At 44.6% G+C, this 57,671-nt stretch carries 45 protein-coding genes (2 of these 45 cut by a window edge); 25 read left to right on the forward strand and 20 right to left on the reverse strand.

Going from position 1 to position 57,671, the window contains the following annotated elements; all coding sequences use genetic code 11:
- Nucleotides 1–1,510, reverse strand: the start of a protein-coding gene (gene ydiJ / locus ACWPOD_RS10010) for a D-2-hydroxyglutarate dehydrogenase YdiJ (protein WP_456231853.1). Its footprint begins 1,526 nt before the window's first position; only the first 1,510 of its 3,036 coding nucleotides appear in the window; it begins with the start codon at nt 1,508–1,510; its stop codon lies off the left edge, out of view.
- A gap of 264 nt (nt 1,511–1,774) precedes the next feature.
- Here ydiJ and ACWPOD_RS10015 point away from each other — a divergent pair, with 264 nt between their 5' ends.
- From ACWPOD_RS10015 to ACWPOD_RS10045, 7 genes are all read left to right on the forward strand, one after another.
- Nucleotides 1,775–2,455, forward strand: coding sequence for a DUF3334 family protein (locus tag ACWPOD_RS10015; RefSeq protein WP_006742601.1), 681 nt, complete (start codon nt 1,775–1,777; stop codon nt 2,453–2,455).
- Nucleotides 2,456–2,664: 209 nt separating this feature from the next.
- Nucleotides 2,665–3,360: a DUF2786 domain-containing protein gene (locus tag ACWPOD_RS10020; protein WP_005395879.1), complete on the forward strand. Its 696-nt coding sequence runs from the start codon at nt 2,665–2,667 to the stop codon at nt 3,358–3,360.
- Between the two features lie 217 nt (nt 3,361–3,577).
- Entirely contained in the window at nt 3,578–4,237 is a 660-nt protein-coding gene (locus ACWPOD_RS10025) for an OmpA family protein (RefSeq protein WP_005377956.1), read from the forward strand.
- A 76-nt stretch (nt 4,238–4,313) separates the two neighbouring features.
- On the forward strand, nt 4,314–5,288 hold the full coding sequence (locus tag ACWPOD_RS10030) for a J domain-containing protein (RefSeq protein ID WP_456231854.1): 975 nt from the start codon (nt 4,314–4,316) through the stop codon (nt 5,286–5,288).
- Between the two features lie 177 nt (nt 5,289–5,465).
- Entirely contained in the window at nt 5,466–5,648 is a 183-nt protein-coding gene (locus ACWPOD_RS10035) for a hypothetical protein (protein ID WP_005377960.1), read from the forward strand.
- Between the two features lie 413 nt (nt 5,649–6,061).
- Nucleotides 6,062–6,454 carry a SulA-like leucine-rich domain-containing protein gene (locus ACWPOD_RS10040; RefSeq protein ID WP_012841914.1) on the forward strand — a complete coding sequence of 131 codons (393 nt, stop codon included), beginning with the start codon at nt 6,062–6,064 and terminating at the stop codon, nt 6,452–6,454.
- Nucleotides 6,455–6,657: 203 nt separating this feature from the next.
- On the forward strand, nt 6,658–7,761 hold the full coding sequence (locus ACWPOD_RS10045; RefSeq protein ID WP_085569567.1) for a phosphoribosylaminoimidazolesuccinocarboxamide synthase: 1,104 nt from the start codon (nt 6,658–6,660) through the stop codon (nt 7,759–7,761).
- 78 nt (nt 7,762–7,839) lie between these two features.
- On the opposite strand, the gene ACWPOD_RS10050 is transcribed toward ACWPOD_RS10045, so the two are convergent.
- The 3 genes from ACWPOD_RS10050 to ACWPOD_RS10060 form a co-directional block, all read right to left on the reverse strand.
- On the reverse strand, nt 7,840–9,513 hold the full coding sequence (locus ACWPOD_RS10050) for an alkaline phosphatase D family protein (RefSeq protein WP_456231855.1): 1,674 nt from the start codon (nt 9,511–9,513) through the stop codon (nt 7,840–7,842).
- 329 nt (nt 9,514–9,842) lie between these two features.
- Nucleotides 9,843–10,220 (reverse strand): hypothetical protein, encoded by a 378-nt coding sequence (locus ACWPOD_RS10055; RefSeq protein ID WP_005377965.1) that lies wholly within the window; start codon nt 10,218–10,220, stop codon nt 9,843–9,845.
- Nucleotides 10,221–10,508: 288 nt separating this feature from the next.
- Nucleotides 10,509–12,860, reverse strand: coding sequence for a helicase-related protein (locus tag ACWPOD_RS10060; RefSeq protein ID WP_456231905.1), 2,352 nt, complete (start codon nt 12,858–12,860; stop codon nt 10,509–10,511).
- A 213-nt stretch (nt 12,861–13,073) separates the two neighbouring features.
- Between ACWPOD_RS10060 and ACWPOD_RS10065 the strand changes: the two genes are divergently transcribed.
- The 3 genes from ACWPOD_RS10065 (at nt 13,074) to ACWPOD_RS10075 (ending at nt 17,240) form a co-directional block, all read left to right on the forward strand.
- The gene (locus ACWPOD_RS10065) at nt 13,074–14,762 is read left to right on the forward strand and encodes an NAD-dependent malic enzyme (protein WP_005395857.1); all 1,689 of its coding nucleotides are present in this window, start codon (nt 13,074–13,076) and stop codon (nt 14,760–14,762) included.
- Between the two features lie 153 nt (nt 14,763–14,915).
- Nucleotides 14,916–15,650, forward strand: coding sequence for a SanA/YdcF family protein (locus tag ACWPOD_RS10070; RefSeq protein ID WP_031780501.1), 735 nt, complete (start codon nt 14,916–14,918; stop codon nt 15,648–15,650).
- 219 nt (nt 15,651–15,869) lie between these two features.
- Nucleotides 15,870–17,240 carry an SLC13 family permease gene (locus tag ACWPOD_RS10075; RefSeq protein WP_005395853.1) on the forward strand — a complete coding sequence of 457 codons (1,371 nt, stop codon included), beginning with the start codon at nt 15,870–15,872 and terminating at the stop codon, nt 17,238–17,240.
- 142 nt (nt 17,241–17,382) lie between these two features.
- On the opposite strand, the gene ACWPOD_RS10080 is transcribed toward ACWPOD_RS10075, so the two are convergent.
- Nucleotides 17,383–18,720 (reverse strand): GGDEF domain-containing protein, encoded by a 1,338-nt coding sequence (locus tag ACWPOD_RS10080; protein ID WP_456231856.1) that lies wholly within the window; start codon nt 18,718–18,720, stop codon nt 17,383–17,385.
- Between the two features lie 336 nt (nt 18,721–19,056).
- Between ACWPOD_RS10080 and ACWPOD_RS10085 the strand changes: the two genes are divergently transcribed.
- Entirely contained in the window at nt 19,057–19,881 is an 825-nt protein-coding gene (locus tag ACWPOD_RS10085; protein ID WP_145532232.1) for a DUF2797 domain-containing protein, read from the forward strand.
- An 89-nt stretch (nt 19,882–19,970) separates the two neighbouring features.
- Here ACWPOD_RS10085 and ACWPOD_RS10090 read toward each other — a convergent pair whose 3' ends face one another.
- Both ACWPOD_RS10090 and ACWPOD_RS10095 read right to left on the reverse strand, forming a co-directional pair.
- Nucleotides 19,971–21,206, reverse strand: coding sequence for a cysteine desulfurase-like protein (locus tag ACWPOD_RS10090; protein ID WP_456231857.1), 1,236 nt, complete (start codon nt 21,204–21,206; stop codon nt 19,971–19,973).
- A complete protein-coding gene (locus ACWPOD_RS10095) occupies nt 21,190–21,846 on the reverse strand; it encodes a 2OG-Fe dioxygenase family protein (protein ID WP_005393193.1) in 657 nt (218 codons plus the stop codon). The genes ACWPOD_RS10090 and ACWPOD_RS10095 overlap by 17 nt, the downstream gene beginning before the upstream one ends.
- 359 nt (nt 21,847–22,205) lie before the next feature.
- On the opposite strand from ACWPOD_RS10095, the gene trxB reads away from it, so the two are divergent.
- From trxB to cydC, 3 genes are all read left to right on the forward strand, one after another.
- Nucleotides 22,206–23,165, forward strand: a complete 960-nt coding sequence (trxB, locus tag ACWPOD_RS10100) for a thioredoxin-disulfide reductase (RefSeq protein WP_456231858.1) — start codon at nt 22,206–22,208, stop codon at nt 23,163–23,165.
- Between the two features lie 103 nt (nt 23,166–23,268).
- Nucleotides 23,269–25,056, forward strand: a complete 1,788-nt coding sequence (cydD, locus tag ACWPOD_RS10105) for a heme ABC transporter permease/ATP-binding protein CydD (RefSeq protein ID WP_456231859.1) — start codon at nt 23,269–23,271, stop codon at nt 25,054–25,056.
- Nucleotides 25,049–26,770: a heme ABC transporter ATP-binding protein/permease CydC gene (gene cydC, locus ACWPOD_RS10110; protein ID WP_256964812.1), complete on the forward strand. Its 1,722-nt coding sequence runs from the start codon at nt 25,049–25,051 to the stop codon at nt 26,768–26,770. The genes cydD and cydC overlap by 8 nt, the downstream gene beginning before the upstream one ends.
- Before the next feature lie 97 nt (nt 26,771–26,867).
- Here cydC and ACWPOD_RS10115 read toward each other — a convergent pair whose 3' ends face one another.
- From ACWPOD_RS10115 to ACWPOD_RS10125, 3 genes are all read right to left on the reverse strand, one after another.
- Nucleotides 26,868–28,199, reverse strand: coding sequence for a D-serine ammonia-lyase (locus ACWPOD_RS10115; RefSeq protein ID WP_456231860.1), 1,332 nt, complete (start codon nt 28,197–28,199; stop codon nt 26,868–26,870).
- An 83-nt stretch (nt 28,200–28,282) separates the two neighbouring features.
- Nucleotides 28,283–29,377, reverse strand: a complete 1,095-nt coding sequence (gene serC / locus ACWPOD_RS10120) for a 3-phosphoserine/phosphohydroxythreonine transaminase (RefSeq protein WP_456231861.1) — start codon at nt 29,375–29,377, stop codon at nt 28,283–28,285.
- 138 nt (nt 29,378–29,515) lie between these two features.
- Nucleotides 29,516–30,784, reverse strand: a complete 1,269-nt coding sequence (locus tag ACWPOD_RS10125; RefSeq protein ID WP_456231862.1) for a DUF945 family protein — start codon at nt 30,782–30,784, stop codon at nt 29,516–29,518.
- A gap of 186 nt (nt 30,785–30,970) precedes the next feature.
- Here ACWPOD_RS10125 and ACWPOD_RS10130 point away from each other — a divergent pair, with 186 nt between their 5' ends.
- From ACWPOD_RS10130 to ACWPOD_RS10140, 3 genes are all read left to right on the forward strand, one after another.
- Nucleotides 30,971–32,911 (forward strand): ATP-binding protein, encoded by a 1,941-nt coding sequence (locus tag ACWPOD_RS10130; RefSeq protein ID WP_301575002.1) that lies wholly within the window; start codon nt 30,971–30,973, stop codon nt 32,909–32,911.
- Entirely contained in the window at nt 32,908–33,405 is a 498-nt protein-coding gene (locus ACWPOD_RS10135) for a response regulator (RefSeq protein WP_012841921.1), read from the forward strand. The genes ACWPOD_RS10130 and ACWPOD_RS10135 overlap by 4 nt, the downstream gene beginning before the upstream one ends.
- Nucleotides 33,406–33,694: 289 nt before the next feature.
- Complete coding sequence (locus tag ACWPOD_RS10140; protein ID WP_005393208.1) at nt 33,695–34,243, forward strand: hypothetical protein; 549 nt, start codon at nt 33,695–33,697, stop codon at nt 34,241–34,243.
- A 190-nt stretch (nt 34,244–34,433) separates the two neighbouring features.
- On the opposite strand, the gene ACWPOD_RS10145 is transcribed toward ACWPOD_RS10140, so the two are convergent.
- Nucleotides 34,434–35,021, reverse strand: a complete 588-nt coding sequence (locus ACWPOD_RS10145) for a TfoX/Sxy family DNA transformation protein (protein ID WP_005393210.1) — start codon at nt 35,019–35,021, stop codon at nt 34,434–34,436.
- A gap of 369 nt (nt 35,022–35,390) precedes the next feature.
- Between ACWPOD_RS10145 and ACWPOD_RS10150 the strand changes: the two genes are divergently transcribed.
- The 5 genes from ACWPOD_RS10150 to ACWPOD_RS10170 all read left to right on the forward strand — a co-directional run bounded on the left by ACWPOD_RS10150 (nt 35,391) and on the right by ACWPOD_RS10170 (nt 41,101).
- Nucleotides 35,391–36,311, forward strand: coding sequence for an HDOD domain-containing protein (locus ACWPOD_RS10150; protein WP_005393212.1), 921 nt, complete (start codon nt 35,391–35,393; stop codon nt 36,309–36,311).
- Nucleotides 36,312–36,463: 152 nt separating this feature from the next.
- Nucleotides 36,464–37,369, forward strand: a complete 906-nt coding sequence (locus ACWPOD_RS10155; RefSeq protein WP_006742620.1) for a lysine exporter LysO family protein — start codon at nt 36,464–36,466, stop codon at nt 37,367–37,369.
- A 206-nt stretch (nt 37,370–37,575) separates the two neighbouring features.
- Nucleotides 37,576–38,088 carry a hypothetical protein gene (locus ACWPOD_RS10160; RefSeq protein ID WP_012841922.1) on the forward strand — a complete coding sequence of 171 codons (513 nt, stop codon included), beginning with the start codon at nt 37,576–37,578 and terminating at the stop codon, nt 38,086–38,088.
- A gap of 200 nt (nt 38,089–38,288) precedes the next feature.
- On the forward strand, nt 38,289–39,935 hold the full coding sequence (gene panP, locus ACWPOD_RS10165; protein ID WP_006742621.1) for a pyridoxal-dependent aspartate 1-decarboxylase PanP: 1,647 nt from the start codon (nt 38,289–38,291) through the stop codon (nt 39,933–39,935).
- Nucleotides 39,936–40,246: 311 nt separating this feature from the next.
- The gene (locus ACWPOD_RS10170) at nt 40,247–41,101 is read left to right on the forward strand and encodes a MurR/RpiR family transcriptional regulator (protein ID WP_005378021.1); all 855 of its coding nucleotides are present in this window, start codon (nt 40,247–40,249) and stop codon (nt 41,099–41,101) included.
- 77 nt (nt 41,102–41,178) lie between these two features.
- Here the strand turns inward: ACWPOD_RS10170 and ACWPOD_RS10175 are convergent, their stop codons facing one another.
- Nucleotides 41,179–42,423: an iron-containing alcohol dehydrogenase gene (locus ACWPOD_RS10175; protein WP_005393219.1), complete on the reverse strand. Its 1,245-nt coding sequence runs from the start codon at nt 42,421–42,423 to the stop codon at nt 41,179–41,181.
- Nucleotides 42,424–42,800: 377 nt separating this feature from the next.
- On the opposite strand from ACWPOD_RS10175, the gene ACWPOD_RS10180 reads away from it, so the two are divergent.
- Together ACWPOD_RS10180 and ACWPOD_RS10185 are read left to right on the forward strand one after the other, a co-directional pair.
- Nucleotides 42,801–43,067, forward strand: coding sequence for a GrxA family glutaredoxin (locus tag ACWPOD_RS10180; protein WP_005378026.1), 267 nt, complete (start codon nt 42,801–42,803; stop codon nt 43,065–43,067).
- Between the two features lie 174 nt (nt 43,068–43,241).
- Nucleotides 43,242–44,924 (forward strand): aspartate:alanine antiporter, encoded by a 1,683-nt coding sequence (locus ACWPOD_RS10185; RefSeq protein WP_006742623.1) that lies wholly within the window; start codon nt 43,242–43,244, stop codon nt 44,922–44,924.
- Nucleotides 44,925–45,000: 76 nt separating this feature from the next.
- Here ACWPOD_RS10185 and fabV read toward each other — a convergent pair whose 3' ends face one another.
- From fabV to ACWPOD_RS10225, 8 genes are all read right to left on the reverse strand, one after another.
- Nucleotides 45,001–46,203: an enoyl-ACP reductase FabV gene (gene fabV / locus ACWPOD_RS10190; protein ID WP_006742624.1), complete on the reverse strand. Its 1,203-nt coding sequence runs from the start codon at nt 46,201–46,203 to the stop codon at nt 45,001–45,003.
- Nucleotides 46,204–46,377: 174 nt separating this feature from the next.
- Nucleotides 46,378–48,660, reverse strand: coding sequence for an acyl-CoA dehydrogenase (locus tag ACWPOD_RS10195; RefSeq protein WP_456231863.1), 2,283 nt, complete (start codon nt 48,658–48,660; stop codon nt 46,378–46,380).
- A gap of 62 nt (nt 48,661–48,722) precedes the next feature.
- Nucleotides 48,723–49,367, reverse strand: coding sequence for a TetR/AcrR family transcriptional regulator (locus tag ACWPOD_RS10200; protein ID WP_005393225.1), 645 nt, complete (start codon nt 49,365–49,367; stop codon nt 48,723–48,725).
- A gap of 724 nt (nt 49,368–50,091) precedes the next feature.
- Complete coding sequence (gene nhaA, locus ACWPOD_RS10205) at nt 50,092–51,243, reverse strand: Na+/H+ antiporter NhaA (protein ID WP_203342305.1); 1,152 nt, start codon at nt 51,241–51,243, stop codon at nt 50,092–50,094.
- Between the two features lie 329 nt (nt 51,244–51,572).
- Nucleotides 51,573–52,697, reverse strand: coding sequence for a lipocalin-like domain-containing protein (locus tag ACWPOD_RS10210; RefSeq protein ID WP_456231864.1), 1,125 nt, complete (start codon nt 52,695–52,697; stop codon nt 51,573–51,575).
- Nucleotides 52,697–55,150 carry an ABC transporter permease gene (locus tag ACWPOD_RS10215; RefSeq protein WP_258687479.1) on the reverse strand — a complete coding sequence of 818 codons (2,454 nt, stop codon included), beginning with the start codon at nt 55,148–55,150 and terminating at the stop codon, nt 52,697–52,699. The genes ACWPOD_RS10210 and ACWPOD_RS10215 overlap by 1 nt, the downstream gene beginning before the upstream one ends.
- The gene (locus ACWPOD_RS10220) at nt 55,131–55,802 is read right to left on the reverse strand and encodes an ABC transporter ATP-binding protein (RefSeq protein ID WP_005393230.1); all 672 of its coding nucleotides are present in this window, start codon (nt 55,800–55,802) and stop codon (nt 55,131–55,133) included. Before ACWPOD_RS10220 ends, ACWPOD_RS10215 begins: the two co-directional genes overlap by 20 nt.
- 187 nt (nt 55,803–55,989) lie before the next feature.
- A complete protein-coding gene (locus ACWPOD_RS10225) occupies nt 55,990–57,366 on the reverse strand; it encodes an MATE family efflux transporter (RefSeq protein WP_456231865.1) in 1,377 nt (458 codons plus the stop codon).
- Between the two features lie 95 nt (nt 57,367–57,461).
- Between ACWPOD_RS10225 and ACWPOD_RS10230 the strand changes: the two genes are divergently transcribed.
- Nucleotides 57,462–57,671 carry the 5' portion of an SDR family oxidoreductase gene (locus tag ACWPOD_RS10230; RefSeq protein WP_258687477.1) on the forward strand. The gene runs 1,269 nt beyond the window's last position, so only the first 210 of its 1,479 coding nucleotides appear in the window; it begins with the start codon at nt 57,462–57,464; its stop codon lies beyond the right edge, outside the window.

Raw genomic sequence — 57,671 nt, forward strand, 5'->3', positions numbered from 1 at the left:
CATATTCTGAGCGGAAACCTTTGCCATGTTCACCCCACATCAAACCGCCGTATTTCGCCACCAGCTTGACCACTTCATCAGAAACTTCGTGCATCAATGCTTCTTGGTGCGGGTCACACAAATCCAACGCAGGACGTACGTGAAGCACCCCGGCATCGACGTGACCAAACATGCCGTAATTCAGAGACTTGCTGTCTAACAGCTCTCGAAACTCCACAATGAAGTCCGCCAGGTTTTCTGGTGGCACACAGGTATCTTCAGCGAATGCGACCGGTTTAGCACGACCTTTTGCTGCGCCTAACAAACCCACCGCTTTTTTACGCATGTTGTAAATACGCCCAATGCTCGCTACGTCGTTACAAACTTGGTAACCGATGATGCCCGCTTCTTCTGTTTCCAGCATGGTATCGAGCTTGGCGGTCAGCGCTGCAACCTGCGCAGCAACCTCTTCTTCGTCCTGACCTGCGTATTCCACCATATTGATGCCAAGCATCTCTTTATTTGGAACATCGGTAAGCAAATCACTCACGGTGTGCCAGACGATATCTTGCTTCGCGAGATTAAGCACTTTCGAGTCAACGGTTTCTACAGATAGCGCTTTCGCTTCGACCATAAACGGTGCATTACGCAGCGCAGAGTCAAAGCTGTTGTATTTAACGTTAACCAAAGTACGTGCTTTCGGAATTGGCGTCAGGTTTAGCTTCGCTTCGGTAATAAATGCCAATGAACCTTCCGCACCACACAACACTCGTGTGATCTCGAAACGATCATCGTCTTCATCTAGCGCGTTCTTTAAGTCATAGCCCGTTAGGAAGCGGTTGAGAGGAGGAAATTTATCCACGATCTGCTGGCGTTTTTCACGACATACGGATTCCGTTACTCGTAGCGCCTTGGCAGCAAACTCGCCTTCTTCGGGGTAGCCGTTGGACAGATCTGATTCTAAAACTGAGCCATCAGCAAACACCGCTTGTAGCGACAAAACATGATCGGATGTTTTTCCGTATTTCAGAGAACCTTGACCAGAAGCATCGGTGTTGACCATGCCGCCAATCGTTGCACGGTTACTGGTAGATAAGTCTGGAGAGAAGAAGTAACCGTAAGGGCGAACCGCATCATTTAACTGGTCTTTCACTACACCAGTTTGTACACGAACCCAGCCTTCTTTCTCATTAATCTCAAGCACTTTGTTCATGTGGCGAGACATATCCACCACAATACCTTTGGTTAGCGACTGACCATTGGTCCCTGTGCCGCCACCACGAGGTGAAAAGGTAATTCGTTCGTACTTTTCTTTATTGCTCAGTTTCCCGAGGAGAGAAACATCTTCTGTCGTTTTGGGATGAACGACAGACTGAGGAAGTTGCTGGTAAACACTGTTGTCAGTGGCAACCGCTAGTCGGCTTGAATATTGGCTTTCGATATCACCAGTGAATCCGGCGTGCTCAAGCTCTTTCAGAAAACTAAGAACAAGAGGATCGACATCAGTTTGCGAGTGTAATCTTGGTAACATTTGCTTCCTGCCCCTACGACGCTGAATCCGATCAGCTGCGGGTTATGTAATTATTTGCTCACTTCTCATACAAGTTGGCGTTCAGCGAAACAAAACACCACAAAAGAGTAAGTGAAGTAATATTCTTTGAATTTCGTCACTTTACAACATTTAAAAAGACGAGCAAATCAGAATCTCGATACAATAATTAAACTTATGCTTTATTTTTTCACGCTTGATGCCTTACATTGGGGAACGAATCGCGTTTCTAGATGAGTTTTCAGAATGAAAAAAAATAAAATTGTGACCACTGAAGATATCCTTCTCAAACTTTGCCAGTCTGTTTCTGGCGTCCTAACTTCGGCGACATCTTCTCAAGTAAATTACTCTGCAATGGTGCAAAAAATCCACAAGACTAGCCTCAAGCCAGATTTTGGCTGTTTTGTTCTGTTTGATGGCGGGTTTACCGGGCTAGTCGTAATTAATTTTACGGCAAAAGCCGCATTAGAGATCTACACCAACTACATGCGTAATATGGGTATGCCAGAAGAAGAACTGGCAATATCTCATACTTCTGACGAGGTGGGAGATGTTCTGGGTGAACTAATGAACCAACTGGTTGGAGATTTCACCAATAAAATTCGTAAAGAGCTGCAAACGAACATCACACAAAACCAGCCAAAAATGATGGCGCTGAATAAGCAAGTCATCTTACAAGTGGATACCAACCTTGACCGCCCTCAAGCTCGCCGAGTGACGTTCTCCACCGAAAATAACAACATTTTCTACCTAGAGTTGGCAATGGACAAAACTGAGTTCATCCAACTAGAAGAGTTTGAAATCGCAGAAGACGAAAATCCAGACGATATTTTAGAAGCAACACGTAAAAATATGGCTGAGAAAGAATCTAAATCGTCGAGTTCGAACGATGACGCCGATGATTTACTCAACCAGCTCGGGTTGTAATTCCAACTAATCTTAATGAAGAATGGCTTCTTAGACACAAGTACGACTTCATACTGATTATGACGAACTAAAACGCCTAGCCTCGCCTACCGCGGGGCTTCTTTTTATGTCCATAAACCACCTTCACTCCCACCTTGTATTTCGTTTTTATGTCAAAAAAGGTAATATGTCTGACTTCATAAATTTTCTGCTTTCGTTACTGGTTGTCGATGGATAAACAAAAAGCTCTGAAAAAAATCGCCAAGTGCTTAGAACTGGGCAATTCCGCTAATGTTAATGAGGCTGCCAATGCTATCAAAATGGCACATCGCCTCATGCTCAAATATGGTCTGGATAAGGACGATATTGAGTTTATCAGAATGGGGAAAACACAGTCTTCCCACCTACTACCAGCGAATATCAGTTCTACCATATTGCGAGTGATTCGCGGCATTAACACTAAATTCGGTGTTGAAGCGGTGTTGTTGAATCACAAAGGGCTCAAACGTGTCGAGTTTATCGGTGAAGCAGATCGCGCGATTTTTGCTGCATTTGCTTTCGATATTATTTATCGCGAGATGAACGAAAGTACCGGACAATTCCGAAATAGTTTCGCAGGTACGGGCACCTCTTCTCAAGAAGTGACTCGCCGCGTGAACTCATTTGTATCTGGCTGGGTAGAGGGAGCGATAGAGAAACTTCCAGTCATTTCCCCAGACGAAGAGTCGGCCAACAAAATCAATGATTATATTGATAAAGAATTCCAAAACATTGACCGCGAAACCTTCAAGAAGCAACTGAAAGAAGCGATGAAAAACCTAACCGAAGACTACGAAGTGGGCTTGAAAAAAGGTAGAAGAGTCTCCGTTAACCGTGGTGTTGGCGGCGAGCAAGCGCGTAAAATGTTGGGCAATCCATCGAAATAACCAGAACAGCAATTGATTAACGTAGGTCCCAATATTCCAATGTGATTGGGACCTACTTTTTAAAGTTGTGATAGTAACGATAAGAATTTTCTTACAGAAACTCTTATCAATCTTACTTTCTCATAACAAATATCAATGCTTACTTATTCATAATTCGCATCCCATTATGAGGCATGGTTTCGCCTCAGTTTTATACGGAGATTTTCCCTTGAAAAAGATGCCTATTGCACTAGCTCTAGTGCTAGCTCTTACTGGCTGTCAAGCCACTCAACGCCAAAATGCAACAACGGGTGAATACGAAACTAACTCAACCACGCAAGGCGCGCTTATTGGTGCTATCGCTGGTGCAGCAATCGGTCTAGCAACGGGCGATGACGCTAAAGAACGTCGTCAGCATGCACTCATTGGTGCGGCCGCAGGCGGAGCGACTGGCGCTGGCGTTGGTTACTACTTTGACCAACAAGAAGCAGAATTGCGTCGCGCTTTGCTAAACTCTGGTGTACAAGTTCAGCGTGTTGGTGAGAACCAGCTTTTACTGCGTATGGAAAATGGTATCGGCTTCTCTTCAAGCTCTTACCAGCTTGATGCTAGCATTCATAATACGCTACGCGGTGTTGCTCGCATCTTGGTTGAATACCCAGATACCAGCCTTGTTATCGACGGTTACACTGATAGCACGGGCAGTGAGTCATACAACCAAACGTTGTCTGAGCGTCGTGCAGAGTCCGTACGTCAATTCCTAGTATCTCAAAACGTTGCACCTGGTCGCGCAATTGCACGTGGCTACGGCGAACGTAACCCAATTTGCTCAAACCAAACTTCTGAAGGTCGTGCGTGCAACCGTCGTGTTGAAATCCAGATCTTGCCACTGAAGTAATTTGGTTGCACCATAGCGGTAATAATAAAAGATTACCGGAGCAGGCCTAACCATAATCGTTAGGCCTGACATATCAATGTCTGTCAAAACGTCTGCCCTACTCTGCTTATTTAGCCTCTGCTTTTCTGGTTACTCGCTTGCCTCTCAAGCTCCAAATGACCCCATAGAACAATACGAGTACGCACAACAATTATTGGCATCAAACAAAGCTGAAGCCTCAACAGAAACACGCTACTGGCTAGAGCAATCCGCCAACCAAGGTTACCTCCCTGCGCAAAAACAGCTCGCGAACGACTTTGCTAAAGGGATAAATGGCGAAAAAAATGAAACACAAGCGTTATATTGGCTAACCTCTATCGCACTCAATGACCCAATCGATCGGGGCTTTCTTCTCGCTAACTTTATTCAGCGCAATCAAGATAAGGTCACAACTTCTCAATTGACTGAAGCCTTGTATCAAATGGCTTCTCAGCATAATCCAGCAGCAGAACAAGCATATAATCAACTGTTAGAGCAGCGCTTCAACCAACTGCGAGCTAAACAAGTCTCGCAAATAAAGTCGCTCGATAAAAAGGCTGAACAAACACAAGAAGAGAAAAGCACAGTTGCAAACCCCAAGGTAGAATACTCGCAGTTTTTATGGCTGATTTGGCTAGCGGCGATACTCATCATCAGCGGCTTAAGCTTCTTCGTAATCAAGAAACATAAGCAGAATAGAAAAGCGCGTGAAGCCAAAGAGGAAAGCCAAAATCAGCGAATGGCGGCAAAAGTTAAAGAGCTAGAGTTTACGAACAAGCAACTGAAACGCCAGCTAGAGAAAGTATTCAAAGAATTTAAGAAATCCAAAACCCAGGCAGAGAACCATAAGCTAAGCGTCGCATGCGCCATGTTTGGCTACACACCACAACACATCCCTGATTTACAAGCAATAAAGCTACGCTATAGACAGCTATCAAAGCTTTATCATCCGGACACAAGAGGCAGTGAAGAAGAAATGAAGCGACTCAATCATGCCTTTCAGCTTGTCTCACAAAATGTTACAAAACAGTAAAAACAGGTCGAGACACTTTGGCTAGCATGCTTTTAGACCCATATAATCAAGCGCCGCAATCGATCTCCCTCTCAAACAAATTAACAGACATTTAACTTAAGTCTCGCTTTTATGCCATAATGCTCAGCGCAAAATAACACCTAACGACTCAAATTAATCTAGGTGGGGAGAAAATCAATGTTCACTGAAGAAGGCACCTGTGATTGGTGTAAAAAACCTAGTCTTGTAACTCGTCACGATTATTTAGATGGCAAGCACCATTACTCATGTAAAGCTTGTTACGACATGGCAAAAATCGACGTGCGCCTATTTAACCAAGGCGAATTACAAATGCGCGAACGCTTGCAACGAGCGAGCTAAGCAAGACGGAATCAACGGAACTGATTTTCAAAAGCGCCTTTTAAGGCGCTTTTTTGATCGGCCAAGCCCTATTTCCAATCTCTATCTCGTATTCCCTCCTATCCTACATAGCATGTCGCATCGGTTATCAGCCCCTCTCCTACTGTATACAAACCACTGCCCGTGAAAAAACACCTGTATATACAGTAGTGACCCCCTGTATGTATCTCGTCCAATTTTCTACTCATCTCACATTTTTAAATTGATGTTAGACATATCAAAAATGAAAAATAATCAAATAAATTCAGATACTTAAAATAAAATCCTTTTGTTTCCTTCTCAAAAAAACGCAAATAACTTTTGAGAAACGGGTTGATCAGGTCGCCAAAACAAACTACTGTATACACATACAGCATGTATAAAGGAACAGTAAGATGCAGTTACAAAGTCAATCTCATACATACTCTCGTTACAACGTATTGGCACAAGCAACTCAGCCCATGGCCGTTTCGGATCAGCTTCTATCTAAGCTGGCTGTTTTATCGCAGCAGAAACAATGGATTTTGTTTACAGCAGACTGCCCTCGCCCAGACTTTGAACAACTCACTGCTTCTAATATTTGCTGTAAAAACGTGATTCAAATGAAGCCTTCTCAACAGCTTTCAGAAGTCGAGATCGTGATCAAAGCCATCCGATCAGGTAATGCCAGTGCTGTTGTCGCATCAAATAAAATTGCACTTATGAATCAATCTATGTTGCGCGACATGGCGCAGCGCTATCAGTGTGAGGTTTTTTTCGTCGAAGGCAGAGTTAATAAGTACCACTAATAAGTTCGACGTTATCCATCCTGCATCTCGCCTCCTTTTTAAGGGGGCTTTTTTTGTATTAAAGAAAATAAGCAAACGTTTGCTTTTTCTCTGGCGAGTTAAAATAGTTCTGGTATGATGCCCACATTCGATTTATTCAGCGCCCACATTTTGCTGAATATCTTCTCTTTCTGACGTTTGATTAAGATGATAGGAATGTCGCAATGAGCCTTGCTAATCAAGTACTTGCCGTCAATGACGACCTGCCAATTCGCACCCATAAACCCGTTCACAGCGGAAAAGTTCGTTCAGTTTACTGGTTAACTGAAGAAGACAGTGCCCGACTGATCAAAGAAAAAGGATACGATGTCGCTCCAGATGCGCCTTTGGCTATCATGGTGATTAGCGACCGAATCTCTGCATTCGATTGTATTTGGCATGCTGAAGGTGGTCTTAATGGTGTCCCGGGTAAAGGGGCTGCGCTTAATGCGATTTCTAATCACTGGTTCAAACTGTTCAAAGAAAATGGCTTAGCAGATAGCCATATTCTAGACATTCCTCACCCTTTTGTTTGGATTGTACAAAAAGCCAAACCGGTAAAAATAGAAGCCATCTGCCGCAAATACATCACGGGTTCGATGTGGCGCGCTTACGCAAATGGCGAGCGCGAGTTTTGTGGAATCCAACTTCCTGAAGGGTTAGGAAAAGACAAAGCACTGCCAGAGTTGCTCATGACCCCATCCACAAAAGGCATTCTAAAAGGTATTCCCGGTGTGCCAGAAGCGGATGACGTGAATATTACTCGTCAAAACATCGTAGACAACTACGAAGCATTTAACTTCTCAAGTGCCGACGATATCGCACTCTACGAAAAACTGCTGAAAGAAGGCTTTAACGTTATCAGCCAAGCGTTAGAAGAAATCGACCAAATCTTTGTCGATACCAAATTCGAATTTGGTTATGTTCATGATGCTGCTGGCAATGAAAAGCTGATTTACATGGATGAAGTGGGTACACCAGACTCGTCTCGTATATGGGATGCTAAAGAGTACCAAGCAGGTCACATCGTAGAGAACTCAAAAGAAGGTTTCCGCCAGTTCCTACTTAACCACTTCCCTGACCCAGATATCTTGCTAAACAAAGAACGTATGCCAGAGCGCGAAGCACTCGCTCGTGATAATGCTTTACCCGTCGAATCTTTGATGGCGATTTCGAGCACCTACATTGGTATTGCCGAGAAGATTACAGGCAAGCCGATTCATTTGAGTGAGAATCCGAAAGCGGAAATCATCGAAGTTCTGAGCAAAGAATACGGATTGATTGACTAGCACTGTCGCTAGATTGCTAAACGCTTTCCAATAAAAAGTCCGCACTAGCCTGCGGACTTTTTTCGTATTAGGCTCAGTTTAGCCGATATTTAACGTAGTGCCATCTGTTGTAAAGGCTGACTTGGTCGTCACGTGATATGTTTTGTCTTTAATCGTTGATACGAAATACCAGGTCGACTCTGCTTTGTCGGGCGTAAAAGTAACGCGCATAAAGCCACGCTGTTTGATGTCTGCCCACTGTAATTCTGACACTAAGTGCGGCAACGTGTATTCCATTTGAGCGATCGCAACAGGATCTAACGCTAGGTAGGCCTCTAGCCCAGGGGAACTCACCGAGCTAGTTGCAAACTCTATCCCGATAGGATGCTTAGATACGTCTTTAAGCTCACTTGCCCATGCGTTGTGCGTATCTCCTGCCAAGCAGACAAATTTACCACTGTTGGCTTTGGCCAGTTGATAAACTTTCTCTCGCTCAACGTAGTAACCATCCCATGCATCTAGGTTATACGGGAGAGAAATGGTATCTGAACTTGGGTCAGAGAGGTAACCCGTAATCGCAGAGTTTACTGCTAATAACGCCTCTGTTTTTTGTTCTTCAGTGGCAGTAAACAATTGAAACATCGCGGTCATAACCGAACTTGGCAACTCCATACGAGACATTAACACTTGTTGCCCTAGCACATTCCAAGTTGCGTCGTGCGTACTGAACGCATCCATCAGCCAAGCGAGTTGGTCAGCGCCTAACAGCTCTCGGTCTTCGCTGCGCGACTGAGCAACTAAACCGCCAATCGCTTCCATCGTTGGAGAGCTGAGCGAGAAGTAATCCAACGGTTTATCACGCCCCACAAGTCGCGTGTCGAGCATCATCAAATTGACTAAACTTCCAAACGAAAACTGACGGTAAATCAGCATGTTTGAGAAGGTGTTTTCACGAACGGGCAACCATTCTGTCCACGCGGCAGCCGCAGCTGCACGACGATCATTAAAACTGCCTTCCTCTTCTTGATGGTTTTCCGCACCATTTTTCCAAGTATCATTTGCAAGCTCATGGTCATCCCAGACAGCAATCATTGGTAGGCTCGCATGTAACGCTTGCAGATCAGCATCTTGGCGATATTGCGCATACCGTTTTCGGTAATCATCTAAGGTAATACATTCAGTGCCTTTGCTTGGCTCTCGCCCTAATGCCTCAGCATCTTCACTAGCGTAGCCACCAGCACCATACTCATAAATGTAATCACCGAGATGAAGCACCACATCAAACGGGTCTTGTTCATGTTGATTTAAGATCTCTCGATACACATGGAAATAGCCTGCAGGATAGTTTGCACAAGAAACAACCGCCATGGATGCCTTTTCTACACCATCTTCTGGTAATGTTTGAGTTTGCCCGACTTCGCTAGTGACATCTCCAACCATGAATCGATAGTAGTAGCGAGAATTTGCGTTGAGATTTTGAACATCGACTTTTACCGTGAAATCTCGGCTCGTGTCTGTGGCAAAAGTGCCACTTTGCACGATATCAGTAAAATTTTCGTTAGATGAAACTTGCCAGCTTACATCTGCGTAGCTTGCTGAGGTCGTAACACGAGTCCAAATGATTACTTGTGTTTGAGTAGGATCTCCACTCGCCACTCCGTGCTCAAAGGTAACCGCAACAGATTCACTAGCATCGCTACCACAGCCCACCAGTCCGGTAACAATCGCCGTTGAAGAGGCAGCTTTCATAAAGTCTCGACGAGACAAAGACATATTGAATTCCTTTCTTATTGTGTTTGTTTTTATGCCCAAATGACGTGGTGACTCAATCATCCTTGTGTGCCAATAAGGGACGTTAATTCGAACTTACAGTACCAACCACTTAGTCGGTAATTTGTCCTAAAAACACAAAGTTAGAAGCTAGTTATGACAATTGCATTTCCAAACGTTACATTTTTGTTAATTTAAGTGCAAATACTCTATATTCATCACACTTCCAAGACCTGTGACAAAAACCTCAAAATAAAAAAGCGACCTACTTTGAGGTCGCTTTTCATTGCACTATTGTTAAGTGGTACATTGATGAAGTGGAAATGCTCAGCCTAAAACTTGATGTTAAGGACATCTTGTTCTGACGTGTCCACCTTCAACTGACTGCGAGATTCTATGTACTCGATTTGCTGAACATCGAGCGAATATGGCATAACGACTCGCAATTCATTGATCCCTTCATGTTTAGCTAACTGGGTTAAGCGGACCAAATTGGATTCATCACTTTTACGAGAAGACATCGATTTTAATGCGGCATCCCACAACCGATCTTCAGGCTTGCTCAATTCCGCAATGTTCTGTTTCCACATCAAACCGAAAATAGGCGCGATGGTGGCAAATGCCTCTAAAAAGGTCCATTTTTTACTACCTGTCGCCCCTAAAAAGCTAGTGTAGTCGAATTCAATGCACGTCTTTCCTTGTTGATCCATTCTATGCCCCCGACACTCGAAAATGAGATATACCAAATATCGTTCAACTGTTTTGATATAGCAATGGGATATAAAACATTCGTCTTTTATGCACTAATTTACATGCAAAAGGAAATATTAAAACCAGCTTTGTAACAACTGATGTACAGCTTCGCCATATATAAGCATTCAATTGATTAATATTTCAATTAAGAAACTAAAAACAACACGTAAGTAACGCTATCAATATGAAATCATTATAGATTCACCAAAAAAATATCAATTCTTGTCACAACGTCATCCGCCTACCTACTTCACATCAATCACTCGACTGGCCTTTTTATACTGTATCTTCCAACCAGCCCAGCGTGGCAGCTCCCAACGCTTTGGATCCCCCTTACGGTTTCCCTCTCGATAAACGACCTGTACCAGCTTGCGAGACGCGTAATACTCGACATCTAGTTGGAGTTCTGGCAGCGAAAGTTCTAAAGGGTACTGCTCCGTGAAATCGTCGTATTCCCATTCTGGAACACCGTTAAATGTTAAGTCTTCTGGTTCAAACAACGCCATATCATCGATGTTTTCAACGCCTAATGTTTCCAACTGCTCTTTTAACCAGCTAAAAAATGTCAATGAAGCCAAATCTTTAACTTCTTCTCCGGCATTAAGGCCCAATGCGTTATAGAGCTTCCAATGTTGTATTTGCTGTTTTCTTTGAGAAGCAAAACCTGGTAACAGTGTCTCGTCTTCTATCATTTCGACAATAGACTGAACTGCCACATCACCTTTTAACGCTTGATGTTCAGTACAGATTGTTCGTCCGGCGTAGACAAAATGCATCGTTGCTCTTGGGGTCTCCTCTTCATAATTCGTCTCACCTTGTTGCCACTCCCCTAGCTCAAGTTCGCGTAATAACGTCAGCGGGATAGGCATCATAACCGATGCGAGGTTCAGTGTTTGCTTAACACCTCGTCCTGGCACGCTATGGCTATCTAGCACAATGGCCGCTTCTTCTTTATCAGGAAAGCGGCTGTTACGCCCAACCAGCATCTCGACTACTCCATTTCCTAGAGCATCTCTTCGACGAGCTCGTCGGACAAACACAAGCTCAGGGTGTAATGAGGCGATGGAGAAAAAGAGCGCTTCACGGTTATATCGAGAGGCAACGTCAAGTTCCGGTAATTCAAATACGTCTCGCATTTGTTTCGCTAAACCTTGTGCCTCTTCGAGTACGCTGGCATCAATGACAATGCCCGGAAGTCGCTCCCCCCGAACCAAACGGATAAGCAAAGAGGCATCACATCCGTATGGCTCCTCTTGAGATAGAAGCTCAGCGACTTCGCCACTTTGTCGCTGATAGAGCTGCGCAGGCACAGATAAGGCGGCAGCCAAATCAATCATTGCTTCCTTCTCTGGCTTCGCTTGAATTCTGGTAACAAGATCGGCAAACAGTGCATCAATGGGTAGTGGATATACTTTTCTCCCATGCTGCGTGACATTGCCATCCTCATCAATCGCTTCCATAGATAACAGCGTCGAATGAGATGCCTCTAGCGACTTTGGAGGAATTGAGTCGAGAAAATCGAGTGTTGAAAGACGATATCCACAACAAGCCGCTGCCAGCATGGGCTCGACGAGCTCTTCTCTGTGCAATTCTGGAGGCGTCACTAATTCTAAAGGCGCGTGTTCACCATATAGACGAATACAAGCTCCTTCAGCAACACGGCCCGCCCGCCCCATTCGCTGCGCGGCGCTGGCCTTAGAAATGTGGGTCAGCGTTAAAGCTGTGCGACCGTTACGTTGAATGGTTCGACGCTCTAAGCCGCTATCAATGACAACTCGGATGTTAGGTATCGTTAAGGAGGTTTCCGCAACATTGGTTGCCAATACGACTTTTCGTTGTTTTTGCGTAGTTAACGCGCGGTGCCGTTCTTCATCACTAACCGAGGCATGAAGTTTGACCACCATGACATCGCCGCAACTTTGTAACATCTGAGCACATTGGGTGATCTCTTTGCGTCCAGGCAGGAAAACAAGAATATCGCCATCTTCATCTTCCAATGCTTCTTTTACCGCTCTGACAACCTCTTGTTCACATCCCTTCTTATTCGGTAAATAACGGCTGTCTAAAGAACGATGTGTCACTGTGACTGGAAAGCAACGCCCTTCAGATCGCAGACGCTTCGCATTCAGGTAACGCGCTAGCTTTTCGCCCTCCAGCGTAGCGGAAGTGACGATCAACCGATGTTGATTTTCTTGCTTCAAAATTGCGGTTAATAGATCAATATCCCAGCGTCGCTCGTGAAATTCGTCCACTATCACGATATCGAAGCCTGCTAGCTTGTTTTCCGCAAACCAACGCAGTGCGACTCCCGGAGTCACAAATACAACTTCGGTTTTTTCATCAAAGTAGGCATGAAGCTTGATCGCATAACCAACTTTGCGACCTATTGGCTCACCAGATTGCTCCGCAAGATATTCAGCCAGCGAGGTACAAGCAATTCGACGTGGTTCAATAACCAGCACGCGTCCGTGTTTTGCCGCCCACATAGGCAAACGGGTAGATTTACCTGACCCGGTTTCGGCTTCCACCACGAGATGGTTTTGGTTCACATGTTGGTCAAACTCAGCTTGTAGGCTGTCGATAGGTAGTTGAAACATAGAAATTGGATTTGATTTGATGATGCAGAACATTATACCCAAGTAAAAAAATCCTGCTTTAGGTATCTCTAAACAACCAATATTGCCGATATTTTCGGCGGTATCTGAGTTTTTTTGCGACATTACATTGATGTGCATCAACGCATGTTTACAACTAAATGGTGAACCCGTTAAAATTTGGTGCGCATCCTTCAACCCTACATAAGGCACCCAATGAACAACGATAAACGCCCACTATATATTCCATATGCGGGTCCGGCTCTTTTAGCAACCCCTCTTTTGAACAAAGGCAGTGCATTCTCTGCTGAAGAACGTAGTTCATTCAACTTAGAAGGCTTGCTTCCAGAGTCTACCGAAACCATCCAAGAGCAGGTGGAACGTGCCTACCAGCAATACAAGAGTTTCGAAAGCGATATGGATAAGCACATTTATCTGCGTAATATCCAAGACACCAACGAAACACTGTATTACCGCCTAGTGCAAAACCACATTTCTGAGATGATGCCTATCATCTACACGCCAACTGTCGGCGCAGCATGTGAAAACTTCTCTAACATTTACCGTCGTGGTCGTGGCCTGTTCATTTCATACCCGAACCGTGACCGTATTGACGACTTGCTGAATAATGCAGCAAACCACAACGTTAAAGTGATTGTTGTGACAGATGGCGAACGTATCCTTGGCTTGGGTGACCAAGGTATCGGCGGCATGGGTATTCCTATTGGTAAACTGTCACTTTATACCGCGTGTGGTGGTATCAGCCCTGCTTACACGCTACCAATCGTGCTTGATGTGGGTACCAATAACCCACAACGTTTAGCTGATCCGATGTACATGGGTTGGCGTCACCCTCGTATTACGGGTGCAGAATACGATGCATTTGTAGAAGAGTTTATCCAAGCAGTACAGCGCCGTTGGCCTGATGCCTTGATCCAGTTCGAAGACTTTGCTCAGAAAAATGCGATGCCTCTTCTTGAGCGTTACAAAGATCGCGTGTGCTGCTTCAATGATGATATTCAAGGCACGGCGGCCGTTACTGTTGGCTCTCTACTTGCCGCCTGTAAAGCAGCAGGCACTCAGCTGTCTAAACAGCGTATCACCTTCTTGGGCGCAGGCTCTGCTGGTTGCGGTATTGCAGAAGCGATCATCGCACAAATGGTATCGGAAGGGATTTCTGACGAGCAAGCTCGCTCACAAGTTTACATGGTTGACCGTTGGGGTCTGTTACAAGAAGGTATGCCTAACCTTCTTGATTTCCAACAACGCCTGGTGCAGAAACATACCAATACGAAAGAGTGGGAAAATGAAGGAAATGGCTTCTCACTCCTCGACGTTATGCGTAACGCCAAACCAACGGTACTGATTGGTGTTTCTGGTGCTCCTGGCCTATTTAGCCAAGAAGTCATCGAAGAAATGCATAAACACTGTAAGCGTCCGATTGTCTTCCCACTATCGAACCCAACAAGCCGCGTAGAAGCAACACCTAACGACATCATTCGCTGGACAAATGGTGAAGCACTGGTTGCAACAGGTAGCCCATTTGAGCCTGTGGTTCATGAAGGTCGCACTTACCCTATTGCCCAATGTAACAACAGCTACATCTTCCCTGGCATTGGCCTTGGTGTACTTGCTGTAAACGCAAAACGTGTCACCGACGAAATGCTAATGGAATCAAGCCGTGCGCTCGCAACATGCTCTCCTCTAGCAATCAACGGTCGTGGTGCGCTACTTCCACCGTTGGAAGAGATCCACTCGGTATCGAAAAAGATCGCGTTTGCTGTTGGTAAGAAGGCAATCGAACAAGGTGTGGCATTAGAAATTACTGATGAAGCATTGAACGTAGCGATTGAGCAATCGTTCTGGCAGCCTGTTTACCGTCGTTACAAACGCACTGCGTTTTAAGCTTGAGACATTTCGTTTAATAATTAGCCCCTACCATATAGGGGCTTTTATTTTTTATCATCCTAACCAGATTTTGGCATAAATGGGCTTCTCTCTTTTTGTTTCTATCAGATATGATGAGAACTACATTTTTAGTTAAGGATATAAAACGTTTTGTTGTTTTCTCGCATAAGATCAAAGTGGAAGCTGAAATTTTCCTGGAAGCGACTTGCTTTGATTTTGTCGATCTCTGTACTTAGTCTGCTTGTTTCTGTTATTGCCATCGACCGGTGGGTGGTTTTACAAGCCAAAGAAAGCATTTTCACTGAATACGAACAAATACCTCAACATGAGGTTGCTGTGGTTCTCGGTACCAGTAAATACATCGGTAAGATCCTCAACACTTACTACACTCATCGCATTAATGCGGCGATTGAGCTTTACAACCAAGGCAAAGTAAAACAGTTTTTATTGAGTGGCGATAACGCCCATCGCTCCTACAACGAACCGTGGACGATGAAACGCGACTTACTTAAAGCTGGCGTGCCTGAGGAAGTGATTCACCTTGATTATGCTGGCTTTCGTACTCTAGATTCGATTGTGAGGGCGAAAAAGATTTTTGCTTCGGAGCGCTTTCTGATTGTGACTCAGCGCTTTCATTGTGAACGAGCGCTGTTTATTGCCGATGCTTACAACATTGATGCGCAGTGTCTTGCGGTAGCAGGACCTACGACAAACAAACAAAAAACATCAATGCGTATTCGAGAGTTGCTCGCCCGTGTGAAAGCCTTTTTAGACCTCTACATTATTAATACGCAGCCCAAGTTTCTTGGTCCTCAAGAGCCTATCGTTGCAGTAAAAGAGCCTGAAAAAATCTCTAATGAGCCTCTGCAAGTTCCCGTCGAATAGAGGAACAACGCAGCTCACAAGGCTAATAACATTTCTATAAAACAAATGGGTAGTTTTCTACCCATTTCCAATTCTCAACATCACATTTTCTAATTTGCTCTATGATTCAGGCAAAACTCTTTTTTGCATTCCAAGTAACATTTAATCAATAAATAACTACAAGTCAGTTACTTTGCCATAAAAAAACCGACAAAAGGCAATGCAAAAGGAGCACTACCCATGACCGCACTCGCTGTGACATTGAAGAACTGGTTCTTCACTCGCAACAGCATGATTTTGAACGCGAATATCGTATTGTTCATTATCTTGTTTAATACCCTACCCTTTGAGCCACAAGTAGTAACCGGCCTGAGCATCTTAGTTTTTGTTGCTATTCTTTGGCTAACCGAAGCGATTCACGTCAGCATAACCGCGCTGCTCATACCATTACTTGCGGTATTTTTAGGCGTGTTTAATACTCAGACCGCACTGAACAACTTCTCCAACTCCATCATCTTTCTATTCTTAGGTGGTTTTGCACTTGCTGCAGCTTTGCATAAACAGAAGTTAGACCAAGCTATTGCTGATAAAGTGCTGTTACTCGCACGAGGTAAAATGTCTGTCGCTGTATTCATGCTATTTGGTGTGAGTGCTGGCCTGTCAATGTGGATTTCAAACACCGCCACTGCCGCTATGATGCTGCCCCTTGTACTGGGTGTGATGACAAAGCTAGACGCCAAGAAAAACCACAACACCTTTTTGTTTGTTCTGCTCGGCATCGCTTACAGCGCTTCGATTGGTGGTATTGCAACGCTGGTTGGTAGCCCACCAAACGCCATTGCAGCAGCTGAAGTCGGCCTAAGTTTTACTGAGTGGATGAAGCTCGGTGTGCCTATCTCATTAGTACTAATGCCAATCGCTATTCTCGTGTTGTACACCATGACTAAGCCTGACCTTAGCCACAAGTTTGACCTTGACCATCAGCCTGTCGAGTGGACAAACGGCAAAATGATTACGCTGGCGATTTTCTTACTGACGGTCACGTTGTGGATTTTCAGTAAGCCTATTAACGCGATGCTAGGTGGCTTCGCTAAGTTCGATACCCTTGTCGCAATAGGTGCGATCCTTCTGCTTGGGGCTTCTCGCGCTGTAGAGTGGAAAGATATTGAGAAAACAACCGACTGGGGTGTGTTAATCCTATTTGGTGGTGGTATCTGTTTGAGCAACGTTCTAAAAGCAACCGGAACAAGCGTATTTTTGGCTCATAGCTTGTCGGGCTTCCTTGAGCAAGCTGGTATCCTTCTGACGATTCTTGCAGTGGTTGCTTTTGTTGTCTTCTTGACTGAGTTTGCAAGTAACACCGCTAGTGCTGCACTACTGGTCCCTGTATTTGCAACCATCGCAGAGGCCTTAGGCATGTCTCCGGTCATTCTCTCTGCATTGATTGCCGTCGCCGCTTCTTGTGCATTTATGTTACCAGTTGCGACGCCTCCAAATGCGATTGTGTTCGGTACGGGTCATATCAAGCAAAAAGAAATGATGCGAATTGGCTTCGTCTTAAACATTGCCTGTATTGCTGCACTAACGCTTTTCGCTTGGTTGTTCTGGTAAAAAATAGCAAGTTCGATTAGCACTACACTGCTGCTCACGGTAATCATATCGATGACCTAAACTTCCCCCTAAGTGGTGTTCAGCAGTTTCCCTCTTGGTGGCCAGTTGGCCACCTTTTTTAATTCCTTTGAGTGACGAATCGTTAGGCTTGCTTCTTTTCGCAGGCAAGCAAACCATAATGAACCTCGACCCGGTTGCGACCATTGCGCTTCGCTTGGTAAAGCACTTCGTCTGCTCTCGCCATGGTTTCTGAGACGCGTTCATTTTGCATTTGGGCGACGCCAATGCTGCATGTTAATGATTCACCGTGTACCCACAAATGACTCTCCACATTTTTGCGAATCATTTCCGCCTTCTTCACAGCTTGCTCAATATTGGTGTCAGGGCAAAATACAACAAACTCTTCTCCCCCCCAGCGAACAAGTCGGTCATCTGGGTAGATGGAACTTGCCACCACCATGACAAATTCGCGCAATATGTCATCCCCCATTTGGTGCCCAAATTTGTCATTCACCTTCTTAAATTTATCCAAATCCATATAGAGGATACTGAATGTACTATGCCCCCAGCGAACTTGCCGTGATTGCTGCTCAAGCCAGTGCTGCACTGCGTGACGGTTCATCGCTCCCGTCAACGCATCGCGATGCGCCAACTCTGCAAACTCATAGTTTTGAGCTCGCAACGTACCATTCACCTTCTCTAAATGACGATGACGTTTTTTCGCTTTTTCATAAGCGACTCGATTTTTTCGTAATTCGTGCAGCGAAAATGCCAGTCCAAGCGCCATCCAAGAGAGTAAGAGCGCATACAGTAACGTTTCTTGTGCAAGGTAAGCGCCTTCAAACTCAATTTTATCAATCACAATTTTGTGCTCGCCAAGTGCCGCACCAGATCCGGTCGCGATATCAATACGTGTGATGTTTGAAAATTCAGGTGCAGAGTGTTCAATTGCGACTTTGTTGTCTACTAACCACCACGTCATCACCTGTAAATTTTTAATCGGAATTTCGATGATGTCGTTTGAACCGGACGGAGAAAACTGCATGCCATTGTATTTAATAGTGTACTCGTCGTCTGGTTTGGAATACTCAGGGTTATAGTTGCGCAGATATAAACGCAAATCATGGCTCGGATTGGGCCCCACCCCCGCCTCTTCATATCTCACTTTCAATCGAATCGTATGGTAATTGGAAAGGTCAATCCCCTGTGTTGGCGTTGTGGAATCGGTATAAACAGAGATTCCGCAATAAGGCCAAGCATACGAGCTTTGCTTTAAGTCACAGCTGAGAACTAGGCTTTGCTTATCATAAATAACATCAGCCTCACTCAAGCCACCTTCGCTGGCGTCTTTAGTCGCATAGATATTGAAATGTTCTGGTGTAATGGTCAGCTTTCGTGTATCGCCAAGAACACTATAAAGCGCAACCAAACTAATAGTGCAAATAGAAAGGGCAAAGATAAATTTATGGATCCACTTCATGGGCGAGTGACCTGCTCAGCTTATATACAACACAATGTACTCAATGATTTTTCGAACTTCAAACAAAGTCATTTATCAAGAAACAAAATTACTTTTAGTCTTCGTTCTTACTTTCGATACATGGTAACGTGTTTTGAACCGTTATCACGTTTTTAAATCTCTCAAAAATGCGGTTCACTTGTTATTTGCGAAGCATTTCACAGCCGTATTTCCTAACCCATGAAGGCCAGTGCATAACATTTCAGAACGATACATTTCGCTTTAATGTGTCTGTCAACCCTGCATCTCATCACCACTTCGGATATACTGTGCAAAAACACAATAATGAGTAATGTCATGTCATTAATTGCAACTGGTACGCTAAATAAAATGCGTGCATCTCTGGACGGTGCTGTCAGTTACCGTCTACCTGTTGGTGAGGAAGAGATTGATCTATCGCCGTTTCTGGGTAAAACGCTCACACTGACTCACACGGGCAATATTTTTTGTTGCTCATGTGGTAAGAAAACGAAAAAGAGTTATTCGCAAGGCCATTGTTTTGTCTGTATGAAAAAGCTAGCAAGCTGCGATATGTGCATCATGAAGCCAGAGACTTGCCACTACGACCAAGGGACTTGTCGCGAGCCACAATGGGGCGAAGAGAACTGCATGGTGGATCACTTTGTCTACCTATCCAATACATCCAGCTTAAAAGTTGGTATCACTCGTCATACGCAAATCCCAACTCGTTGGATTGATCAAGGTGCGACTCAGGGTTTGCCAATTTTTAAGGTAAAAACTCGCCATATCTCCGGTTTAATTGAAGTTGAACTGGCGAAACATATCGCAGATAAAACCAATTGGCGCACACTGTTGAAAGGCGATGGTGAACCAATGGCACTGCAAGATCGTTTTGCTGAGCTATTGCCGTTGGTCGAAGATAAGATTGCTGAGATAAAACAGAAATTCGGTGAAGATGCAATTGAAGTATTGAGCGAAAGCATTACCGACCTTAGCTATCCGGTGCAACAGCACCCAACTAAGATCACCTCGCATAATTTCGATAAAAACCCGGTTGTTACTGGCACTTTGCAAGGCATCAAAGGTCAATACCTCATTTTTGACACTGGCGTGATCAACGTAAGAAAATTCACTTCCTATGAAGTAGAAGTAAGCGCCTAATCGCATATATAGCTGGTTTGTTGAAATAAAAACGAAAAAGCTCGAGTCAAACTCGAGCTTTTGTTTTTCTATCAGGAAGATATGATCAGTTACGCATCAAGGATGTTTTCTAGTACATCGAACAACATATCGACTTCTTCTATTGTGTTGTAATGCATGCAACCAATTCGTACTACACCACCCGACTCTTCTAGACCAAGTTGACGAACTAAGCCCAGCGCATAAAAGTGGCCGTTCCAAACACAGATGTTGTGTTCACCCAGCGTTTTCGCGATGAATTCTGGAGAATATCGGTCGAATGTTAGCGCAAAAGTTGGTGTGCGGAGTTGGCTATCTTCTTTCGCAATGCCAAATAGATTGACACCATCTAGTGCACTCAGACGCTGTAAGAAACGCTCACTCAAGCATTGCTCATGTTGTTCATACAACTGGTAACTTTGTTCCAATCGTTGACGAAGAGGTAAACCGGCTTCACCAAATTGAGCCAGATACTCAACCGCAGCAACGACACCAGCAAGACCTTCAAAACTTTGCGTCCCCGTTTCAAATCGGCCTGGCCCAATATTGGTAGCAGGCTCGACTTTGTACGGACGAAGACTGTGCAGCCACTGATCGGCTATGTAAGCAATACCAACGTGCGGGCCGAAAAACTTGTAAGCTGAGCAAGCTAAAAGGTCACAGCCTAACGCTTGAACATCAACCAAATGATGCGGCGCGTAATGAACGGCATCCACATAAACTTGTGCCCCGACGTTGTGCGCCATACTTACTACTCGCTGCACATCCACGATAGAACCTGTCGTATTCGATGCATAGGTCACCGCTACAAGGCGCGTTTTATCAGAAAGAAGGCTGCTTAAATGCTCCAAGTCCAACGTACAATCATCTTCGTTGATACGAACCTGATGAACCGTAACGCCTTTATCTTCTGCCGCTTGCTGCCAGCTGGACACATTCGAATAGTGGTCCAAAGCAGAAACAATGATCTCATCTCCCTCTTGCCAATCTCGGCTAATCGCACGACTAAGCTGAAAGGTTAACGATGTCATGTTCGCACCGAAGACGATATTGCCAGATGACGGCGCGTTAAGCAGAGCTTGCGCTGACTCGCGTGCATTTTGCATCACGTCAACCGTCTTTTGGCTAGAAAAATAATGCCCGCCTAAGTTGGCGTTGAAACGACCTAAATATCCCACCATGCTATCTAGCACTGATTGAGGTACCTGTGACCCGCCTGGACCATCAAAAAACGTCACAGGCTTGTCGTTATGGTATTGAGCGAGTGCCGGAAACTGCTCTCTGATCAGATTAAGATTGAAGTTCATTGCGCTTATCCGTAGCCGTGAGTACAAACACATCCATATGACCCGCTTCATCATCAATGACAGAACGGATTGGGCACGCGTTGTGCCACAGTTTACTGTCTGCCAATATTGCAACCTCACCCGTTTCTAACACCTTACGGAAAAATGGGGCTTGGTTATGACTGCTGTACAACATGATGTCACCACCAATGATGTTATGGCGTCCTACGCCAACCATTGCAATGTGATCAAAACCGTCTTGGTGCACACCTTCAGGTGCCACTTGAGTTTCTTCTTCTAGCGCTGTGATTCGGATTTGGTGAATTTCTATTTCCTGACCGTTAGGCAGATGATTCGCATTGACAAACAATTCGCACATTTCTCGGAAACCATCACTGGTGAGAATATCCTTCTCAATCGGCTCAAATTGTCTTACAACATCACCTTGGAATCGGTTGATATCAGACGATTGAACAAAGCTGTTTTTGTTTAAGTCAATAACTTTGCCATTATCAAAACCAACCACAGAATAACGTCTTAGTCGATACTGACCATCTGCATGCTCGGTACGAGGCAGTTCTTCAAACGATGGGGAAAGCTGCTCAATTGCTGCCATGCTGAGCTGTGTTAAATGCAGAGTATTCTCACGTGAATGTAACATCATTGTCTCCTTTAATGAGGCACATTAATTAACATTTAATTTACACCCTAGGTTACGCAAATATTCTGTAATTGCCAGCTTTTAACGTTGATAGCTTCAACAAAACAACAAAAACAACACAACAAACCAATCCAAAGCAAAAATACAGAACCATGTTTCAGTTTTGCGCTTTGGCGATATTTGAAACTAGACTTCTCTACTACGAATAGAATTTTATGCTAGAAGTCAACGTTCTTTATCAATCTTTAGTGGGTTCTAATCTATAACCAATTATTCGATCACAATCGTTGTTTATGCTTTTAAAGCACTAAGAATTTCCATACAATCGAGGGAAATGTTCAGCCCTTTTTGGAGCCATAATGAGCGACGTAAAACATTGTAAACTATTAATTCTTGGTTCTGGTCCAGCAGGATACACAGCTGCCGTCTACGCAGCGCGTGCCAACCTAAACCCTGTGCTTGTGACGGGAATGCAACAAGGTGGTCAGCTAACCACCACTACTGAAGTTGAAAACTGGCCCGGCGACGCTGAAGGTCTGACAGGTCCTGCATTGATGGATCGCATGAAAGAGCACGCCGAGCGTTTCGAAACTGAGATCGTGTTTGATCACATCAACGAAGTAGAACTATCACAACGCCCATTTCGTTTAAAAGGCGATTCTGGCGAGTACACATGTGACGCATTGATTATTTCTACAGGTGCATCAGCAAAATACCTTGGCCTTGAGTCTGAAGAAGCATTTAAAGGTCGCGGCGTTTCTGCTTGTGCAACCTGTGACGGTTTCTTCTACCGTAATCAGAAAGTTGCAGTTGTGGGCGGTGGTAACACTGCTGTTGAGGAAGCACTTTACCTATCTAACATTGCGTCAGAAGTTCACCTGATCCACCGCCGCGATTCATTCCGTGCAGAGAAGATCCTTGTGAAACGTCTGATGGATAAAGTTGAAAGCGGTAACATCGTTCTTCATACCGATCGAACTCTCAATGAAGTACTTGGCGACGACATGGGCGTAACTGGCGTTCGTATTAAAGACGTCAACACAGGTGCGACTGAAGACCTTGAAGTGATGGGCGCGTTTATCGCGATCGGCCACCAGCCAAACACACAAATCTTTGAAGGCCAAGTAGACATGAAAGATGGCTACATCATCGTTAAGTCTGGCCTAGAAGGCAACGCGACACAAACTAGCATTGAAGGTGTATTTGCAGCAGGCGACGTTATGGACCATAACTACCGTCAAGCTATCACATCAGCAGGTACAGGTTGTATGGCGGCATTAGATGCTGAGCGTTTCTTAGACTCACTTGGTGACAAATAACTTTTCACATTTGTGTCATATCCTTAAAGCCCAGCGGTATTCCCGCTGGGTTTTCTTTTGTATACTACCGCCTCATTAAAACAATTATCATTAAGCCTTCACGATGGATAAGAAAAAGCAAAGCAGCTTGAATAAGTGGCTTAAGCAACAAAGTAAGTTAGCCAAGCGCTGGCTTATGATTGCGATAGGCCTAGGCGTACTTTCAAGCGTGTTTTTATTGGCTCAAGCAGCCCTGCTCGCCTCCATTCTGCACCAGTTAATCATTGACCAAGTCGACAAAGCCGACCTCATTTGGCATTTTGTTGGGCTTGGTGGCACGGTTATCGGTCGAGCTGCTTGTACCTGGGGTCGAGAGCTTGCCGGTTACCGTTGCGGTGAGCAAATTCGAGTTTATATTCGCCAACTCATTTTAGATAAAGTTCATAAACTTGGGCCAGCTTACATCAAAGGCAAACCTGCCGGCAGCTGGGCGACGCTCATCTTAGAGCAGGTAGAAGATATGCAAGATTTCTTCTCTCGCTACTTGCCTCAGATGTCATTATCGGTATTAGTGCCTTTCATTATTTTGGTTGTTGTATTCCCAGTAAACTGGGCGGCAGGATTGATCTTCCTAGTCACTGCACCACTAGTGCCTATTTTCATGGCACTGGTTGGGATGAAAGCCGCAGAAGCAAACCGTAAAAACTTTAAAGCGATGCAGCGTTTGTCCGGTCACTTTTATGACCGCTTGCAAGCAATGACGACCATTCGCTTATTCGATAGAACAAAATCTGAAACTGAAACTCTGAAAGGTGCTTCGGAAGTCTTTCGTACTCGCACCATGGACGTTCTGAAAATCGCGTTTCTATCTTCTGCGGTTTTAGAGTTTTTCACTTCCATTTCTATCGCAATTACCGCCGTCTACTTTGGCTTTAGTTATATCGGAGAGCTCGATTTCGGCTACTACGGCACAGGTGTTACGCTGTTTGCTGGCTTGTTCATTCTGATTCTTGCGCCAGAGTTTTATCAGCCATTACGTGATTTGGGCACGTTCTACCATGCGAAACAGCAAGCGGTTGGCGCAGCAGAAAGTATTGTCGAGTTTCTAGATTTGGAAATCGATCAAATCAAAGATGGAACCCAAGCGTTAGATAAAAACAGCCCTATCCATATTGAAGCAGACGAGTTAACCATTTTTAGTCCGGAAGGTAAGCAGCTCGCAGGTCCCCTATCCTTCTCTCTTGAAGCCAACAAAAGTACGGCTTTAGTTGGACCAAGTGGTGCAGGTAAAACAAGCTTGGTAAACACCATCCTCGGTTTCATGCCTTATCAAGGTAGCTTGAAGATTAATGGTTGTGAATTGTCACAACTGGATCTAGCCACATGGCGAGAGGCCGTAAGCTGGATTGGTCAAAACCCAATGCTATTACATGGCAGCATTCGAGATAACGTCACGTTAGGCAAACACAACATTCAAGATGCAGACGTTCATTCTGTTTTGAATGACTCTCATGCTGCTGAATTTGTTGAAATGCATGGGTTGGATTACCCGATATCTGACCGCTCTGGTGGTTTATCTGTCGGCCAAGCTCAGCGTTTAGCGTTGGCTCGCGCTATGCTACAAAATGGTCGTTTTTGGTTATTAGATGAACCGACCGCAAGCTTAGATGCTCGTAGTGAAAAACTCGTCATGGAAGGCATTAACAAGTACGCACATGCCACAACGAATTTGATGATTACTCACCAGTTGGCACCTTTACAAAGCGTATCGCAAATTCTTGTTATGCAGGACGGCCAGATTGTTCAACGTGGTGATTACGACACACTGTCGACAGAAGATGGCTTATTTAAAGACATGTTGGAAGCGAACCTCGCACAACGTGAAACAGACAAGGGGAACTTAGATGCGTGATTTACTCCCTTATCTAAAACTCTATAAGAAACATTGGTTTGGTCTTTCTCTAGGTATGCTATTGGCATTTCTGACCTTAGCTGCATCTATTGGCTTATTAACGCTATCGGGTTGGTTTATTTCAGCCGCAGCGGTGGCAGGCTTGACGGTTGCTCGTGAGACCTTCAACTACATGTTACCAGGTGCCGGGGTACGCGGCGCTGCAATGGCTCGAACCGCAGGTCGATGGGGAGAACGTGTCGTCAGCCACAATGCGACGTTCAAGTTACTTACCGATCTACGTATCTTCTTCTTTAAGAAACTTGCACCACTGATTCCGGGTCGTGTCTCTACGATGCGTGATGCTGATCTGCTCAACCGCCTAGTGGCGGACGTTGACGCGATGGATCACGTTTATCTTCGACTTATCAGCCCTGTCGTGATTGGCATTTTTGGCATATTGAGTTTAACGGCTGTCCTGGCGTTCTTTGATTGGCATCTCGCGCTGCTGCTTGGCTCGATTCTTACCGTCATGTTGTTTGTATGGCCAGTGTTGTTCTATAAACTTGGTAAAAGTAATGGCGAGAATCTCACTCATCATAAAGCGCAATTGCGAGTGGCGACTCTGGACTGGCTTCAAGGCTACAGCGAACTGAGTATCTTTGGAGCAGAAGAGCGTTATCGCAATCTCATTCTAGAGAAGCAAAAGCAGCTGCTGTCTAATCAGTTTGTGAACGCGAATTTAACGGGCATGGCTTCAGGCCTGCTTATGCTTGTGAACGGTCTTACACTGGTTGTGATGCTTTGGTTTGCTGCAGACGGCGTAGGAGGTCATGCTCCTGATCCTTGGATTGCGTTGTTTGCATTTGCAACGATGGCAAGTTTTGAAATTTTGATGCCTATTGCGGGCGCGTTCCAGTACCTGGGGCAAACGTTGACTTCTGCTCGTCGTTTAAATGAAGTAATTTTGGCTGAACCTGACGTTGTCTTCCCTGAGCAATCGAAACATAAAGGCACAACGTTAGACATTGAATTCGACAACATTGACTTCACTTACCCTGACGGTCAGCAAAAGGTGCTGAAAGACTTGTCACTCTCACTACCGTTGGGCACTAAAACAGCCATTGTAGGTCAAACAGGTTCAGGTAAATCAACACTCATTCAGCTTCTTTGTCGCTACTGGGATGTTAACCAAGGTGAAGTTCGAATCGGTGGTACAAAACTGCAAGATTGGAGCGAGTCTGACCTGCGAGAAGCAATGACAGTGGTCAGTCAACGCGTTGATGTACTGAATGGAACACTGCGTGACAACTTACTTATGGCCGCTCCAGAAGCAAGTGATGAGCGACTGTCTGAGATTCTTCAAAAAGTCGAACTTGGTGGCCTTCTTGAGGCTCCAGGGCTAGATGCTTGGTTAGGCGACGGTGGTCGTCAGTTATCTGGTGGTGAGAAACGCCGAATCGGTATCGCTCGCGCATTGCTACGTGATGCGCCAATCCTACTCTTGGATGAACCAACTGAAGGTCTCGATAAGCGTACGGAACAGAAAGTGATGGCGCTTTTCAATGAGCACTTTGCTAATAAGACAGTGATATTCATTACACACCGACTAATAGAGCTAGAAAGCATGGATAGCATCTGTTTGATGGAACAAGGTGAGATCATCGAACAAGGCGATCATCCAACGCTACTCGCTCAAAAAGGGCGTTACTACCAGCTATTACAGTCTCTATAATTCGATTTTCAGTGACGAGAAGGGCTCATCAAACGATGAGCCCTTTTGTTATTCCTGTATTGTTAATTGGCTAGTTAAGTACGTATAAAAGGCTGATTTACCGACCTGATTTTTTGAGATAAGCCACCATTTCATCTTCCGGAACCATCCCTCCACCTGTTGCCCAAACAAGATGCGTTGCGTTTCTGAGTTTTTCTTCGTCAAATTGCATTCGAGACTGATAAGCATGATTATTCGAAACGTGCACTACCCCAACCATACCGGCTAATGCAGAAGGCTCTAGATTAATGCCTTCTAGTTCACTTAACTCACCCAAGTGGTGATACATACGAGCATCATCAATGGTGTAAAAGCCATCAATTAGCCTTTCCATCGCTCTACCGACAAAGCCCGACGCACGCCCTACTGCCAATCCATCAGCAGCGGTCATGTTGTCGATACCCAAATCTTGTACCGCAATCTCGTCATGCAAGCCGGTATGTACGCCCAACAACATGCACGGAGAGTGCGTTGGCTCTGCGAAAATACAATGAACATGCTCACCAAACGCGACTTTCAAACCAAATGCCACACCACCAGGCCCACCGCCAACACCACAGGGTAGATAAACAAAGAGCGGATGATGCTCATCAACCACGACTCCCAAGTCATCAAACTGCTGCTTAAGACGCTCACCCGCAACAGAGTAACCTAGAAACAACGTCTGCGAGTTTTCATCATCAATAAAGAAGCAGTTAGGATCTTGCTCAGCTTCTTTACGACCTTGCTCAACAGCAACACCATAGTCTTGCTGGTACTCCACCACTTTGACGCCATGTGATCGGAGCTTATTTTTCTTCCACTCCCGCGCATCAGAAGACATGTGAACCGAGACTGAAAAACCAAGCTTTGCACTCATGATGCCAATGGACATACCGAGGTTACCCGTTGACCCAACAGCAATACTGTACTGCTTAAAAAACTGCCGAAACTCATTGCTGAACAATTTGCTGTAATCATCGGTTGCGCAGAGTAAGCCAGCTTCAAACGCCAACTTTTCGGCATGGGTGAGCACTTCATAAATGCCACCTCTCGCTTTGATAGAACCAGAAATTGGCAGATGACTGTCTTTTTTGAGCATTAAACGACCCAATATTGGCGTGTCGTATTGCTGCTCCAAACGCACTTTCATCTTGGGAACATCCACCACAGAAGACTCAATGATGCCATGCGAAGCTTCCGTTTCGGGAAACGCTTTCATCAAATAAGGCGCAAATCGTGCTAGCCGTTCACTCGCAGCTTGAATATCTTTCTCATCTAGCCCCACATAGGGCAAACCTTCTGCTAAAGAGGTTATGTTTGGGTTAAACCAGCAAACCTCCTTAAGATCGATAAGTGGCGCCAAGAGTGGGAACTGCTTGATCAGCGCTTCAATATTCGCCTTGGTCATTTTACCTTCCTGGAGTGATGTGAGTTGAGATAAACAAAAGCGCCGCAATTGCGACGCTTTAATGAATAACAGTGAATTTGATTTTATGCGTAGTTTTTCTCAAACTCTTGCATAAAATCGACTAACGCTCGTACACCTTCTAGCGGCATGGCGTTATAAATGGAAGCTCGCATACCACCAACGGCTCGGTGCCCTTTTAGTGATTTCAGCCCTTTGGCATCGGCTAGTTCAAGGAACGTCGCATCCAGTTCAGGTTTCGCAAGTTGGAATGGCACATTCATCAAAGAACGGTTTGCTGAGTGCACGCCATTACGGTAGAAATCAGACTGATCGATGTAATCATACAGTAGTGCGGCTTTAGCGCGGTTCACTTGCTCGATCGCTTTTACCCCACCCTGCGCCTTTAACCATTTGAAAACAAGACCAGACAGGTACCATGCAAAGGTTGGTGGCGTGTTGAACATTGATTCTTTCTCAGCCAGAACAGTGTAATCCAAGATACTTGGCAGTACCTGCTTCGCCATACCTAACAAGTCATCGCGCACGATAGCGATAGCGATGCCTGAAGGACCAATGTTTTTCTGAGCGCCCGCATAAATCACACCGTATTTCGATACATCAATCTCACGAGAAAGAATCGTCGAAGACATGTCAGCAACGATTGGTTTGTCGGTGACAGGAAGATCGTTAATCTCGATACCGTCAATGGTTTCATTTGGACAGAAATGCACGTAAGCCGCTTCTGGAGCAATTTTCCATTCGTTTGCAGGTAGAACGGCTACTTTTCCGTCGATTTCTGTTTTTGCATCAAATACGTCTGGCTCGCAGTATTTCTTCGCTTCAGCTACCGCACTTTCAGCCCAATAACCGCCGTCGATGTAAGTTGCCGTCTCGGCATCACCAAGTAGGTTTAGAGGAACAGCAGCAAACTGAGCACGAGCACCACCTTGGCAGAACAGCACTTTATAGTTGTCCGGAATATTCAGAAGATCACGTAAATCTTGCTCGGCTTCTTCTGCAACTTTGATGAACTCTTTGCTTCGGTGGCTGATTTCCATGACCGAAGTACCAAGACCTTGCCAATCAATTAGTTCCTGTTGTGCTTGCTGCATAACTGCTTTAGGCAGACCTGCTGGCCCTGCACTGAAGTTAAATACGTTGTCCGTATTTTGTTCCATGATGCTCATTGCTCCTGCTATGTAAATATTACGAAATTAATATCACGTTTTCGCAGCGATAAAAACAAGAAAAGAGGTCTTACGACCTCTTTTTAAAGACTAAGCGTTAAATTGGATTAATTCCGCAACAATACTTGGCTACTGTTGTTGCATCAAGGCAGGCATAAGTAGCGCCACTAATGGGAACTCATGTCCATTTTCGAACTTCAATTTGCCTTCACCGATTTCTGCTTTGAGTTGATAACCGCCCTCTACTTTCTCGATCAACTCCATGATGAGCAGCTCATCAATTCCTTCTTGAATAAATGGGTAGTGCGTCACTAATTCGTCAGAGAAGTAAGTGCTGAGCTCACCAGTAGTCGCCGTCATCAACTTCATTGGATCTTGAGTAATGTGGTCAGTACCTTCAGGAATGGATAATTGCCACTCGTTATGGAATTTACCGTCACCAAATGCAAGTGAAAGCTCATTCACGGATAAATCAAAACCTTTGCTAAACAGCGTGTCAACATGCGGCAATAAGCTCGCAATTTCCTGCTCGTCTAACATTGGAGAGCTTTGATAGATAGACATAATTTGGTCAAATGACTGGCTATCCACATCTGCAATTGAGAAATCCAACTTAAAGTTATCGACATCCGTACCATCAGTTAAACGCAGTTTCTTAGCATCTAGGTTCAGCTGACTGTTCAGCTTATCACCAGACTCATTCATCGTAGTGTTGCCGCGGTAACTCGCATTCTCAATCAAAAAGAAAGGCGTTAAGTTCGAATCAACCACATCCAGCTTCTCTAGAGAAAAAGATTGCTCACCCAGCCAATAGCCTTTTGCTTGCTTACCTTTACCCTGACCTGTCAATGCATTCAGATGAAGCTCTTCACCGTTTTCAAAATCCACTTGAACAGAAGGAACAGAAACTTGGTAATTGAGATCACCCAATACCGTCACATCCCCTGTCACTTTTGCAGGGCTTGTAGAAACAGAAACACCTTGCGCTTCGTTACGATAATGCCAACTGTCTAGGTCAAGGGTGAATGCCGTATTGCCATTTAGTTGGGTCTGACTATGCATCGTGAGAGGCAAAAAGTCATTGTCCACCAATTTTGAATCTGCTGTTAGGCTTGTTAGACCATGGCTAACATCACTGGTTACATCAAACGTCGTTGGCATGCCATCACGCTCTAGCTGCGTTTTAAGCTCAGGGTCAACAACTGAATAACGAGTCAGCACGACTGAAGACAAATAGCCACGTTGATACTCGACCACTTCGCCTTTAATCATTTCATCATTCATATTGGTAATACCATCTTCAATGATGGACTGACCAATTTGTCCGACAGCCAATGGCCAACACAGCGCTAATGAGATAGCACCACCAATGGCGCCGATTTTTTTAAGATTTTGCATAACGTCACTTATTAGGTATTTTCGGTCAGTCTACCCCAAACCACCTGCGGAGAAAACATTGAGACAAATCAGACTATTGATGCTTATTCTAGTCCATTAATCAGGAATCATACTTGGCTCCCACTCATCATGTCCTTTTATTGTTAAAGTTTACGTGGCGAAGTTTTAACCGGAGCTAAAACATCTGTGAATCGTTATGCTGTGTTGTGTCTCGACAACAACCCAATCAGTGCTGAACAGTTTCGATTGGAGCTGTCTGCCTTCTCAAGTAAATTTGATATCTTTTCTGTCGAGTCGATAGAAGAGGCTCAAAGCGCTTTAGAGTATCTAGAAGAAAGAGAACAGACTGTTGCTTTAGTCATAGCGAGCCATCACGCTCATTTTAATGGCGTGGATTTTCTTATTGGTTTAGACCGGATGCCGCATACCGAGCAAGCAAGAAAAATTCTTATTAGCTGCTCGTCTGATATAGAGGCAATTCTCACTGCCGTTAATGAGGGCAGGCTCGACCACTGCCTCACTAAACCTTTGCCAGATCACGTCTTATTTAACACAGTGCAAAAAGAGCTGACCCAATTTATATTGCGAAACGGCAAAGAAGACCTGCTAAGTTACAGTCAGATATTGGATCATCACAGCTTGTTGCGAGCGCACATCAATAACCAGATGAGCCATTATCAAGCGGGCTTTTTACACGACTACCACTCGATGTCTGATGCCGAGTTAGCCGAGCAAGTGATCTCCGCTCTCCAGCAGTTTTTCAAAGATAACGACGAAACAAGAGCGTGCCGTACATACTCACCTGAACACTTATTAACCGTGGAAGGCGAGCCAAATAGCTTTTTGTGGTTTATCACCGAAGGTGAAGTGGCTCTGTACAAGCGCGATGAGCAAGGCATGCAGCGAGAGGTTGTACGCCATAACAAAGGGAATATTGTCGGAGGCATGTCGTTTGTTACTGGGGAATGTTCTTTCTCGACAGCTCTGACACTAACTAAAACAGAAGTTATCAAACTCGATCGCAACGTATTCAATAAAGTGATGCAAAGCGACTCAAACTTACTGCCTCTTTTTACAAACTTGCTCTTACGCCACTTCAACCGCCGGTTACAAAGAAGCATCAACACTAAGCTGCAACTTCAAAAAACGCTCGAATCGCTGGAGTCTGCCCACCAGCAACTCATTGAAAGAGAAAAAATGGCGATGCTCGGCCAGTTGGTTGCGGGCGTGGCGCATGAACTAAATAATCCGATAGCAGCGATATTGAGGGGCGTAGAGAATTTAACGCATACGCTAGAACGATTACTTAACGAAGTACCCAGTTCCGATATACAAACCAAAGGCATTGAGTTGCTGAGCAAAGCTCAAACCGCAAAACCCGCTTCAACCGCAGAGCTCAGATCACGCGTTAAAGCACTTAATCATGCCCTTCCAGACCGAACATTGGCAAAGAAAGTGGTGAACCTTGGGCTAGAGTCAGATCACGAGTTACTCACTCAACTAACGAAAAAACAGCAAGTATCTTCTCATGTTCTCGATACTCTTGAGCAATACCACAAAGCAGGTTCCACTCTTCGCTCGATTAACGTCTGTGCTGCGCGAATTGCAGATATGGTGAAAAGCCTTAAAGGTTACGCACGCTCAGATGATGAGACCCAGCACTATGCTGATATTCATGAAGGTATTGAAGATACCTTGGTGATCTTCGAAAACAAACTAAAAATGCATCAGGTTTCCACTGATTATGCGGATTTACCTCCCATCCTTTGTCAACCAATCGCACTCCAACAGGTATGGACGAATTTGGTCTCTAACGCCATTGATGCATTTCCGGAAAAAGGCGTTTTAAAAATACAAACACGTCTTGCAGAAAAAGATCATACACATTACGCCGTTATCTCGTTTGAAGATAATGGGTGTGGCATTCCTGAATCGCAAAGAGAAGCCATTTTCGAGCTCAACTTCACGACGAAAAAAGAAGGCAACTTTGGTTTAGGCATTGGGCTGTCCATCTGCCAGCAAATCGTGACAGCACATAAGGGATGGATTGACGTCGAATCAGAGCTCGACAAGTTCACACGAATGACAGTCTGGTTACCAGTCATCGAAAAAGGAGATGAAATATGACCAAGTATTTAATTTTATGTGTCGATGACGAACGAGAAGTCTTGGATAGCGTGCTCCAGGATCTCGCTCCCTTTGAGGAACATTTTATTGTCGAGGGAGCGGAATCAGTCACTGAAGCAAGGCAAGTGATCGAGGAGATGGCGGAAGAGGAAGTTCAGCTTGCGCTCATTTTATGCGACCACATTATGCCGGAGCAAACTGGGATTAGCTTCTTAATCGAACTCAGTCAAAATGGTGACACAAAAGCGGCCCGCAAAGTCTTACTTACAGGACAAGCCGGCTTAGAAGACACCGTTGAGGCCGTCAATAACGCAAGTCTGGACTATTACATAGCCAAACCATGGAGAGGTGAAGAGTTGAGAAAAGCAATCGTGTCTCAGCTTACTGCTTTTATGATTGCAAATGATGATAACTTATTATCTTGGACTCAAGTCCTTGATTCTGAGGCGATCCTCAATGCCATGGCTGAACGCAGAGCAAGCTTCGGCGAGTAATATGCGTGGCTCTAGCTTGAATGTCACCAAAGCCAGCTGATCCACGTTATTTCGCGCAATAGCGCGAGTATGGAAAAGCATCACTATTTATCCGATTGATGCTCTTAGACGTTATGTATATGGCGTAGTTTTTGCTTAAACCAACTAACTATTAAGTTAATTGACAAAACATCGACACATTTTTGTTGGTCGTGGACCTTCCTTTTTATTATGATGTCGGACAAATCAGATTACGGTTCAAGTGGTTGCTTGAATCCATGGAAATAATGAACAAGGTTTATCGTTAGTTATGCGTAAAACACTATTAGCCGCTGCCTTACTAGTGGCATCAAGCCATGCCCTAGCCGCAAACGACCGCAATGCGCCAGCAACTATGAGCAACTTTAGCTACGACTATTTCGAAGCACGTATTGGCGCAAGTCCTGTGACATTTGGTGCTGGATTCAGCAAATCAATTCACCCTAACGCACATGTTATTGCTCGTATCGACTCTGAGTTTGAAAGTGATTTTGACTCAGCCGCTGGTTTTGGCTTTCATTCGCCACTAAACAACTGGGCTGACCTTACAGGTGAAATGCTAATGCGCGTTGTACAACCTTCAAGCGATAGCAGCACTGACGTAGGTATGGAACTGAACTTAGGTGTTCGTCAATGGTTAGGTCCTCAATTAGAAGTAGGCGGCAAAGTCGGCTACGTTTCTATTGATAACGATGACGACTGGACCGGTGCAGCATACGCTCGTTTCCACTCAACTGAGCTTTTCTCTCTAGGCGCTGAAGCGCGTATCAACGACTTTTATGGTGATCAGGTAATGTTCACCACGCGTTTTAAGTTTTAAGATTTGTGCTTTAAGAAAAGAGCAAATTAAAAAACAAAAACCGAGGCCCATGCCTCGGTTTTTTGTCTAATCTAATGACTAACTCAATGAAGTGGTCAAAAACTTCAATGTCCTTTTTCCGCTTTCAACACTTGCCTTTACGACCCGCTAACTCCATCAAAACGAGTCAATCATCGTGCGTTCAGCTTGCTTACTCACACAGCGCCAATAACTGCTTTTTACGCGGCTCTTGAATCAGTTTCCAATGAACACCGTCAGTTGCACCAGCGAATTTCCAAAGCAACTTAACATCAACGTCATTGCCATAAGCCACTTTAACTTTGTTGAAGACTTTTACAGGTCCAAGTTCTAAAAAGGTTTCTACGTCATCAACACCTGCTTTCTTGACCATTCGCTCAAGAGTTAACTGCATATTTGGCAGATCTCTCAAACGTCTACTGGCAGAAGACTTTTGATATTTTCGTTCCTTAATTGAGTATTCAATTGATTTTTGTACCAGTTCATCGAGTCCTGCATATCCGGATTCAAACAAATCTGTTACATCATAATAATTTACGGTTGCCGTCGTCTGTTTTTTGACGTGCTTATATTTTTCGCAATTCAGTTGAGTAAACACTTCGTCCAATCCATTACCACCACGTAAGTAGCAGCAATCATTGCTGACAAGCGCAAACATAGCATCATCGGTGAATAAACCGATACCACCGAACATAGAACGTTTTTGATACTCACTAAAGTTGCGTACATATTTAAAAAAAGCTTGGTCTGTCATGTCCATTGACCTCTTTAATCTGAATAAATTACCCCGATTAGCGATGTCACCAGATAAACAGCAGCTTATAGCGAATTATAAATGTCGATTTGTTGGCGATATTTTTGTGAGTTGTGCTCACCAACTTGCTTAATCATACTTAACGTTGAAAAATAAGTTAGGACATAGGTCACATATAAAAAAGTATATATTCAGCATACGTGATTAGTTTCACACTTATTATTCATGTGGTGATATTTTTTTGACGCACGGCATGCCCAAAACACGCCATCATTATGATCTCGCTGGCAATTACGAGCACGTGATACGCATTTAATTGATAAAGAATACGCTGTAAGGGTACACTGTACGAAAGATCTCAAGTACAGCGTCACAATGGAACATTTATCATTTTTTTGGCTGCCAAATAATAAAGATAAGCTTATAAACGCACTGGAATCCGAGTTTGCTCAGCTGGTAGAACAGTCCATCTCAACGGGTAAGATTTCATTACCCCCTATTCCTGATGTCGTGCTTAAAATTCAGCAGTTATGTGTCGAAGAACACACCACTATTTCAGATGTTGCTAACTGTTTGTTAGAAGATCCCGGCTTGGCGGCGGTCGTTCTACGAGTAGCAAACTCTGTAATTTTCAATCGCAGAAACATTACCTGCAACGACTTAACCACCGCGGTATCTCGCCTTGGTATACTGCGCGTGCGTGATATTGTTACCGCACAAGCGATTGAACAACTTAAACATTCAGTAAATTTAACCAAAGAATGTAATGCTATCTTGGTGAAAAGTGCAGCGGTATCCCGAGAACTCGGTGCCGTCATGGTGATATTGGTTCAAGCGTTTCGTAAACACGAGCCAGGTACTTATGGGCACTTGGAGCAAGAAAAAGCATTGCTGGTTGGTCTGCTAGCCGATATCGGTTTGTTTTGTCTAATTAACGAGTACCACCTTTACTTAGATAGAGGCAATTACCTAGATCCTGAAATTGCGTTGCAAATCTTCCAAACTCGTTGTTCAGCAACAAGCAAACTGGTGCTCGAGCGCTGGGGATTTGACAATGACTTTAGAGAGGTCTCCTCAAACGAGAAGTACGAGCAAACGCGACCGGAAGTAAGTTATTTAGACATTGCAAGAATCGCGCATCACCTATTGATGTTCCGCAATCATGATGAACGCATTGATGAACACGAAGTTGAATTCAACTTAACAGGTGCAGAGGTCTTGTATGAACTCAGCAATATGAGTGATACTGACTTCAATGACCAAATACGTGCAGTGCTAAGTGCTAGCGGCTTGTAATTTATCGTTTTCTCACACCTAATTCGCGATAAACGATTCGCTCAAGGCTGAGCAGCGTTTGGTATTTGGTGAAATATCTCTCTAATTTCAACCGATAAATAATTTGATTTATGTGTGTTGGTATTATCTCAAAAAAGGAATCATAGAGCTTTATGTTCTCAGGGATGCTATTTATTTTCGCTCCACTTGTTGTGGGGTATCTAATTCCTATATCTCGAGCCTCGTTACTGGAGAAGATCAATCAATCAACGTCCTACCTTATTTACGTCATTTTGTCGTTGATGGGACTTAGCCTAGCAGCGCTCGATAACTTAAGTAGCAACTTACAGAGTATTCTCCTCTATGCGAGTACTTTCTTTTTATGTTTAAGTACCTGTAACCTGTTAGCGCTGCCTATTATCGATAGGATTATTCCTCTCCAGACCAATCAGAATCAAAAGAAGCTGCCACTATCCTCGATGGCTTTAGAATCAGTAAAGCTGATTGTTGTCGTTGGTGGCGGGCTAGTAGTTGGTCTGCTGTTACCCATCGATTTAAGTTGGGTGGATACAGCGAGCGAATGGATACTCTTCCTGCTCCTATTTTTTATTGGTATTCAGCTTCGCAATAGTGGGCTTACTCTTCGCCAAATTCTATTAAATAAACAGGGTATGGCCATTGCGGCAGTTGTGATCGCAACATGTATGCTTGGTGGCGTTATTGCAGCGATACTTTTGGACCTTCCTCTCTATCAAGCCCTCGCGATGGCTTCAGGCTTTGGCTGGTATTCACTCGCAGGAATTTTGATGGGAGACGCTTTTGGCCCCGTGTTTGGGGGGGCATCTTTCCTGATCGAATTGATGAGAGAGCTGGTCGCGCTGGTAGCCATTCCTCTCTTTATTCGCAGCTATCCGTGCACAGCAATTGGTTATGCAGGTGCAACAGCAATGGACTTTACCCTACCTGTTATTCAGACTACAGGTGGTGTACGTTGTGTCCCAGTCGCCATCGTTAGTGGGTTTATTTTGAGTTTACTGGTACCAGTTATGATGCTTTTCTTTGTATCACTTGCTAGCTAGATCTCAGGTTTTCGCTTTAACATCCATTACAATACGGCAAAAATTCAAATACCCAGTTAACGTCAAAGTGATCAAGGTTTTGGCAATAATCCGCTTTCCTTTTGTCAATTAGCCCAATGATTTATCACGACTAAAGAGAAAGAAGGGTGGAACATCAACTTATGTGCCTTGCGTTAATAAAGGGATAACAACCAGAAGGAAGAAGAATGAAACGCTTTGTCGTTGCAGCGCTCCTCGCTACAAGCTCAACTTTTACGTTTGCCGCAGATCAACAATGTCTTGCTAGCAAATACGACGGCTATGTTGATGCCTCACTACAGTGGTATCAAGATCTTGTTGATTTGACGGTTACCCAGTATCCAGATCTAAAAGAAGTTAGCCAGTGGTTCTTGGACGGCCGTAAACATCACTTTGAATTAAACCGTGAAGCAGTTCACTACTTTCTAGAGAACGATCCTAGCCGTGTTGCAACAGAACAGCCAATCGAAGCATGGCTAAAATTAGAACAACACGACGTTAAGCAGCTAGCAAGCCGAAGTGATAAGTTAGGTGAAGTTGCAAAACAAACGTTTAGTGACCGTCAATCGACTAACCACCCCAAAAACTACGAGCTTCGTTCAGCATTCGCCGACCTGCTTAGCCATCCACAACAAATTGATACCGCGCTTAATAAGTACAATCAGTCAATAGAGAAGATTGAAAAGCAGAAGTGTGATTAATTAATCGTTGAGGATGCTCGAAAACGCCGAGTGTTTTTAACACATTAAAATCAACGATTTTTTAATGCGAAGATTGTAGCCCTCACCTAAAATTTTCATTTCAGCAACATGGGTTTCAACAATTAAAACGGGACTTTGCGCCCGTTTTAGTTTAGATTGTGCCGCTCGCATTACCACAATAACTACAAAGATTCTTTGCTATGGTTAAGGAACAAAAAACCGCTGACGTTAGCTTTGAGAGCTTGCTAAAGATCTTCACTGTCCCAGAAGGTCCTGACTCAACGTTAACCAAAATTGACGAGAGCCTCTCGCGAAATCTAAATCAATTTCTTCGTGAACACATCGTGGCAGAAGAAAAGCCTTTACGCGAAATCGAAAAAGACTTTTCTTCTGCTCAGATTCCTGAGCAGCCAGAGTTCGTGTCAGATCATACAGAACACTTACTCGACACTTTGGTGTCGCACTCCGTTCACACTTCTTCACCAAGCTTCATTGGTCATATGACATCGGCGCTGCCTTATTTCTTGATGCCACTGTCAAAGATCATGATCGCCTTAAACCAAAACCTGGTAAAGATAGAGACTTCTAAAGCCTTTACCCCGCTTGAACGTCAAGTTTTGGGCATGCTACATCGCTTGATCTATGGTCAGAGCGATACGTTTTACGATCAGTGGATGCATAGCGCAAACCACTCATTGGGCGCATTTTGCTCCGGCGGTACCATTGCCAATATCACTGCACTTTGGGTAGCACGTAACAAGGCGTTAAGAGCCAATGGTTCATTTAAAGGCGTTGAGAAAGAAGGCCTATTTAAAGCCATGAAGCATTATGGCTACGATGGCTTAGCGGTATTGGTGTCTGAACGTGGTCACTACTCCCTTAAGAAAGCAGCCGATGTACTAGGTTTAGGTCAAGAAGGCTTGGTTGCGGTTAAAACGGATGCCAACAACCGTATTATTGTCGACGACCTTAAAGCGAAAATTGTTGAACTAGAGAAACAAAACATCAAGCCTATTGCTGTTATTGGTGTAGCTGGTACAACAGAGACAGGTAATGTCGACCCGCTACCTGAAATCGCAGAAGTCTGCCAAGCTCACGGTTGTCATTTCCATGTGGATGCCGCATGGGGTGGCGCAACACTTATGTCTAATCACCACCGTCACCTTCTTAACGGTGTGGAAATGGCAGACTCAGTAACCATTGATGCGCACAAGCAACTCTACATCCCGATGGGCGCTGGTATGGTTCTGTTCAAAGATCCTGACGCAATGAAATCCATAGAGCATCACGCTCAATATATCTTGCGTAAAGGCTCAAAAGACCTAGGCAGCCATACATTAGAAGGCTCTCGTTCGGGCATGGCAATGTTAGTCTATGCCGCAATGCACATCATCAGCCGCCCTGGCTATGAGCTGCTGATAGACCAAAGCATTGAAAAAGCTCGCTACTTTGCAGATTTAATCAAGCAGCAAGATGATTTCGAATTGGTTTCTGAACCAGAGCTTTGTCTCCTCACATACCGCTACTTGCCGCCATTCATCCGTGAGGCATTAGCAAAAGCGGAAGGTTCACAAAAAGAACAACTGAATGAACTGATTAATGAATTAACACAGTTTATTCAAAAGCGTCAGCGTGAAACGGGCAAATCGTTTGTTTCACGTACAAGACTGAACCCAGACCAATGGCAGCGCATGAACACGATTGTGTTCCGAGTGGTTTTGGCAAATCCGCTGACGACCAAAGAGATTTTGAGTTCGGTGCTTGATGAACAGCGTGAAATCGCCAAGCAAGCACCAAATTTGATGGAAAGAATTCAGCAGGTGGTCACTGATATCCAATCGTCTTAATGGCCCGAAAGAGTTACATCAATTTGAAATTTTTTTTCGTTTTGATGTAACTCAAACATCATTCTCGTGCGACTGGCGCAACAAAACATCGATTACACATCCAATTCTGTAGTTTTTACAACATTTTGTTTGAGGCCTGTCAAATTCTCACTAAATAGTATCCGTTATTGGTTTAGACTGATTGAAGATCAGGTTTATACTGATTCTATGGCGCTGGTTGTTTTCGTTAACGCCCCACTCTACTCTGGAATCTTCGTGTTTCCTTTCGTTAACAGAGCCAGCGAGTTGTTCTCTATACCCTCGTGAACACTATGAATACATTAGAAAAAATTCAAAAAAACCTGGAGAATTTCAGTAAGTCAGAGCGCAAAGTTGCGGAAGTAATTATGGCGTCTCCACAAACTGCAATTCATTCAAGCATTGCAACGTTGGCTAAAATGGCTGATGTTAGTGAGCCCACTGTAAACCGCTTCTGTCGTCGTCTGGACACCAAGGGCTTTCCAGATTTTAAGCTTCACTTGGCACAGAGCCTAGCCAACGGTACCCCTTACGTTAACCGTAACGTGGAAGAAGACGATGGCCCAGACGCGTACACCCATAAGATTTTCGAATCGACCATGGCGTGTTTAGATGTCGCGAAAAACAGCCTAGATCCAATGCAAGTGAACCGTGCGGTCGATTTGCTAACGCAAGCGAAGCGCATTTCATTCTTTGGCCTTGGTGCATCATCTTCTGTAGCCCGAGACGCACAAAACAAGTTTATTCGCTTTAACATTCCAATTACTTGTTTTGAAGACATTGTCATGCAGCGCATGAGTTGTATTAACTGCAGTGATAATGATGTTGTGGTTCTTATTTCTCACACAGGTCGAACGAAGAGTCAGGTCGAAATAGCAAACCTTGCTCGTGAAAACGGCGCGACGGTCATTGCGATTACAGCAAAGGACTCACCGCTAGAAAAGGCAAGTTCACTCGCTATTACGCTTGATATTCCTGAAGATACCGACGTTTATATGCCAATGGCGAGTCGAGTTGTACAGATGACGGTGATTGATGTACTGGCAACTGGCTTCACACTCCGCCGTGGTACAGGTTTCCGTGAGAACCTAAAACGCGTAAAAGATGCGTTGAAAGACAGTCGCTATGACAAACTAAGTCAGTACTAAGTCCTGCTGTTTAGTGAAAGATTTAATAAAGGGGAGCTCAACGCTCCCCTTTTTTCAATGTGCTTTAGATCAATACATCAACCCAAGTCGTTCACACTCGATAAGTCCGTTCTTGATTCAAGCACTTCTACAGAGCTCACGTGTTGTGTGCTCTCTGCCACACACTCTCCACTGCAATCACAGACTTGCTGCAATATGTATATCAAACGTTCCTGATTAAGGGGTAACGGGTTGCCTTTGATCGCCATCGACTTAAGCGCATCGTTCGCCACTTGTTCAAAAGAAGTTTGGCATACTCCGAATTGGCCAAGTAACGGCAACGCTAACTTATCTAACACCATATTTACCCAAAGAACCCCATCGTGCTCATTCGCGTTCGCACGATCGGTAACCAATTGGGCAAGTTTACGATAACGACTTATCACATCATTCCTGCCAGCGAGCTTCGCGGCGTTAATATTTTCCTGCATCACGTGCGGTGCAAGACGCGCCGTGATCACGCTGTGGGGAGCATCTAACTTACCTCCTAACGCCGACGCAAGCCCATGCGCAGCACCTAATTTGGCATTAGTAATGGCCATGCCACCGAGCAACGCAGCGAACGATAAATCCGACCGAGCCTTATGATTATCTTGCTTACAAGCAGCAATCACTGAACGGCTTAAACGACGAAGTCCCTCTTCGCACACCATATCTGTAAGAGGGTTTGGCTCACCACACACATACGCTTCCATCAAATGAGTGAACGCATCCATCGCGCCACGCCCGGATGTGTATTGATCGGTTCCATAAGTGAGCGTCGGATCCACAATGGCAACGTCTGCCAGCATATCTGGGCTTCGAAGACTCACTTTCACTTTATCTTGTCCAGACTTCAACACCGCATTTCGAGTCACCTCTGAACCCGTGCTTGCTGTCGTAGGAATTGCAATAAAATGAAGAGGTTTTGCCTTTAATGGTACGTTTCTTCCTACCACCTCGACGTAGTCGTAAACATTGCCTTGATTAGGAATAATAGCGGCTAGAGCTTTACCCATATCGATGACACTGCCACCGCCAATAGCAATCACCATATCAGGCTGGAATTTTCTACCGAGTACCGCGGTCTCTTCTACCATTGTGATATAAGGTTCGCCATTGATTGCTACGTGTTGGTAACGCATATTTTGAGCTTTAAGGTAGTTAATGATGGGCGTGGCTCGTTGGGTATCCTTCCCGGTTACCAGCAAAACACTGTAGCCAAATTGGTTGATAACGGATAATGAAGACTGAAGTGCACCTTCACCAAATATAATCCTTGTTGCAGTCATAAACTGAAACATACACATCCTCCCAAAATAATATACCCAAATAACCTCTTGCCCTCTGATTTAACACTTATGTAAGAGTTGAAGTCATTTGCGTATAGCCAGATTAGATTGCTATGTTTTTGAATAAAAAAAATTGACCAATTCCACCTTGCCATCATTAACCCCTTAAAATGTATGTTTTTTATGCGTCACTTCACATACTTTAGAGCCATAGAATAAGGGAGCGCGTTTAGTTTTTATTCGATAGATTTCACCTATAGAACCAAGAGGTAATTGCTGCTTTATTTCCGTATCTGGATCGGGCATAGTTACTGCAACAAAAGAGAGCGCACTCAGCCGCTATGTTTTGTACGCTTTCAAAAAAGAATAGATTTAGGAGAAATAAGATTATGTTCGTTGTTATCTTTGGTCGCCCTGCATGTCCTTTCTGTGTTCGTGCAAAAGAACACGCAGAAACGCTAAAAGCGAAGCGTGACGACTTCAACTACCGTTACGTTGATATCCATGCTGAAGGTATTTCTAAAGCAGATCTTGAGAAAACAGTTGGTAAACCCGTTGAAACTGTTCCTCAAATCTTTATCGACCAAGAGCACATCGGTGGCTGCGACGAGTTCGAAGCATACGCGAAAGAGCACCTAGGTCTATTTGACGAGTAATAAAGACAGTTTTTAAGAAAGCCGCTTCATGCGGCTTTTTTATTATTTTTCAGTTGGTTATTACCTTACGTCAACTAATGGTAAAACCTAAAAAAATTCACTTATCTTTTTGCTATATTTAGTTACAATTCGCAATTCTTAATCTTTTTGGCACACACTTTACCGAGCCACACAGTGAACATAGACGTCGTATACCTTCTTGAGCAAAACCCTATCCTTCTAATCTTCGTCGTATTAGCCATTGGCCTTGCCATCGGAAAAATCCGATTTGGCAAATTACAACTAGGCAACTCCATAGGCGTTCTAATTACCTCGTTGGTAATGGGTCACCTTGGCTTCTCATTCAATGCAGAAGCATTAACCATTGGCTTCATGCTGTTTATCTATTGCGTTGGCATTGAAGCTGGACCAAACTTTTTTGGCATATTCTTCAGAGATGGTAAGCATTACTTTATTTTAAGTATGACCGTTCTCGTGTCCGCAGTCAGCTTAACGTATGGCTTGAGCCACTATTTCGGCCTCGATTTTGGCTTGTCAGCCGGTATGATGGCTGGCGCGTTGACAGCAACACCAGTACTGGTTGGTGCACAAGACGCTCTAAACTCCGGCCTTGCTACTATACCGCGCAATATGGATTTTTCTTTGGTATTAGAAAATCTATCTGTAGGTTACGCGATGGCTTATCTGGTGGGCTTAATTAGCATGATCATGTTCGCGAAGCTGTTGCCAAAACTGCAGAAGCAGAACCTGTCTGATTCTGCGCAGCAAATTGCTCAAGAACGTGGCCTTGGAAATTCAAGCCAAAGAAAAGTGTACTTACCGATTATTCGTGCTTACCGAGTCGGCCCAGAATTGATTGACTGGACTGACGGCAAGAACTTGCGTGAACTGGGTATTTATCGTCAAACTGGCTGTTACATTGAACGAATCCGCCGCAATGGTATTCTCGCCCATCCAGATGGTGATGCCATTTTGCAAGAGGGTGATGAAATTGCACTGGTTGGCTTCCCTGATAGCCATGCTCGCTTGGATCCTAGCTTCCGCAACGGAAAAGAAGTATTTGATCGTAACTTGCTTGATTTGCGCATCGTTGAAGAAGAAATTGTCGTAAAAAGTGACGCTATCGCAGGCAAGCGTTTATCTGATTTAAACTTATCTGAGTTTGGCTGTTTCTTAAACCGCGTGGTACGTGCGCAAATAGAAATGCCGATGGACTTAGACATTGTGCTCGCTAAAGGTGACGTCCTTCAGGTGAGCGGCGAGAAAAGCCGAGTACATGGACTCGCGGAAAAAATCGGTTTCATCTCGATCCACAGTCAAATGGCCGATTTACTCGCTTTTTGCAGCTTCTTTATTTTGGGTATTCTGTTTGGCCTCATCACGATGACATTCGGCCAGGTTTCGTTCAGCTTGGGTAACGCGGTAGGTCTTTTGTTATCTGGTATTACACTTGGTTTCTTACGAGCAAATCACCCTACTTTCGGCTATGTCCCGCAGGGGGCGCTGAATATGGTCAAAGATTTGGGTTTGATGTTCTTTATGGTGGGAATAGGTCTAAGTGCAGGCGGAAAGATGTTCGAGCACTTGACCCAAGTTGGTCCAAAGGTGATTGGTTTAGCATTCATTGTTAGTGTTGTGCCTGTAGTACTGGCCTATTTAGTGGGCGCACACATACTCAAGATGAACCGTGCCCTGCTCTTCGGTGCCATTATTGGTGCCCGAACTTGTGCCCCAGCTATGGATGTCGTCAACGACTACGCTAAATCCACCATCCCTGCTCTTGGCTATGCGGGTACCTATGCGATTGCTAATATTCTGATGACGTTAGCCGGTACGATCCTGATAATATTAAGTTAATAACTTTGACTGATGAAAGCAAAAAAGGCGCTCAATGAGCGCCTTTTGTATATCGGTTGTCTAATCAGTCATTCGATTAGATTTGGATAAAATCAGCTTCAACCGCTGGATTTACATCCGCTTCGTAATCTACGCCTTCAACACCGAAACCAAATAGTTTCAAGAACTCTTCTTTGTACTCTACGTAGTCAGTCAGTTCTTTTAGGTTCTCAGTCGTAATTTGAGGCCATAGCTCACGACAGTGCTGCTGAATGTCGTCACGAAGTTCCCAGTCATCCAGACGTAGACGGTTCATCTCATCCACTTCTGCTGCGCTACCATCTTCTTTGTACAGACGTTGGCTGAACATACGGTAGATTTGTTCCATACAGCCTTCGTGTACGCCTTCTTCGCGCATTTTCTTGAATACCATTGCAATGTACAGTGGCATAACAGGAATTGCGGAACTTGCCTGAGTTACAACAGATTTAAGTACAGCAACATTTGCACTGCCGCCTGTCGCTGCTAACTTGTCGTTTAGCGCTTTCGCCGCACGATCTAGGTCCATTTTCGCTTTACCTAGTGCGCCATCCCAGTAGATTGGCCAAGTTAGCTCAGTACCAATGTAGCTGTACGCGACTGTCTTACAGCCTTCAGCAAGAACACCAGCATCAGACAGTGCATTGATCCAAAGCTCCCAGTCTTCACCGCCCATAACGGTTACTGTGTCTTTGATTTCTTCTTCTGTTGCAGGCTCGACACTTGCTTCGATGATCACATCTTTGTTGGTATCAACAGCAGTTGATGTGTAAGTTTCACCGATAGGCTTAAGCGCTGAACGAACTAGCTCGCCAGTTTCTGGCATTTTACGTACTGGGGAAGCCAGTGAGTAAACCACCATATCGATCTGACCTAAATCTTCTTTGATCAGTTCGATAGTTTTCTGTTTCGCTTCATTTGAGAAAGCGTCGCCGTTTAGGCTTTTTGCGTACAGGCCTTCTTCACGCGCTAGCTTTTCAAAAGCAGCTGCATTGTAGAAACCTGCCGTACCTGGTTTCTTCTCAGTGCCTTCTTTTTCGAAGAAAACACCGATAGTTGATGCACCGCCACCAAATGCCGCAGCGATACGAGAAGATAGACCGTAGCCACTTGATGCACCGACAACAAGAACGCGCTTAGGTGCGTTTTTGATTGGGCCTTGCGCTTTAGTGTACGCAATTTGTTCTTTTACGTTAGCTTCACAACCAACAGGGTGCGTTGTAGTACAGATAAATCCACGAATTCTAGGTTTGATGATCATATTCAACTTCCTTTAAAAAACCTTGTTAGGATAAAAGTTTCGTCGGGATTTCGCATCTAATTTCTGTAAAAATGCTCTGAAAAGGCAAGTGGTTGGAGCACTATCCCAACATCCACTCTGCAAGAACACAAAAAAGCACCTCATTGAGGTGCTTTTCTTAGTATTAACGGTTTACTATGCCGCCGGGTTCAAATGCGACTTTTTTGGGCAATCGGTTCGTACTTCAGAAAAGTCATGACTAAAGTGGTCAACTTGAATCGCCTTGTAACGCAATTTGTCTGCCGCCATGATTTGGTCAATTTCTTGCTCAGTTAACACGCCAGCTTCAAATGCTTGCTGCAAACGGTCGTGTAAAAGACCTTTACGAGCCACTTTCCCATCCTTCGCCGCCTTCATAAGCTTACGCTCTAATGGTTTGATTTCGTACATTGCGAGGAAGGCATTCTCCATTAAGCCTACGCTGTCGTCGTCGGATTTTCCGATGTAGCAAAGATGCGTGAGTCGATCACGTTGTGCTCCTGGCGTCATCATTGCTTCCGCCAGATTCACACACAGTTCATCGCTTGGCTTATTAAAATGATTACCAAGTGGGAACAATAACCCTTTCAGCACACCGCCAACGTATTTCACAGGGAAGTTGGTATAAGCCTCATTTAATGACTTAGATGCGTTATACAAACAATGTTGCACGGCGTAGTGGACAAAATCTAGATCGCCTTGTTGACGTCCTTCATCTTCATACTTTTTCAGTGCGGCAGACGCCATATATAGATAACTTAAGCCATCACCCAGACGTGCGGAAATCATTTCTTTACGCTTCAAATCACCGCCTAGTGTTAACATCGCGAAGTCAGCACTAACGGCAAGCGCTCGGCTTAATCTTGTGATTTCCTTATAGTACTGCTGTGTTGGGCCACTCGTGTGCGCTTTTACAAACCGAGAACCAGTTAGCGCCGCGCCAAATGCACCAAATGTATTGCCTACCGCATGTTTGATGTGTTTAAAGAGCAAGTTGTCAAATTCTTTCGCCCCTTGTTCAGAATCTGGATTCGCCGCGGCTTCCATTTCTTTCAGTACATATGGGTGACAACGAGTCGCACCTTGACCAAATATCATCAGGTTACGAGTCAGAATATTCGCGCCTTCCACAGTGATCGCAACTGGGATACCGAGATAGTGTTTAGCAAGATAGTTCATTGGGCCATCTTGAATCGCACGACCTGCATGAATATCAAACGAATCATTTAGAATAGTACGCGCAATTTCCGTCATGTGGTACTTGGCAATCGCGGTTACAATCCCGGGTTTTTCTTTCATATCGAGAGAAATCGTCGTCAGCGTACGTGTTGCTTCTAGTAGATAAGTAAGGCCACCAATACGCCCCATAGCTTCTGCGACACCCTCAAACTTACCGATCGACATACCAAACTGTTTACGTACGTAAGCATAAGCACCGGTTGTACGTGTAGTAAGGTGGCCAATCGCTGTACCAAGCGCTGGGAGAGAGATACCACGACCAGCAGAAAGACACTCAACCAGCATACGCCAACCTTTGCCTGCGTAATCAGCGCCACCGATCAACCAGTCCATAGGGATGAAGACATCTTCACCACGAGTCGGACCATTCATAAATGCAGAACCCAGAGGATCATGGCGCTCGCCTATCTCGACACCTTCATGGTCAGCGGGGATCAGCGCACATGTGATTCCAACCTCTTTCTTATCACCAAGTAGCCCTTCTGGATCCTGTAGCTTAAATGCTAATCCGAGCACTGTCGCCACTGGCGCAAGTGTGATGTAGCGTTTATTCCAGCTAACTCGCACGCCAAGCACTTCTTTGCCTTCGTGAGTGCCATAACAAACTACGCCTTGATCTGGTATACCACCGGCGTCAGATCCCGCTTCGGGCCCTGTTAATGCAAAACAAGGAATGTCGGTACCATCAGCTAAACGAGGCAACCAGTAATCTTTTTGCTCCTGTGTACCGTAGTGCGATAAAAGCTCACCTGGACCAAGAGAGTTCGGTACCATTACCGATACCGCGGTACTGATACTTCGAGTCGCAATACGAGAAACAATGGTTGAGTTCGCTAAAGCGGAAAATTCACGACCACCATACGCTTTTGAAATGATCAGTGAGAAAAATCGCTCTTTACGTAAGTACTCCCATACTTCAGGCGGTAAATCCCTATCTTCTTTGACAATTTTCTGGTCATCAAGCATTTCTAGCAGGGTTTCAAGCTCATTATCCATAAATGACTGCTCTTCTGCTGTCAGTGTAGGCGTTGGATAATGATGCAATGTTGTGAAGTTTGGCTTGCCTGAAAATAGTTCGGCATCCCACCACACACTACCCGCTTCCATCGCCTCTTTCTCAGTACTAGAGAGAGGTGGCAATACTTTTTTGAACACTTTAAAAGCTGGGTCACTAATCCATTTTCTTCGTAGAGAGCTCATAGTTCAGATCCTTTTGTTCACGTAACCGCTCTGGGCATAATTTTATTATTGGTTTAACTTTCTTATTTGTCTTGTGCCAACTGCTTCGCTGACATTCCTGCTGACAAATAAGGAATCAGCAAGTCGACGACAGATTTCACATCCACTTCCTTTTCAAATTTACTTTCAGCAAGCTCCGAAAGAGCCTGGCTTGAAGCCATCGTAAATACGCAGGTACCTAGCGTGAAGTGCAGTCGCCAAAACAGCTGCTCCTCACATAGTTCCGGGTTTGCCTTCATTATCGAGAAGGTGAAGAGGTTAAGTACCTCTTCATATCGAGTGGTGATGAACCAACGCAGATGACCTTGTACGTCTGTGTAACCACGGCCAATTAACAACATGAATAATGCAGTACCATTGGGGCGCACATCATTTAATGTACGCAAAGGTAAACGCAATGACTCAAAGACGTCGTCCATGTCGTAGCTATCACGCGTATTTAACTCAATTAGTGAGGTTTTAATGCTCGGCATGAGCGCTTCTAGGTATCTATCTAAAACCGCTCTAACTAGCGTTTTTTTATCGCCAAAGTGATAATTTACCGATGCTAAGTTGACGTTCGCTTTACCTGTTATCGTTCTTAGCGAAGTATCATTAAAACCATGTTCAGCAAAGAGTCCTTCTGCGACATCGAGTATTTTTTCTTTTGTTGATGTTCTCGGGGCCATTTTAATCACTCGTATTAAACAACTGTTTGAAAATATACTCCTGAAACTTTAGATTAACAAATGATTAACATCACACTTTCACCAATTGGTCTGACCAGAACTTAGAAGGTGTGATCTAATCTTTTGAATTTAAGTCTAATAAGCAAATGATGCTCGCCTGAAGAAAATTACCAAGTTTCGCAAACCATCGTATTTGAAACGCTAGCAATGTCGTTAGGCGGTCGGAGCAGGAGGTGCGGGTTTGAAATGCAATTTAAGTTTATAGCTACTATAGAAAAGAGGGCTATCGAGTTTCAAACCGCCATTAAGTTGGTTACGCTGTTCGCCTCTTCTCTTACTTCTTTACGATACAAGCGGGCAGAAAGAATTAAATCGAATTTTTTTGAAAAAAAATGGAACTGTTTGGAAAAGGCTCGGTCTGAATAAATGTAACAACTAGGGCATTTTAAGTTTCACTGGCCGTCAAACTTGTTTCCATCTAATTGTTACGTTGCTGCTTTTTTCTTATTAACTCCTATGTTTGTATCCGCCCAGTCAAATTTTCGGCTGGGCTTTTTTTCGCCCGCAGATCTACCAACCTATCTTTTTCGATGATTCCGTTCATCTCCATGGTCTAGACATCCGCTCAATACGAAAGTGTCGCTATTAAGTCGCTGATGTACTGAACTATGGGTATAAAAAAGCCTCCCGATTGGGAGGCTTTACAAAATAGCGCATTTTTATCTTACGCTTGCGCTTTCTTAGGCAAAGAAAAGTGCAGCAAGGCATAGCCAAGTAATGCTGCTGTCGTCGAACCCATTAAGATACCGAGTCGAGCATAGGTATCAAATTCAGGACTTACATTTCCGAACGCTAAAGAGGAAATGAAGATAGACATTGTAAAGCCAATACCACACAACACAGATACCGCAAAGATATGCTTGAAGTTAACGCCTTCAGGTAACTTAGCAACGCCCATTTTTACCGCTGCCCAGCTAAAGGTAAAGATACCTAGAGGCTTACCAACCAGTAGACCCAAAGCAATACCGAGTGGCAGCATTGAAGTTAGACCTGACATCGATACGCCTTCTAACGAAATCCCCGCATTGGCAAATGCGAATAGAGGCAGAATACCAAATGCCACGTATGGGTGAAGCGCGTGCTCCATATGTTTAAGTGGAGAATGTTCGCCCTGCTTTCCCTTTAGTGGGATAGCAAAACCAATCACTACACCTGCCAATGTTGCGTGAACACCAGATTTAAGCACCGCGAACCATAAGATCGCACCGACGATCAGGTATGGCGTAAGTTTTGTTACTTCCTTCGCATTCAACATGAATAGGACACCAGTCATGATGAAGCCAACAAGCAACGCCATGGTCGACAGGTCACCGGTGTAAAATAGCGCGATAATAACAACCACACCCAAATCATCGATGATAGCAAGCGCTAGCAAGAACACTTTTAGGCTTACTGGTACACGCTTACCTAATAACGCCATGATACCTAAAGCAAAAGCGATATCTGTCGCCGCTGGAATTGCCCAACCAGAAATCGCCTCAGGATCGTTGGCATTAAAGGCTACGTAAATAAGAGCAGGAGCTAACATACCGCCAACCGCTGCAATCGCAGGGAAAATTGCGGTTTCTTTTGATTTTAACGCACCTTCAAGTAGCTCTCGCTTAACTTCAAGGCCAATGAGTAAGAAGAAAACAGCCATTAGGCCGTCATTAATCCAGTGAGAAACTGACATACCAAATACATAAGTATGCAGTACAGATTGATAAGTTTCGCCCAGCGGTGAGTTAGCAATGGTCATCGCAATTGCCGCTGCAATCACGAGAAGAATACCACCAGCTGATTCCATTTTGAAAAAGTCACGAATGACATCGTTCATGGTTTCGTCCTTATATTTATTATCTTAATAAACGATTAACAAAGAATGATAAGAGTGTATAGCGGTCGAAAACTTTAGAATAATCGCTTCTTCAGAGTATAAACTTCGATTTTTCCGATATGAAGTTTACTATACATCGTATTTTCCAACATAACACTCAATTTTGATCACAGCGCGTACTTGTTGTTATCGCGCCAAATGTTTATCAAGATTATGAGAAAATCAGCATAACATGGCATGTACTGTCATGATAACCCCATACTTTTGAGAAAAATTCAGGAAGTTTCATCCACTAAAAAACCACCCATTGGGGTGGTTTTTATCAGAATTTAATAACCAGTGAGCTGCATAAAGCCCCAAGCCTCGTTGGAGCCAGAAGCTAAGGTAGGGCCTTCCCAATACGGTATAACAAAAGGAAGCCACATATCTGATTTGATAATACGAGTGGTCAAGTTAACTTGATGCTTTGGAATATTAATAATCCACTGCAAAGGCAGCCTTCTTCCATTTGATAAACTGGTCACTTGCATTGGTTTAATACTGATATCATCGTCTGAGAGATTGATGACTTTACCTGAGCGTGTGGACAAGGTGCCAAACACGTGCGGTGTTTGTCCATGGTGGCGATAGCGGCTGACTGTCAGTGCTCGACCATCATCTAAATTGAATACAAACCAATCCCAACCCTGTTGCCCTTCACCAATTAAGCCACTGCCCCACTCTTTCTGAGCCCAAGCAGAGCCAGCAACAGAGAAGCGTTTACCATTAATGTTCAAACTCCCTTTCACCTTTAAAAATGGCGCACTAAAACTGAAAGAGGCAACAGATTGCAACGCGTGTTTAACCTGAAAACCTTTGTCTCCATTCACAACAAAGGGGCCATTTGTCATAGTATTGAGATCTAAACCAAACGTATCGGTAGTCACATTCAAGTTTCCGGGGAAAGGCGTTGCACCAAGTGAACGCCACGTCCAATTATCAATCCATAACCTGAAAGGACGATTAGTCATGCCAGCTTGGCCTATCCCGCCTCTCGCTACACGCTGCTCTTTCCAGACATGCGAACCATGGCTAATGACAACATGTGAAATGTACAGTTGAGGGTTTTGCCATCCGCTGGTTTCTCGCTCATCCGTCGCGACCCTGAAGTAGCTCCATTGAACATTGTATATTTTCCCTTGCTCATCTTTCAGCTTCGCAAAGTAGTGCCACCATTCATGTTGGTACTCGGGATGAAAGCGAAAGTCTGACGGTAAAGAGACATGCTCGTCAGGTAATACAGGTTCGAAAATCGTTTGATTTTCACGCGTTAGAATAGAATTAAGCTCGCTTTCTTGTGTCGCTGTCGCTTCCAACCAAAAAGTTGAGTAAAAAGCAGCCCCAGTCAAAAAGGCAAACGTAATAACAATGATCGTTGAAACTAACAAGCGTTTTTTAGAGCCCACTTTTTTCATTACAACGCGTCCCTTAATGACTTCATTGGCGTACTCTTAATCATTCTAATAACTGGCAATGCGCCGGCAATCATGATGGCAAGCATCGCCCAAGCAATAGTTTGAGCGTATTCCCAAGGGATCGTTTGAAGCTCCAGAGACCAACCGAATGATTGCTTAATGATAATATCAACGATCAAGTGTGCAAGTGCCAGACCAAGTGGCACCGCAATAATCGCGGAAATGGCCCCGAAGACAAACAACTGCAAACCACCCAATGCGACAAGTTCCTTTCCGGATACACCCATACATCTCAGCAAAGAGAAGTGCCGCTGCCGCGACAGTTCGCCCGCCAATGTCGCGAAGAATAAACCAAACACAGCAATAATCAGCGTGATGTTGCCCAAGGTTCCTGCAATAGCGAAGGTATGATCAAATACCCTCATTGCCTGACTATAGATATTACCATTATCAAACACACGGTCTTGCGGGAGGCGGAATACATTTTCTAAGCGATTTTTCAGCCCCTCCCCATTAACGCTATCTTTTAACACCACACCAAGGCCAACATTGCCCGTCCCTGCAAATGCATACAGCCAATTCCGGTGCGACATCATCACCTGGTTATACGGGTTTCCATAATCGTAATAAACACCAACGACTTGCCAGTCTCCACCCAGTGGTTCCTGCAAGTTAATGAAGTCTCCTGGGCGAATATCCAACTTCAAGGCCATCGATTCACTCACCATCAAGCTCTTGGTCGCGTGCAGTTGATACCAGTAATTCGGGACACCTAGTTTTACCGTCAGTGCATCTAGCTCACCTTCAGAAGAGCCTGTACTCACCACTTGCAAAGCACCATGTTCGGTTGGCATATCTTTTTCCCAACGCCACCAAACCGAGTTGACTTCTGGTTGGTTTTGCAGCCACGCACTCATCCGAGCTGCTGAGTTATTTGTCGGATAGATATAAATATCCGCTGCTAATCGCTGGCTGAGCCATTTATCGGTTGTATCCCTAAAACTGCCTACCATCGTTTCTACGCCGATATTTGCCGCCAGTGCCAACATAAACGCCATTGTTGCCACACCGCGATAACTCATGCTTGCAGCCGCATCGGCAAAAAACCAACGTACACGTACCCAACGCATGGTGTAAGAAAAGCTCTGGAACATATGCCACATAATAAATGGCATAAACAAGGCCACACTAACCAACATCAGCGCAATAATGGCAAAGCCAGTTTCTTGTGTTTTCGGTGCTTGATACACTGCGATTGCCGCGACACAAAACGCACACGCAGCAAGAGCCTGCCAAGAGAACTCACGCCCTGCAAATCGCATTAATGACAGTCGAGAAGATAGACGAATTGGCTGTGACTTCAACAAACGAATCAATGGCCACAAACACGATATTAATGCGCCCATCGCTGCCATGATCAGACTATATAAGCTGGACTGCCAAGACCATCCTATTGTTAAGCCTACGTTGGCATCGTACAAATCGCTCAGGCTCGATGAGACTGCAGGGATCAGCTCATTTGCCAAGATCAAACCAAAAAAGTTACCACACGCCCACGCAACAAAGACGAGCAACGACAACTCTAACAACAATGCTTGAGCCAACTGCGTTCCGTTGACCCCCGTCTGTCTCAAAATACCCACCAAACGTTGTCGCTGAATAAATGACAAAGACATCGCTTGATAAAAAATAAACAACCCGACCAAAAATGACAGCATCCCCATCGCAGTGAGATTCATGTGGAATGCATTAGTTAACGACTCAAGCTCCGTACGCGTATTCCTAACGAGCGTCATGCCATTGGGAAGCATATTTTTCAGCGCTATTAGCTTTTCCTCTGGCATTTCACCACAAGAAATCGCAGATAAACCTGAGCTCCGCTTGAGCATACGCAGTAATGAGATGTCGGTAACCAGCCGAGTCCCAGAGAGCATTTTGTTTTTATCGACTTGAATCGGTCCGAGACGACTTCCGTCATTCATCTCAATAAAGTCCCCATCCTGCCAACTCATGTAAGCGGCCAAATCTTGACTGACTAGAATGGGATAAGGAGGTTTCATTAATGATAGAACGGGCATCTCACCCAAAGATTTGCCTTGCTGCAATGGAATCATCGCGACAGGGTCAATCCCCACCAGCATCAAGCTCATATCGGTTTTAGCATCTAGATGCAGCACGTCAAACGGCGCACATTGGTTAAACCCAGCTCGGCGCAACTGGATATAGAAACCTTGAGGAATTTTATTGGCAGAGTGTTTAGTTCGGATTCGGTATGGCAAAGGATTGGAGAAAAGCTTTTCTCCTGTCGCATAACTTTGTTTTGCATGCTGATTGATAGAAGTAACACCAACAAGAAGGGACACGCCTAAGGTTAACCCTAGCCAGACAAGAATAATTTGTAGTGGGTAACGACGGTAATGACCGAGTAGTGCCTTAACTACGGGCCATAACATGCAGTTGCCCTCCTTGAAGTCGAATCTTACCTTCCATATGGGCCGCCACTTTTTCACTGTGCGTCACTAACAGCAAAGTACACTCCAGTTGGCGAGCGAGACTCGTCAATAAGCGCATTACCGCTTCTGCGTTTCGCTCGTCTAGGCTACCAGTTGGCTCATCAGCGAGTAGGATTTTAGGTTCCATATAGAGTGCGCGAGCAATAGCAGCACGTTGTTGCTGACCACCAGATGCTTCTTCCGGGTAACGGCCTAGCAGAGGCATTAAATCCAGAGCAGAAAGAATTTGACGCCACAACTCTTTATCTTCTGGCAAACCTTTTAACTGACGACAAAAACGAATATTGTCGGCAATATTGAGCGTAGGAAGCAGGTTGAACTGTTGGAAGATATTACCAATATTGTTGCGGCGATAAAGGGTTCTCAAATGCTCTGGCGCATCATGCATGGCAAAATTTGGAAACTGAACTTCACCAGAGTCTGCAGTATCCAGTCCGGCAATTAAGTTCAGCAAAGTACTTTTACCCGAACCACTTTCTCCCATCAGAGCGACTTGGTCACCTTGCTGTAATGTTAATTCTGCCCCTTGTAATACAGGGTGAAATTCTCCCCCGTCTACATAGCCTTTACATAGGTCTGACAGTTTTAACATTGATTATGCCGCTCGGATGGTATTTAAAAATTGGGATCAGAATCTACACTAAAATCCTGTTAGTAGAAAGTATTTTGAATGCTTGATCACACTATGAGAGTACAAATGCAACTCGATTCACTTTCTGTTCCTAATTTTGTTGACGTATTGAGCAGATTTTTGCAGCTGCAGTAAACGCTGTTTACCTCTATTGACCGATAAGGTTTTTCGTCCATTTTCGGCTCACCATTCTTGGCAAACAAATCGCCCACTTCACAACTTCCTCGGTCAAAAAGAGTAAGTAAACCCATTGCGGTTCCCAACCGAGCTGAATCGCTGCAAATGCCGCGAGTGGAATCCCGATCACCCACTGCGCAAGAATGTCTTGATACAAACAAAACTTAACGTCACCACCTGCACGTAATACCCCAACAATGACCATCATCGGCACCGAGCGTAGTACGACACCTAAAGCAAGAATCACCATAAACTGTTCAGCTAACTGGCGAGTATCCGCTGTCAGTGCACTAAACGCATTAAGGATCCATTGATTGGACACTATCAATACAACAGCGACCACAAATGCGATAAACACATTCAAAATGACCGTAGCCCAAGCTTGGTAATACACAGGTTCAAAGTTTTTCGCGCCGAGTTGGTTACCCACTAAAACCGCAGCTGCATTCGATAGGCCAATCATCATAGCGAGAGCGATTGACTCAACGGGCGTCATCACCGACAACGCTGCCAAACCTTGCACACCCGCTTGCCCCATGATGGCATGGTAAGCGAACAATCCACCAGCCCATGCCAAAAAGTTAAATGTGGTCGGTAAGGAAAGGCTCAAGAAACGCGTTATTTTGTCTACAACCAAACCTGCGCGTATATCATCCCAACCAAATGCAATTATGTGTTTCTTCAGCCATAAATAGCCAAATAGACAACCGACTTCGATCGCGCCACTGATAACCGTTGCAATGGCTGCCCCTGTAATCCCTAAAGCAGGAAAACCTAAGTGACCAAAAATTAACACCCAGTTAAGGAAAACATTAGACAGAATGCCTATACCACTAAAAAATGTGCTCAGCCCCGGTTGGTGCATCGCTCTCAAGCCCACCGACATACTAGCGACACACGCAACAGCAAACATGCTAACGGATGAAATAATTAGATAGCTGGCCCCTAACTCAATCACTTCTTGTGAGTCCGTCGTCAGTTTCATGACTGGCTGTGGGAAAATAACAAACAAAGCAACGGCAATGGCGGCAAACACCATGGCTATCATCCATGTTAAAGCGGTACTGCGACGTACCCCGACTTTATCGCCTGCCCCCCAATATTGTGCGGTCAGTAATGCACCACCCGTCGTCACCCCAACTAACATGATGGTAGTAACAAACGTCGCGCGCGCCGCTACCCCAACAGCGGCTATTTCAGCTTCACCAAGTTGGCCGAGCATAAGCACATCGACAAGGCTTCGACTAGAAAACATCATGCTTTGCAGTGTAATTGGTAGCGCGATCGCAAATAAGCGACGTAAGAATGCTTTATCTGCATGTATTGAGAGTTGAGAGAGAAAAGTCACAAGCGCTCCAACGACAACTTATTGATAGAATGGGGAAAGTGTCTCATGATTATACTCTGTGGTGTTTATTCCACCAACGATTAAAAGGACAGATAATGAAAAAGGTGTTGGTGCTAGGCGCCTCGGGTTACATTGGTTCTCAACTTCTTCCGTTACTCTTAGAAAAAGGTTACGCCGTCACGGCCGCGGCGCGACATATCGATTATTTGGAGTTAAGGACTCGGCCCCATCCTAATTTAACGTTGCGATATCTGGACCTAGCCGACGCAGAAGCCACGCTCGCTGTGGTGAACGATTTTGACTTG

The sequence above is a fragment of the Vibrio sp. JZG120 genome (genome assembly GCF_053890955.1).

What these genes read in the sequence shown, in the direction of transcription:
- ACWPOD_RS10015 (WP_006742601.1), top strand. Translation starts at nt 1,775, where the DNA reads ATGAAAAAAAATAAAATTGTGACCACTGAAGATATCCTTCTCAAACTT.
- ACWPOD_RS10020 (WP_005395879.1), top strand. Translation starts at nt 2,665, where the DNA reads ATGGATAAACAAAAAGCTCTGAAAAAAATCGCCAAGTGCTTAGAACTG.
- ACWPOD_RS10025 (WP_005377956.1), top strand. Translation starts at nt 3,578, where the DNA reads ATGCCTATTGCACTAGCTCTAGTGCTAGCTCTTACTGGCTGTCAAGCC.
- ACWPOD_RS10030 (WP_456231854.1), top strand. Translation starts at nt 4,314, where the DNA reads ATGTCTGTCAAAACGTCTGCCCTACTCTGCTTATTTAGCCTCTGCTTT.
- ACWPOD_RS10035 (WP_005377960.1), top strand. Translation starts at nt 5,466, where the DNA reads ATGTTCACTGAAGAAGGCACCTGTGATTGGTGTAAAAAACCTAGTCTT.
- ACWPOD_RS10040 (WP_012841914.1), top strand. Translation starts at nt 6,062, where the DNA reads ATGCAGTTACAAAGTCAATCTCATACATACTCTCGTTACAACGTATTG.
- ACWPOD_RS10045 (WP_085569567.1), top strand. Translation starts at nt 6,658, where the DNA reads ATGAGCCTTGCTAATCAAGTACTTGCCGTCAATGACGACCTGCCAATT.
- ACWPOD_RS10050 (WP_456231855.1), bottom strand. Translation starts at nt 9,513, where the DNA reads ATGTCTTTGTCTCGTCGAGACTTTATGAAAGCTGCCTCTTCAACGGCG.
- ACWPOD_RS10055 (WP_005377965.1), bottom strand. Translation starts at nt 10,220, where the DNA reads ATGGATCAACAAGGAAAGACGTGCATTGAATTCGACTACACTAGCTTT.
- ACWPOD_RS10060 (WP_456231905.1), bottom strand. Translation starts at nt 12,860, where the DNA reads ATGTTTCAACTACCTATCGACAGCCTACAAGCTGAGTTTGACCAACAT.
- ACWPOD_RS10065 (WP_005395857.1), top strand. Translation starts at nt 13,074, where the DNA reads ATGAACAACGATAAACGCCCACTATATATTCCATATGCGGGTCCGGCT.
- ACWPOD_RS10075 (WP_005395853.1), top strand. Translation starts at nt 15,870, where the DNA reads ATGACCGCACTCGCTGTGACATTGAAGAACTGGTTCTTCACTCGCAAC.
- ACWPOD_RS10080 (WP_456231856.1), bottom strand. Translation starts at nt 18,720, where the DNA reads ATGAAGTGGATCCATAAATTTATCTTTGCCCTTTCTATTTGCACTATT.
- ACWPOD_RS10085 (WP_145532232.1), top strand. Translation starts at nt 19,057, where the DNA reads ATGTCATTAATTGCAACTGGTACGCTAAATAAAATGCGTGCATCTCTG.
- ACWPOD_RS10090 (WP_456231857.1), bottom strand. Translation starts at nt 21,206, where the DNA reads ATGAACTTCAATCTTAATCTGATCAGAGAGCAGTTTCCGGCACTCGCT.
- ACWPOD_RS10095 (WP_005393193.1), bottom strand. Translation starts at nt 21,846, where the DNA reads ATGTTACATTCACGTGAGAATACTCTGCATTTAACACAGCTCAGCATG.
- trxB (WP_456231858.1), top strand. Translation starts at nt 22,206, where the DNA reads ATGAGCGACGTAAAACATTGTAAACTATTAATTCTTGGTTCTGGTCCA.
- cydD (WP_456231859.1), top strand. Translation starts at nt 23,269, where the DNA reads ATGGATAAGAAAAAGCAAAGCAGCTTGAATAAGTGGCTTAAGCAACAA.
- cydC (WP_256964812.1), top strand. Translation starts at nt 25,049, where the DNA reads ATGCGTGATTTACTCCCTTATCTAAAACTCTATAAGAAACATTGGTTT.
- ACWPOD_RS10115 (WP_456231860.1), bottom strand. Translation starts at nt 28,199, where the DNA reads ATGACCAAGGCGAATATTGAAGCGCTGATCAAGCAGTTCCCACTCTTG.
- serC (WP_456231861.1), bottom strand. Translation starts at nt 29,377, where the DNA reads ATGGAACAAAATACGGACAACGTATTTAACTTCAGTGCAGGGCCAGCA.
- ACWPOD_RS10125 (WP_456231862.1), bottom strand. Translation starts at nt 30,784, where the DNA reads ATGCAAAATCTTAAAAAAATCGGCGCCATTGGTGGTGCTATCTCATTA.
- ACWPOD_RS10135 (WP_012841921.1), top strand. Translation starts at nt 32,908, where the DNA reads ATGACCAAGTATTTAATTTTATGTGTCGATGACGAACGAGAAGTCTTG.
- ACWPOD_RS10140 (WP_005393208.1), top strand. Translation starts at nt 33,695, where the DNA reads ATGCGTAAAACACTATTAGCCGCTGCCTTACTAGTGGCATCAAGCCAT.
- ACWPOD_RS10145 (WP_005393210.1), bottom strand. Translation starts at nt 35,021, where the DNA reads ATGGACATGACAGACCAAGCTTTTTTTAAATATGTACGCAACTTTAGT.
- ACWPOD_RS10150 (WP_005393212.1), top strand. Translation starts at nt 35,391, where the DNA reads ATGGAACATTTATCATTTTTTTGGCTGCCAAATAATAAAGATAAGCTT.
- ACWPOD_RS10155 (WP_006742620.1), top strand. Translation starts at nt 36,464, where the DNA reads ATGTTCTCAGGGATGCTATTTATTTTCGCTCCACTTGTTGTGGGGTAT.
- ACWPOD_RS10160 (WP_012841922.1), top strand. Translation starts at nt 37,576, where the DNA reads ATGAAACGCTTTGTCGTTGCAGCGCTCCTCGCTACAAGCTCAACTTTT.
- panP (WP_006742621.1), top strand. Translation starts at nt 38,289, where the DNA reads ATGGTTAAGGAACAAAAAACCGCTGACGTTAGCTTTGAGAGCTTGCTA.
- ACWPOD_RS10170 (WP_005378021.1), top strand. Translation starts at nt 40,247, where the DNA reads ATGAATACATTAGAAAAAATTCAAAAAAACCTGGAGAATTTCAGTAAG.
- ACWPOD_RS10175 (WP_005393219.1), bottom strand. Translation starts at nt 42,423, where the DNA reads ATGTTTCAGTTTATGACTGCAACAAGGATTATATTTGGTGAAGGTGCA.
- ACWPOD_RS10180 (WP_005378026.1), top strand. Translation starts at nt 42,801, where the DNA reads ATGTTCGTTGTTATCTTTGGTCGCCCTGCATGTCCTTTCTGTGTTCGT.
- fabV (WP_006742624.1), bottom strand. Translation starts at nt 46,203, where the DNA reads ATGATCATCAAACCTAGAATTCGTGGATTTATCTGTACTACAACGCAC.
- ACWPOD_RS10195 (WP_456231863.1), bottom strand. Translation starts at nt 48,660, where the DNA reads ATGAGCTCTCTACGAAGAAAATGGATTAGTGACCCAGCTTTTAAAGTG.
- ACWPOD_RS10200 (WP_005393225.1), bottom strand. Translation starts at nt 49,367, where the DNA reads ATGGCCCCGAGAACATCAACAAAAGAAAAAATACTCGATGTCGCAGAA.
- nhaA (WP_203342305.1), bottom strand. Translation starts at nt 51,243, where the DNA reads ATGAACGATGTCATTCGTGACTTTTTCAAAATGGAATCAGCTGGTGGT.
- ACWPOD_RS10210 (WP_456231864.1), bottom strand. Translation starts at nt 52,697, where the DNA reads ATGAAAAAAGTGGGCTCTAAAAAACGCTTGTTAGTTTCAACGATCATT.
- ACWPOD_RS10215 (WP_258687479.1), bottom strand. Translation starts at nt 55,150, where the DNA reads ATGTTATGGCCCGTAGTTAAGGCACTACTCGGTCATTACCGTCGTTAC.
- ACWPOD_RS10220 (WP_005393230.1), bottom strand. Translation starts at nt 55,802, where the DNA reads ATGTTAAAACTGTCAGACCTATGTAAAGGCTATGTAGACGGGGGAGAA.